Annotated in this window: 48 protein-coding genes and 1 tRNA gene (1 of these 49 cut by a window edge); 16 read left to right on the forward strand and 33 right to left on the reverse strand. The window is 72.3% G+C overall.

The genetic code is table 11. The features are described from left to right. The 8 genes from AB0I67_RS24290 to AB0I67_RS24325 all read right to left on the reverse strand — a co-directional run. A partial coding sequence (locus AB0I67_RS24290; RefSeq protein ID WP_357927537.1) for a hypothetical protein occupies window positions 1–756 on the reverse strand: 756 nt, incomplete at its 3' end. Window positions 757–758: 2 nt separating this feature from the next. Continuing rightward, window positions 759–2,687 carry a hypothetical protein gene (locus AB0I67_RS24295; protein WP_357927538.1) on the reverse strand — a complete coding sequence of 643 codons (1,929 nt, stop codon included), beginning with the start codon at window positions 2,685–2,687 and terminating at the stop codon, window positions 759–761. A gap of 37 nt (window positions 2,688–2,724) precedes the next feature. Further along, window positions 2,725–4,470, reverse strand: coding sequence for a thiamine pyrophosphate-binding protein (locus tag AB0I67_RS24300; protein ID WP_357927540.1), 1,746 nt, complete (start codon window positions 4,468–4,470; stop codon window positions 2,725–2,727). After that, window positions 4,467–5,699 (reverse strand): alpha-hydroxy acid oxidase, encoded by a 1,233-nt coding sequence (locus tag AB0I67_RS24305; protein ID WP_357927542.1) that lies wholly within the window; start codon window positions 5,697–5,699, stop codon window positions 4,467–4,469. Before AB0I67_RS24305 ends, AB0I67_RS24300 begins: the two co-directional genes overlap by 4 nt. Window positions 5,700–5,762: 63 nt before the next feature. Then, window positions 5,763–6,842 carry a VOC family protein gene (locus tag AB0I67_RS24310; protein ID WP_357927544.1) on the reverse strand — a complete coding sequence of 360 codons (1,080 nt, stop codon included), beginning with the start codon at window positions 6,840–6,842 and terminating at the stop codon, window positions 5,763–5,765. Window positions 6,843–6,878: 36 nt separating this feature from the next. Continuing rightward, entirely contained in the window at window positions 6,879–7,493 is a 615-nt protein-coding gene (locus tag AB0I67_RS24315) for a hypothetical protein (protein ID WP_357927546.1), read from the reverse strand. Window positions 7,494–7,514: 21 nt separating this feature from the next. After that, window positions 7,515–9,497: an MFS transporter gene (locus tag AB0I67_RS24320; RefSeq protein ID WP_357927548.1), complete on the reverse strand. Its 1,983-nt coding sequence runs from the start codon at window positions 9,495–9,497 to the stop codon at window positions 7,515–7,517. Further along, on the reverse strand, window positions 9,497–10,519 hold the full coding sequence (locus AB0I67_RS24325; RefSeq protein WP_357927549.1) for a hypothetical protein: 1,023 nt from the start codon (window positions 10,517–10,519) through the stop codon (window positions 9,497–9,499). Before AB0I67_RS24325 ends, AB0I67_RS24320 begins: the two co-directional genes overlap by 1 nt. Window positions 10,520–11,224: 705 nt before the next feature. On the opposite strand from AB0I67_RS24325, the gene AB0I67_RS24330 reads away from it, so the two are divergent. Continuing rightward, complete coding sequence (locus tag AB0I67_RS24330; protein ID WP_357927551.1) at window positions 11,225–12,208, forward strand: helix-turn-helix domain-containing protein; 984 nt, start codon at window positions 11,225–11,227, stop codon at window positions 12,206–12,208. 24 nt (window positions 12,209–12,232) lie between these two features. Here the strand turns inward: AB0I67_RS24330 and AB0I67_RS24335 are convergent, their stop codons facing one another. Beyond that, window positions 12,233–14,380 (reverse strand): tetratricopeptide repeat protein, encoded by a 2,148-nt coding sequence (locus AB0I67_RS24335; RefSeq protein ID WP_357927553.1) that lies wholly within the window; start codon window positions 14,378–14,380, stop codon window positions 12,233–12,235. Window positions 14,381–15,172: 792 nt separating this feature from the next. Here AB0I67_RS24335 and AB0I67_RS24340 point away from each other — a divergent pair. Then, a complete protein-coding gene (locus AB0I67_RS24340) occupies window positions 15,173–16,033 on the forward strand; it encodes a helix-turn-helix domain-containing protein (RefSeq protein WP_357927555.1) in 861 nt (286 codons plus the stop codon). 61 nt (window positions 16,034–16,094) lie between these two features. Here AB0I67_RS24340 and AB0I67_RS24345 read toward each other — a convergent pair whose 3' ends face one another. From AB0I67_RS24345 to AB0I67_RS24365, 5 genes are all read right to left on the reverse strand, one after another. After that, window positions 16,095–18,812: a helix-turn-helix transcriptional regulator gene (locus tag AB0I67_RS24345; RefSeq protein ID WP_357927556.1), complete on the reverse strand. Its 2,718-nt coding sequence runs from the start codon at window positions 18,810–18,812 to the stop codon at window positions 16,095–16,097. Between the two features lie 69 nt (window positions 18,813–18,881). Continuing rightward, the gene (locus AB0I67_RS24350) at window positions 18,882–19,484 is read right to left on the reverse strand and encodes a GAF domain-containing protein (protein WP_357927558.1); all 603 of its coding nucleotides are present in this window, start codon (window positions 19,482–19,484) and stop codon (window positions 18,882–18,884) included. Continuing rightward, window positions 19,474–20,355 (reverse strand): S8 family serine peptidase, encoded by an 882-nt coding sequence (locus tag AB0I67_RS24355; protein ID WP_357927560.1) that lies wholly within the window; start codon window positions 20,353–20,355, stop codon window positions 19,474–19,476. The genes AB0I67_RS24350 and AB0I67_RS24355 overlap by 11 nt, the downstream gene beginning before the upstream one ends. Beyond that, the gene (locus tag AB0I67_RS24360; protein ID WP_357927562.1) at window positions 20,352–23,294 is read right to left on the reverse strand and encodes an AAA family ATPase; all 2,943 of its coding nucleotides are present in this window, start codon (window positions 23,292–23,294) and stop codon (window positions 20,352–20,354) included. The genes AB0I67_RS24355 and AB0I67_RS24360 overlap by 4 nt, the downstream gene beginning before the upstream one ends. Next, window positions 23,291–23,491, reverse strand: coding sequence for an aroma-sacti cluster domain-containing protein (locus AB0I67_RS24365; protein WP_357927564.1), 201 nt, complete (start codon window positions 23,489–23,491; stop codon window positions 23,291–23,293). The genes AB0I67_RS24360 and AB0I67_RS24365 overlap by 4 nt, the downstream gene beginning before the upstream one ends. 175 nt (window positions 23,492–23,666) lie before the next feature. Between AB0I67_RS24365 and AB0I67_RS24370 the strand changes: the two genes are divergently transcribed. The 4 genes from AB0I67_RS24370 (at window position 23,667) to AB0I67_RS24385 (ending at window position 27,071) form a co-directional block, all read left to right on the forward strand. Next, window positions 23,667–23,927 (forward strand): StsA-related sactipeptide RiPP, encoded by a 261-nt coding sequence (locus tag AB0I67_RS24370; protein WP_357927566.1) that lies wholly within the window; start codon window positions 23,667–23,669, stop codon window positions 23,925–23,927. Window positions 23,928–24,001: 74 nt separating this feature from the next. After that, window positions 24,002–25,453, forward strand: a complete 1,452-nt coding sequence (stsB, locus tag AB0I67_RS24375) for a StsB family radical SAM/SPASM domain sactipeptide maturase (RefSeq protein WP_357927567.1) — start codon at window positions 24,002–24,004, stop codon at window positions 25,451–25,453. Window positions 25,454–25,482: 29 nt separating this feature from the next. Next, complete coding sequence (locus AB0I67_RS24380; RefSeq protein ID WP_357927569.1) at window positions 25,483–25,752, forward strand: PqqD family protein; 270 nt, start codon at window positions 25,483–25,485, stop codon at window positions 25,750–25,752. Further along, window positions 25,749–27,071, forward strand: coding sequence for an FAD-dependent oxidoreductase (locus AB0I67_RS24385; RefSeq protein WP_357927571.1), 1,323 nt, complete (start codon window positions 25,749–25,751; stop codon window positions 27,069–27,071). The genes AB0I67_RS24380 and AB0I67_RS24385 overlap by 4 nt, the downstream gene beginning before the upstream one ends. Here AB0I67_RS24385 and AB0I67_RS24390 read toward each other — a convergent pair. The 6 genes from AB0I67_RS24390 to AB0I67_RS24415 form a co-directional block, all read right to left on the reverse strand. Continuing rightward, window positions 27,007–27,750 carry a response regulator transcription factor gene (locus AB0I67_RS24390; protein WP_357927573.1) on the reverse strand — a complete coding sequence of 248 codons (744 nt, stop codon included), beginning with the start codon at window positions 27,748–27,750 and terminating at the stop codon, window positions 27,007–27,009. The two genes, AB0I67_RS24385 and AB0I67_RS24390, sit on opposite strands and share 65 nt — an antisense overlap. Before the next feature lie 77 nt (window positions 27,751–27,827). Continuing rightward, entirely contained in the window at window positions 27,828–29,021 is a 1,194-nt protein-coding gene (locus AB0I67_RS24395) for a cytochrome P450 (protein ID WP_357927575.1), read from the reverse strand. Then, entirely contained in the window at window positions 29,018–30,280 is a 1,263-nt protein-coding gene (locus AB0I67_RS24400) for a TfuA-like protein (protein WP_357927577.1), read from the reverse strand. The genes AB0I67_RS24395 and AB0I67_RS24400 overlap by 4 nt, the downstream gene beginning before the upstream one ends. Then, entirely contained in the window at window positions 30,280–31,428 is a 1,149-nt protein-coding gene (locus AB0I67_RS24405) for a YcaO-like family protein (RefSeq protein ID WP_357927579.1), read from the reverse strand. Before AB0I67_RS24405 ends, AB0I67_RS24400 begins: the two co-directional genes overlap by 1 nt. A gap of 5 nt (window positions 31,429–31,433) precedes the next feature. Further along, window positions 31,434–32,246, reverse strand: a complete 813-nt coding sequence (locus tag AB0I67_RS24410; RefSeq protein ID WP_357927581.1) for an ABC transporter permease — start codon at window positions 32,244–32,246, stop codon at window positions 31,434–31,436. Window positions 32,247–32,264: 18 nt separating this feature from the next. Next, window positions 32,265–33,215: an ABC transporter ATP-binding protein gene (locus tag AB0I67_RS24415; RefSeq protein WP_357927583.1), complete on the reverse strand. Its 951-nt coding sequence runs from the start codon at window positions 33,213–33,215 to the stop codon at window positions 32,265–32,267. Window positions 33,216–33,502: 287 nt separating this feature from the next. On the opposite strand from AB0I67_RS24415, the gene AB0I67_RS24420 reads away from it, so the two are divergent. Both AB0I67_RS24420 and AB0I67_RS24425 read left to right on the forward strand, forming a co-directional pair. Continuing rightward, window positions 33,503–35,317 carry a BTAD domain-containing putative transcriptional regulator gene (locus AB0I67_RS24420; protein WP_357927585.1) on the forward strand — a complete coding sequence of 605 codons (1,815 nt, stop codon included), beginning with the start codon at window positions 33,503–33,505 and terminating at the stop codon, window positions 35,315–35,317. A 148-nt stretch (window positions 35,318–35,465) separates the two neighbouring features. Next, window positions 35,466–35,714 (forward strand): LuxR C-terminal-related transcriptional regulator, encoded by a 249-nt coding sequence (locus AB0I67_RS24425; protein ID WP_357927587.1) that lies wholly within the window; start codon window positions 35,466–35,468, stop codon window positions 35,712–35,714. Window positions 35,715–35,720: 6 nt separating this feature from the next. On the opposite strand, the gene AB0I67_RS24430 is transcribed toward AB0I67_RS24425, so the two are convergent. The 4 genes from AB0I67_RS24430 to ureA form a co-directional block, all read right to left on the reverse strand. Further along, window positions 35,721–37,433 (reverse strand): tetratricopeptide repeat protein, encoded by a 1,713-nt coding sequence (locus AB0I67_RS24430; RefSeq protein WP_357927589.1) that lies wholly within the window; start codon window positions 37,431–37,433, stop codon window positions 35,721–35,723. 197 nt (window positions 37,434–37,630) lie between these two features. Next, window positions 37,631–38,647: an agmatine deiminase family protein gene (locus AB0I67_RS24435; RefSeq protein ID WP_357927590.1), complete on the reverse strand. Its 1,017-nt coding sequence runs from the start codon at window positions 38,645–38,647 to the stop codon at window positions 37,631–37,633. A 14-nt stretch (window positions 38,648–38,661) separates the two neighbouring features. Beyond that, the gene (locus tag AB0I67_RS24440) at window positions 38,662–40,293 is read right to left on the reverse strand and encodes an urease subunit alpha (protein ID WP_357927591.1); all 1,632 of its coding nucleotides are present in this window, start codon (window positions 40,291–40,293) and stop codon (window positions 38,662–38,664) included. After that, on the reverse strand, window positions 40,293–40,964 hold the full coding sequence (gene ureA, locus AB0I67_RS24445) for an urease subunit gamma (protein WP_357927593.1): 672 nt from the start codon (window positions 40,962–40,964) through the stop codon (window positions 40,293–40,295). The genes AB0I67_RS24440 and ureA overlap by 1 nt, the downstream gene beginning before the upstream one ends. Before the next feature lie 61 nt (window positions 40,965–41,025). Here ureA and AB0I67_RS24450 point away from each other — a divergent pair, with 61 nt between their 5' ends. Continuing rightward, window positions 41,026–41,592, forward strand: a complete 567-nt coding sequence (locus tag AB0I67_RS24450) for a TetR/AcrR family transcriptional regulator (protein WP_357927595.1) — start codon at window positions 41,026–41,028, stop codon at window positions 41,590–41,592. Here the strand turns inward: AB0I67_RS24450 and AB0I67_RS24455 are convergent. The 4 genes from AB0I67_RS24455 to AB0I67_RS24470 all read right to left on the reverse strand — a co-directional run bounded on the left by AB0I67_RS24455 (window position 41,585) and on the right by AB0I67_RS24470 (window position 46,019). After that, entirely contained in the window at window positions 41,585–42,160 is a 576-nt protein-coding gene (locus AB0I67_RS24455; protein WP_357927597.1) for a TetR family transcriptional regulator C-terminal domain-containing protein, read from the reverse strand. The genes AB0I67_RS24450 and AB0I67_RS24455 overlap by 8 nt on opposite strands. 21 nt (window positions 42,161–42,181) lie before the next feature. Next, entirely contained in the window at window positions 42,182–42,757 is a 576-nt protein-coding gene (locus AB0I67_RS24460) for a TetR family transcriptional regulator (RefSeq protein ID WP_357927598.1), read from the reverse strand. A gap of 58 nt (window positions 42,758–42,815) precedes the next feature. Further along, entirely contained in the window at window positions 42,816–44,636 is a 1,821-nt protein-coding gene (locus tag AB0I67_RS24465; RefSeq protein WP_357927599.1) for an amidohydrolase, read from the reverse strand. A gap of 204 nt (window positions 44,637–44,840) precedes the next feature. Continuing rightward, on the reverse strand, window positions 44,841–46,019 hold the full coding sequence (locus AB0I67_RS24470; RefSeq protein ID WP_357927601.1) for a winged helix DNA-binding domain-containing protein: 1,179 nt from the start codon (window positions 46,017–46,019) through the stop codon (window positions 44,841–44,843). Between the two features lie 274 nt (window positions 46,020–46,293). Between AB0I67_RS24470 and AB0I67_RS24475 the strand changes: the two genes are divergently transcribed. Beyond that, window positions 46,294–47,532 (forward strand): hypothetical protein, encoded by a 1,239-nt coding sequence (locus AB0I67_RS24475; RefSeq protein ID WP_357927602.1) that lies wholly within the window; start codon window positions 46,294–46,296, stop codon window positions 47,530–47,532. Window positions 47,533–48,204: 672 nt separating this feature from the next. On the opposite strand, the gene AB0I67_RS24480 is transcribed toward AB0I67_RS24475, so the two are convergent. Next, window positions 48,205–49,203: an HNH endonuclease signature motif containing protein gene (locus AB0I67_RS24480; RefSeq protein WP_357927604.1), complete on the reverse strand. Its 999-nt coding sequence runs from the start codon at window positions 49,201–49,203 to the stop codon at window positions 48,205–48,207. A 918-nt stretch (window positions 49,204–50,121) separates the two neighbouring features. Then, window positions 50,122–50,195 (reverse strand) — tRNA-Lys (locus AB0I67_RS24485). 120 nt (window positions 50,196–50,315) lie between these two features. On the opposite strand from AB0I67_RS24485, the gene AB0I67_RS24490 reads away from it, so the two are divergent. Genes AB0I67_RS24490 through AB0I67_RS24510 form a run of 5 tightly spaced genes read left to right on the forward strand, consistent with a single transcriptional unit; the run spans window position 50,316 to window position 54,139 of the window. Next, window positions 50,316–51,161 carry a MoxR family ATPase gene (locus AB0I67_RS24490; protein WP_357927606.1) on the forward strand — a complete coding sequence of 282 codons (846 nt, stop codon included), beginning with the start codon at window positions 50,316–50,318 and terminating at the stop codon, window positions 51,159–51,161. 53 nt (window positions 51,162–51,214) lie between these two features. Continuing rightward, window positions 51,215–52,555: a VWA domain-containing protein gene (locus AB0I67_RS24495; RefSeq protein ID WP_357927608.1), complete on the forward strand. Its 1,341-nt coding sequence runs from the start codon at window positions 51,215–51,217 to the stop codon at window positions 52,553–52,555. Between the two features lie 60 nt (window positions 52,556–52,615). Continuing rightward, window positions 52,616–53,113 carry a DUF2975 domain-containing protein gene (locus tag AB0I67_RS24500; protein ID WP_357927610.1) on the forward strand — a complete coding sequence of 166 codons (498 nt, stop codon included), beginning with the start codon at window positions 52,616–52,618 and terminating at the stop codon, window positions 53,111–53,113. Then, window positions 53,113–53,382 (forward strand): helix-turn-helix transcriptional regulator, encoded by a 270-nt coding sequence (locus tag AB0I67_RS24505; RefSeq protein ID WP_357927612.1) that lies wholly within the window; start codon window positions 53,113–53,115, stop codon window positions 53,380–53,382. The genes AB0I67_RS24500 and AB0I67_RS24505 overlap by 1 nt, the downstream gene beginning before the upstream one ends. Before the next feature lie 19 nt (window positions 53,383–53,401). Then, window positions 53,402–54,139, forward strand: coding sequence for an alpha/beta hydrolase (locus tag AB0I67_RS24510; RefSeq protein ID WP_357927614.1), 738 nt, complete (start codon window positions 53,402–53,404; stop codon window positions 54,137–54,139). Here the strand turns inward: AB0I67_RS24510 and AB0I67_RS24515 are convergent. Beyond that, window positions 54,075–54,836: a nuclease-related domain-containing protein gene (locus AB0I67_RS24515; RefSeq protein WP_357927616.1), complete on the reverse strand. Its 762-nt coding sequence runs from the start codon at window positions 54,834–54,836 to the stop codon at window positions 54,075–54,077. The two genes, AB0I67_RS24510 and AB0I67_RS24515, sit on opposite strands and share 65 nt — an antisense overlap. A gap of 169 nt (window positions 54,837–55,005) precedes the next feature. Between AB0I67_RS24515 and AB0I67_RS24520 the strand changes: the two genes are divergently transcribed. Next, window positions 55,006–55,587 (forward strand): TetR/AcrR family transcriptional regulator, encoded by a 582-nt coding sequence (locus AB0I67_RS24520; protein WP_357927617.1) that lies wholly within the window; start codon window positions 55,006–55,008, stop codon window positions 55,585–55,587. On the opposite strand, the gene AB0I67_RS24525 is transcribed toward AB0I67_RS24520, so the two are convergent. Together AB0I67_RS24525 and AB0I67_RS24530 are read right to left on the reverse strand one after the other, a co-directional pair. Next, window positions 55,584–56,579 (reverse strand): acyl-CoA dehydrogenase family protein, encoded by a 996-nt coding sequence (locus tag AB0I67_RS24525; RefSeq protein WP_357927619.1) that lies wholly within the window; start codon window positions 56,577–56,579, stop codon window positions 55,584–55,586. The genes AB0I67_RS24520 and AB0I67_RS24525 overlap by 4 nt on opposite strands. A 56-nt stretch (window positions 56,580–56,635) precedes the next feature. Further along, window positions 56,636–57,112: the final stretch of an acyl-CoA dehydrogenase family protein gene (locus tag AB0I67_RS24530; protein ID WP_357927620.1), read on the reverse strand. The gene runs 663 nt beyond the window's last position; 477 of the gene's 1,140 nt are visible here — the last part of the coding sequence; the start codon falls outside the window, past its right edge; its stop codon occupies window positions 56,636–56,638.

Consider the following 57,112-nt stretch of genomic DNA (forward strand, 5'->3'; position numbering starts at 1 on the left):
GGCGGGCTTCGCCGCCGGATGGGCGGGGGGCCAACCCGCGGGCGACACCGTGGGCGAAACCGGGGGCGAGAGGGGGGGGGACGGGGCGGGCGCGGCCGCGGGTGCGCCGCCGGGCGCGGGTACGCCCGGCGGCGGCGAGGCGACCGGCGCGACCGCCGGATCGACCGGCGGCTGCGCCGCGACCGCCGGCGCACCCGCGCTGGGCGTCACCGCGACCGCGACGATCGGCTGGTTGGCGTGCCCGGTCGAGGCGGACCCGCACGGCCACAACCCCGGCTGGGCCTGGCAGAACGACGCGGGCGCCTGCACCGGCCAGCCGACCGCGTTCACGCAGGTCCACTTGCCGGACCCGGCGTCCCACTGGCAGGTGACGACCTTGTCGGGGGCGCAACTGCCCGCGGTCTGGATCTGCGACCAGCCGCCGCCCCCGGCCGTGGTCTCGCAGAACTGCGTGGTACTGCCGGCGGGCGTGGACTGCGGCTTGGCGTAGGGCTGGTTCGGCGGCGGCGCCTTGGGCCCGCCGCCGGTGCCGGTCTTGGGCGGCGCGGGCGGCTTGCCGGGGGGCGGGGTGTTCTTGCCCTTGGCCGCGGCGGCCTCGTAGTGCCCTTCGACCAGGGCGTTGTTCTCGTAGGCGCCCTCGATGGAGTCCGCTCCGGTGGCGGCCGCGACGACCGGCACCCCGCCCAGGCAGAGCAGCACGGTGGCGCTCAGGGCGGCGATCTTCTGCCGTCTCGACAGGTTTGCGATCTTCCTCATGCTCAGCCTCTCGTGCCGAGTTGGTAGCCGGAACCGCCGGCCTCAGGAGCCGGCGTGCCACAGTTGGACCAGTAGGTGACGCCGTTGATGGTCGTCGCGCGTCCCCGGTCGATCTCGACCGACCACGTGATCGAGACGGTGAGCGTGCCCTCGGCGGTGGTCGTGCCCTCCGTGGTGACGCCGTCGCCCGTCGCGGTGCCGGTCCAGGAGACGGTGATGCTGCCGCTGCCGCGCCGGGGACCGGCCTCGCAGCCCTTCTCGGTCGAGGGCTCGGAGATGCTGAAGCTCGCGCCGCTGGCCGACAGCGGCCCGGAGGCCACAGAGGAGGAGACGACCTGGCACGAGGCCTTGGGGCAGGACACCTGCAGGGAGCCGTGCCGCGAGGTGCCCATGTCCATGCCGGCGATGCTGGCCACCGGGGCCGGCGGCTTGGGCAGGGGCGCCTTCGGCTGCGACTTCTGTTGCTGCTGCGAGTCTCCGCCGCCCGCCGGCGGGGTCTTCGGTCCGCCCTTCTGCTGCTGGCCGCTCCCCGGGCCCTGGAGGGTCTGGGGAGGGGCGTCGGGGCCGGCGCCGCCGGCGGACTTGTCGTTCTTGTCAGCCTTGCCGGTTTTATCGGTGTTGCCGGTGGTGTCGGCCGGGCGGGTGGGTGGCGGGGCGCTGGGGGACGGCTGCTGCTGGCCGTTGTTCACCACCGGCACCGTGGCGACCGGGGCCGCGGTGGGCACCGTGTGCGGCGCCACCGTCGGCACCGGTGGGGGTTGCTGGACGCCGGTTTCCGCCGCCGGGTCCTGCCCCCCGTCGGCGGCGGTCCGGTCGGGGACGGCGGCGGGGGTGTTGACCAGGGCCGGCTCCACCTGGCCTGCGCCGGGCCCGGCGGCGGCCGTGGACCTGACGGCCGGGGCCTGCACCCCGCGGAAGACGAAGAACCCGATGACCGCCACGACGGCGACCACCAGCACCGCCTTCCCCTTGGTGAGCAGGGTCCGGCCGAGGTCGCGCCAGTGGTCGCCGTCGGTGTGCTCGTCGAGGTCCATGTCCATCTCCAGCTCCCGGTAGCGGCTCTCCGGTGTGCTGTAGTTGGCCAGGAAGTGCTCGCCCAGGGAGGACGGCTCCGCGGACGGGTCCTCGTCCCCGGTGAAGATCGGTCCCGCCGGGGGCGGGATGCGGTCCAGGGCCTCCATGAGGGTGTGCTGCTGGACGGGGTAGCCGTCGGCGCGCCAGCCGGCGTCGTGTCCCGGCAGCGGTTCGGCGACGGCCAGCAGGTCCTCCAGCGGGCCGACGTAGTCCAGGAGCGGCAGGTGCGCCAGCAGTTCCGCCGCGCCTACCTCGCCGCGGGTGGCGGCGCAGCGGCGGCAGTCCTCGATGTGCCGGGTGATCTGGGTACGGGTGCGGCGCATCGGCGCGGCCTGCCAGTCGGCCAGCCGGAGCGCCAGTTGCCGGCACCCGTCCTCGCCCTGGGCCCCGGCTGCTGCCGCGACCCACTGGCCCAGCCGCCGTTCGGCCTCGGCGACCAGCCGTTCCACCTCCAGGACGCCGAGGTCGAAGATCGCGCCGATCTCGGCGTCGGTGAGGCCGTGCCGGGCCGACAGGTCCAGCACCTCGCGCAGGTCGGTCTCCAGCGCGGCCAGCGCGCCGTCCACCAGGTCAGGGGCGCTGTCACCGGCGGCGCGCCGCCAGGAACCGGTGGAGGCCGGGTGGGCGTGGGCCAGGTCGGCCCGGTGCGCCCGGGCCAGCGCGTACAGCCAGCCCCTGGTGGCCGGGCCTGACAGCCGGTGGAGGTGGGTGCGCGCGGACAGCAGCACGCAGGCCAGCGCCCGCAGCGCGTCCTCGCGGCTGAGCTCCGCGCTCAGGTAGTCGAGCAGGCCCGGGCCGTAGCGATCGGCGATCAGGCCGATCTCCCCCCGGTCCCTGGGGGATAAGGCATCCCACATCAGTTGATCTCTCCTCCTTCGGTGTGCCCCCCATGGATCAGGGGGCGTGGCCCGCCGCCGTACCGGCGGCGGGAGCGGGGGGAGCCGAGTGGCCGACGAAGGCGTCCTCCAGCCACCACGGCGTCAGCTCGCGGGAGACCTTGGCGTCGACCAGCAGGGGCCGGGTCGGCTCCCGCAACCAGTCGGTGACCGCCGCGAGGCCGGCCAGGTCGCGGACGGTGGCCGCGGCGCAGCCGTACCCGGCCGCGATGGCGGCCAGGTCGACCTCGGGGAAGGTGACGGCGTCCAGGGGGTGCCCGGTGAAGTGGTGGACCTCGGCCCCGTAGGCGTCGTCGTTGAAGACCACCACCAGCAGGGGCAGGCGGAGCCGTACGGCGGTCTCCAGGTCGGCCATGCCCATCAGCGCGCCGCCGTCGCCGAGCGCGGCCACGGTGAGCCGGTCGGGGCGGGCCAGCGCGGCGCCGATGCCGGTGGCCAGCCCAAGCCCGATGGACTGGAAGGCCTGCGTGAAGCAGAACCCGGCCTCGTCCGGCACGTCGAGGTAGGCGATGGGGTAGCCCATGAACGCGCCGGAGTCGGTGACCAGCGTGCGCTCCTCCGGCAGCAGCCGGTCCAGGCGCGCGGCCAGTGCTCGTGGATCGACGCGGCCCGCCTCCGTCGCCGGATCGGCGATCGGCAGCCGGTTCCACCGGCGGCCGGCGCGCAGCCGCTCGCGCACCGCCGGGGTGCGATACCCCTCCCGCGCGTACGGCAGGCGTCCCCCGAGGGCGTCGAGAACGGCGACCGCCGTGCGGGCGCAGTCGCCGCCGATGACCTCGGCCCCGGCCCCGGTGCGCGGATGGGTCGCCGCCAGCCCCTCGGGCCGGTGGTCGACGTGGATCACCCGCGCCGCCGGGTGGATCAGCCGCCCGTGCCGGGTGGTCCACCCGGTCAGCGAGCAGCCCCACGCCACCACCAGGTCCGCCTCGGCGGCCAGGTCCGCCACCGCCGGCGTGCTGAAGCCGCCCAGCAGCCCCAGGTCGAAGTCGTGCCCGGCGAACAGGCCGTGCGCCGCCGCCGAGGTGGCCGGCAGCGCGCCCACCCGGTCGGCCAGCCGTTCGAGGTACGGCTGGGCGTCCCGTGCCCCGCGCCCGGCGACGATCACCGGGCGTTCGGCCGTCGCCAGCGCCTCGGCCAGGGTGGCGACGTCGCGCTCGGCAGCCGGTTCCGCCGGCGCCGCGAGCGGCATCGGGACCGAGCGCGGCTCGCCGGTCGCCGGGGCGGCGAGCACGTGCAGCGGCAGCCCGACCACCACGGTGCCCCGGCCGGCGCGCGCTTGCCGTACCGCGGAGACCAGGACGTCGGCGGCCGACTCCGGGCGGGAGACCCGCAGGTAGAGCGCGCCCGTCGCGCGGACGATCGCCTCCTGGTCGACGGCGAAGTTGGAGCGCGGGTTGGCCGTCTCGGGCGCGAGCACGAGCAGCGGCGTCCGGCTCTTGGCCGCCTCGGTCAGCCCGGTGAGCGCGTTGGTGAACCCGGGCCCCTGGTGCACCGAGACCGCGACCAGCGCGCCGCTGGTGCGGGCGTAGGCGTCGGCCATGGTGACCGCGCCGCCCTCGTGCCGCGCGGCCACGAACGGCACCCCGGCCGCGATCAGCGCGTTGGTGAGGTGGAAGTTGCCGCTGCCGACCACACCGAAGCACGTCGTGACGCCGAGGGTGGCCAGCAGCCGCCCCGCGACCTCGGCCACCGTCCGGGGCGGGACCGAGGTCGCGGGGGCGGGGTGGTGCCGCGTCATCGTCATGACGCCGCCCCGAGCGTGGCCGCGGAGGGGGCCGGGAGGGTGAGCTCGGGCGGGAAGGTGAGCTCGATCGGCAGCGAGGCGGGCTGCCCGCACCCGGCCGTCTTGGCGGCGTACGGCGGAGCGGGCGAGACCAGGTCCCGGCCGATGTCGGCCAGGGTCGGGCGGCCGGTCTGCCCCATCGCGTCCAGGAGCTCCTCGACCAGCGCCCGCATGACGTACCCCACGCCGTTGGCCGCGCCGCCCAGCACCGGGTAGGCGGCGCCCGCGGCCAGCCCCGCCAGGACCGGCCGGCCGACCATGACCGCGCGGGCCCCCAGCGCCAGCGCGACGAGCACGTCGAGGCCGGAGCGGATGCCGCCGTCGAGGATGACCGGGCACTTCTCGCCCACGGCGGCGACCACCTCGGGCAGCACCTCCAGCGTGGCGCGGCACTGGTCGAGCTGGCGGCCGCCGTGGTTGCTGACGAACACCGCCCCGGCGCCCGCCGCGACCGCCGCCTCGGCGTCCCGGGCGTGCTGGACGCCCTTCACCACCACCGGCAGGTCGGTGATGGTCGTCAGCCAGGTGATGTCCGCCCAGGTGAGCGAGGGGTCCATGCTCTGCGCGCTGTGCTCGGCCGGGGAGGCGATGTCGGGGTCGTGGCCGACGCTGGCGGCCAGGTTGCGCGCGACCACCTGGGGCGGGATGACCTTCCCGCCCCGGCGCAGGTCGCGGTGGCGGCGCCCGAGCCAGGGCGAGTCCACCGTGACCACGATGGCCCTGGCTCCCGCCGCCTGGGCCCGTTCCACCAGGGAGGCGGTGACCTTGCGGTCCTTGAAGACGTAGACCTGCTGCCACACCTGCGCGTCGGGCCGCCAGGCCGTCACCTCCTCGACGGTACGGCTGGCGAACGTGGACAAGGTCAGCGGCACCCCGACCCGCGCCGCCGCGGTGACGGAAGCCAGCTCGCCCTCGTCGCAGCAGAGCTGGTGCAGCGCGGTCGGCGACATGCCGATCGGCACCGCCCACCGGTCGCCCAGCACGATCGTGCCCAGGTCGGCGCCGGACACGTCCACCGCGACCCGCGGCTCCAGGCGCCAGGCGTTGAAGGCGGCGCGGTTCTCCTCCAGCGTGCGTTCCGCGCCGGCGCCGCCGGCGATGAAGTCCCACACCGGCTCTCCACACCAGCGGCGGTCCACGGCGAGCTGCGCGGCCCGCTCGAAGTCGTCGAGCGTCAGAAACATGGTCATCTCCTTCGAGGGTGGAAACCCGGCGGGCCCTCCGGACACGGGCCCGCCGGGCCGGGGTTCTTGCTAGGAGGCGGCGGCCAGCCGGGCCAGGTCCCGCTCGCGCGCCTCGAACAGCGCGACGACGTTGCGCTCGCCGAACCCCGTCGCGCCACGGCGCTCGATGAGCTCGTAGAAGAGCAGCCCCCGCTGGTGCGGGGCGCGGGTGAAGATCTGCAGCAGCGTCCCGCCGTGGTCGACGTCCAGCACGATGCCGGTCGCCTGCAGGTCGGGGAGCTGGGCGGGCAGGCCCGGCGTGCCGGCGAATCGCGCGGCCAGGTCCTCGTAGTAGGTGGCCGGCGGGGCGGGCGGGAACTCCACCCCGCGCCGGGCGAAGCCGGTGACCGCCTCGACCAGGTCGTCCACCCGCCAGGCGATGTGCTGGATCCCGGCCGCGCCGTGCCCCTTCACGAACTCGTCCACCTGTCCGGGCGCGCGCGTGGGGTCGGGCTCGGCCATCACGTACGTCACGCCGAGCGCGTCGCGCAGCACCAGACTGTCCATCGCGGTCGGGCCGGCCTCGATGCGCTGGCTGTCGACGACCTCCATGTCCCACACCCGCCGGTACAGCTCGGCGGTCGCGGCGAGCTCGCCGGGCGGCAGGCACACCGCCAGGTGATCGACCTCACGCAACGGCTCGGCCCTCCCTTCGTCGGAGAGGTCGCGACGACCGTCCTGCACCGGCGACCACGCCCGGCCCGGCACGAGCGGATCTCCCGGATCGACGTCGATCAGGTCGAGCATCGTGTGCCGCAGGGCCCCCAGCCCCTGCACCACCGCGGGCCCGCCCTGCCCAGGCCGGTGGACGCCCAGCCCGGCGGCGCTGGCGCGCTCCAGAACCTGCTCCACGTCGTCGCGGTACAGGGCGATGTCGGCCACGGCGTCACCGTGCCTGGCCAGCCATTCGGAGACCGGCCCGTAGGTGCGGGCGGCCGGGGTGGTGACGATCACCCGCACCGGCCCGGCCTCCAGCAGCGTGCTGTGCTGGTCGGCGCCGGTCGCGGTGGCGACCTCGGTGAAGCCGTAACGGCGGAAGTAGGCGACGGCGGCCGGGCCGTCAGCGGCGTAGATCTCGGTGTAGGCAACGGCGGACGGGTTCTGGTTCATGGTGGGGCCTTGTCGGAGAGCGGGTGGAGCGGGGGTTCAGGAGCCCAGGAGGCGACGGATCTCGGCGATGTTCCGGGTGGCGATCCGGTGCATGCGGTCCAGCCGGTCGGGGACGATCAGTTCGGCCGTCAGCGAGCGCTGCTGCCGTGCGCCGCCTTGCTGCGGTACGGCAGGCGTCCGAACCAACCGGTCCCCGGTCTGCTGGGGCACGGAGGGCAGGGTCGTGTGGTGGTGGATGGAGGAGGACGTGGCGGCCGGGGTGGCCTGCTGCGGGATCGAGACGGGAGCGGCGGCCTGGGTGGACTGTTCGGGGACAGGGAGGGGTACGGCGGGCGGGACCGGCTGCCGGCGCGGGGGGAGGGGCGCGGCGGGGATGGCGGGGATCTCGGCCGTGGGTTCGTCGGCCGGGACCAGCAGCCGATCTCCGGACCGCTCCAGGGACCGGCCCACCGGTTCCGGCCCGGTCCCGAGGCCCAGCTCCATCCCGAGACTGCGCTCCCTGCCGAGCCCTCCTGCGGCCCGGATTTGGCCGGGATCGTGGTCGTCGAAGTCCGGAGCCGGGCGGGCATGGCGGGCGTGCCGTACCCGGGCGGGCCGGTCGAGGGTGGGCCAGGCGGGACCGGGTGGATCCTGTGGCGCGGGGGCGAGCATGGGAACCTCCAGCAGACGTGATCAGCGATGCGGACCGACCGGCCACGCCGGCCTGCCGTACGGATGAGCGCCCCGATCACCGCGATCGGCCTCGGGACCGTGGTGACCGGCACCGTGGGAATCGGCCCCGTGACCGGGGTTGTGGTGGCCGGGGTTGTGGTGGCCGGTGTTGCGGTTGGTGGCGCGGTCGTGGTCGGCGCGTTGTTGTTCGATGTCGGTGGCGATCTGGGCCCAGTCGGCCTCGGCCTCGGCCAGGTAGCCGCGCAGGACCGCGATCTGCTGCCGGGCCGCCTGCAGTTCCCGCAGGGTCTCCTGCAGGTCCACCGGCCCGGCGTCGTACGGGGTGGGCGCCGACAGCAGCGGGGCCACCTGCCGCGGCACCCGCACCCCGGCCCCGCCCGCCCACGACCCGGAGTCGCCCGAGCCCTGCTCACGCCACCCCGGCTCGTCCCAGTCCGATCCGTTCCAGCCCGGCTCGTCCCAGCCCGGGTCACCCTGCCCCCACCCGAGGTCACGGCTCCCCCGCCCAGGCACCGTCTCCCGCGACCGCAACCCGCGAGCCCAGTCCGCCTCGTCGGCCTCCCACACCACCGCGTCCCCCGCCCAGTCGTCCTCCGCCTCAGCGGGCCGAGCCGTACGGGTCCAGCGGATCAAGGTGGCCGTGGCGATCAGGGCGCTCAGCGCGAGCCCACCCTGCAAGGTCGTGCTGTAGCCGGGCAGGGTCGGGCTCTCGGACAGGGCCTGGGGCAGCGGGTTCGCCAGCACCGCGGCCGCCGCCGCCATGCCCAGCGCACCCCCGAGCACGCGTGCCGTACTGATCGCCCCCACGGCCGCGCCGTACTGCTCAGGAGCAGTGGCCGAGTTCCCCACGATGCTGGCGCCGGTGAACACCAGCGTCGAGCCGGTCCCGACGGCGAGCGTGCCCACGATCAGCCACCACCCCGGCGGCCGGTCCGCTGTGACGATCAGTGCCGCGGCCCCGGCGACCATCACCAGGGAGCCGCAGTAGATTCCGAGCATCATGCTGCGCCGGCTGATCGCCCCGGCGACCGGTGCGACGACGATGCCGACCGCGGCCATCGGGGCCAGCCACCAGCCGACGTCCCCACGCCCGACGCCCAGGCTCTGCAGTTGCAGCGGCAGGACCAGCATCGCGCTGTAGGTGATGGCCGTGGTGACCGCGGCGACGGCCGCGCCGAAGCGCAGGCCCGGCCGCCGCCACAGGTCGGCCTCCAGGACCGCGCCGGGGTGCTGCCGCGAGCGGCGCACGACCAGCAGGACGCAGGTGGCGGAGGCGGCCACCGTGGCCAGCAGTACGGGCGAGGTCCAGCCCCACTGCGAGCCGCTGGTGATGGCGTACATCGCCAGGCCCAGCCCGCCGACCAGCAGCAGCATGCCGGGTATGTCAGGCCGGCGGGTCCGGGCGGTCATCTTCGGCAGGGCCGGCACCAGCAGCAGCGCGACCGCCGCCGCGACGGCCGACGGTACGAACAGCGCCCGCCAGCCCAGGTCCAGGAGCCAGCCCGCACCCATGTTCAGGAGCACCCCGCCGACGCCGGACGCCGTGCCCCACGTCACCATCGCCGAGCGCCGCCGTACCTGGCCGACCGCGTCCAGCAGCAGGCTCAGCGCGCCGGGGAACATCGTCGCCCCGCCCAGCCCGGACAGCACCCGCCCGGCGACGAGCGCGGGCCACGACGGCGCGAGCAGCACCAGGACCGCCCCCGCGATCATCGACGCCAGCCCGAACGCCAGCACCAGCCGCCGCCCCAGCAGATCCGCGGCCCGTCCCGCCGTCGCCAGCAGCGCCGCCGGGACCACCAGGTTCAGCGTCGCCAGCCACGACAGGTCCGTGACGGCCAGATGAACCGCGATCGGGTCTCGAGCCAGCAGTGGCAGGGCCAGCGTGCTGCCCGTGGTGTCGGCCATGATCGCGCCCACCGTCAGGCAGGCGGCGACCCTCACCGGCGCGACACCGCGCCGTGCGCGCGCGGGACGGCTCATCAGTCCTCCGCCGGCTGTGGCAGATTCGGAACCGTCGCGGCCACCAGCCGATACATCCCCCCGAACAGCGGATCCACGGTTCGAGACACCTGCGCGCCGCCGGGATCCTCCCGATCTCCGGGATCGTCCCGATCTCTGGAGGTCATCTGACCTACGGGGTCCTCCCGATCCTTGGAAACACCTCGGGCTTCGAGCTCGTCGCGGCCCCACTCGCCGGGCTCCTTGCCGGCCAGCGCGCGCCGGAGGGTGCCGCAGGCCAACTCAGCGGCCTGCTCAAGGTCATGGAGCTCGCCCCAGTTCCGCAGGACCAGGTGGACCGTGCGGGCGGCGAGCGCGAGATGGGCCTCGCACCGCTCCTGTACGGCACGCTCCAGCCCAGCCACCCGCGCCAGCGCGTACCGCAGGGCCGGGACGGTCGAGCACCGCTGCAGCCCCTCCAACTCCCGCAACCGCGCCGGCCACCGCAGGTAGCGCGCACTCAGCTCGTCCTGCACCCCCCGTACCACCGCGCCTGGCCTCAGCGCGTCCGACTCGGACGGCTCCGGCACGTCCCACTTGGACGGCACGTCCGGCGTGGACGGCTCCCGCACTCCCGTCTCGGTCAGCAGGGCGGCCCGCAGATGGATCAGGCTGAGCTCCGCCGACTTGCCGACAGTGAAGTCCGGGCTCGTCCCCAGCACCCCGCGCAGCGACACCTCCAGCAGCGCCGCCCGAGTGGCCAGCGCCTCCAGCGACCACCCCAGCACCACAAGCTCCTGAGCCGGCCCCGACGCAGCGCAGTTGCCCGGCCCCACACCCCGCCACCGCAGCGGCCGGGCAGCCAGCCGCGTGACGTGCCAGCCGACCCGCCGCAGTTGACGTTCGGCGTGGTGGGCCGCCTGCCAGAGCACCTCCTCTGCCGCCTCCAGGCGATCGGCACAGGTCAGCGTCAGCGCCGCACCATCGAACGGCAGCGGCGTGACCTCCACCCACACACTGCGAGGAACCGCGTTCCGCGCCACCCGTGCGATGACCTCGCGCACGTTGCGCCCCAGCGCCTCCTCCGGCGTACGGCCCGCCGTACGACCAGCCCCCCACCCGCCCCGCGACCCATCCGCCGGACGAGCCTGCGACCCAACGGGCGGACGGCCGTGTGAGCCGGCCGCCGAATGGTCCTGCGGGCCAGTCGGCGGACGAGCCGGCGAACGGTCCGACACCTCGGCCTCCGCCCCACCCGACACCCCGGTTTCCGGCCCGCACCCCGGGCCGGTCGGCGCGGGTGCCGTGGCCTGGGCCGGGCCGCTCGGCGTGGGGGTCGGGGTCGGGGGCGGCGGGGTTGCGCTGCCCTGGGGGGGCCGGGTGGGGGAACCGCCCGGGGTTGTGTCGGTCATCGGTAACCGCCCTTTCCGCTCGGATGCGCCCGGAGACCGGTGCGCCGTGGTGGTGCCTCGGCGTGGCCGTTCTGTCGTGGCGATCGCTGACCGGGTGGGGCGTTGCGGACGCCATCGCCACCACGCACCCCATCACTGCTGTCACATCTCATTTGACACTAGAGCCACATATAGGACATCCCAGATCATCGTGTCAACTGAAATGTGACAGAGAAGTGAGTTTTACCGAGCCGGCGATGATCCATTCACCTGCTGGACACGGAAAGCTGCGGCATAATGCAGGAAGTCGGCCGGCCATCTGACAAGTGCTATTTGTCGTGGAATGGCGCGACTCCGCCACACGAGGGAGAGCACGAGGTGTCGAGCTTCGCCGAGCGGCTGGGCGTCCGGCTGACCCAGCTCGGGATGAACAACACCCAGCTGGCCGAGGCCCTCACCGCGGCCGGCCATCCCGTCACCCGCCAGCACGTCTCGGTGTTGCGCACCGGGAAGGCCATGCCGAGCGTCCCGCTGCTGCAGGCTCTCGCCGCCCTTCTGGACGTCCCGGTGGGCTGGCTCCTGGCCGAGCGCACCGGGCCGCTCGGCACCGCATCCCCCGACGCCGCCCGCGCCGCGCTCGCCGTCGCCGACGACCCCCAGGTCATGCGCGTCACCCTCGCCGCCGCCGACGATCCTCAGGTGATGCGGGTGGCCCTGGCGGCTGCGGGGAACCCGGACGTCGCCCGGATCGCCCTGGCCGCCGCCGCCGACGCCCAGGTGGCGCAGGCCGCCCTGGCCATCGCCCGATCCCCCGCCGTCGCTCCCCTCGCCACCCTCCTCGCGGGTCTGCCGCCCTCGGCCCTGGACACCGTCCACCGCGTCATCGCCTGGGCCGACCAGGCCCACAACCTGCCGACCACCGCCTCGACCCACACCACGACAGCCCGCACCACCCCGGCCGCTGCCACTCCCGCCGCTGACGCCGCCGCCGCGACCACCCCGACCCACGACGCCCCGGCCCACGCCGCCCCGGCCACCACCCGCCGTCAGCCCGCGGAGGCCGGCACCCCCACCCGCCCGCTCACCCCCCGCCGCCGTTCCCCCAGGCCCACCCCGGCCCACCTCACCGAGGTGGACCCCCTCACCCACGACGCCGCCCCGGCCCTGATGGGCGACGACCCCTCCCAGCCCCTCCCGCCCCTCACCCCGGCCGAACGCGCCACCGTCGCCGCCGTCCTCCGCAAGGCGCAGAGCCTGGTGGCCGAAGCACTCCACCAGGCCCCACCCGACGACCCCAGCGCCGACGACGAGCTGACGGACGACAGCGATGCACGCCGTACAAGGTCGACCAAGCACGACTGAGTCGGCAGAACCCTCCCGGTCCGCTCAGGCGGCTCCGGGCCGGATCACGCGCACCGCCGGTCCGGCCCGTCCGGGCTCGCCGGCGTCGCCGGTGGCGTAGGCGATCGCCTCCAGCAGCCCCATCCGGCTGCCCCGCGCCCGAGCCGCCTCGTGCGCCGCCGGCCCGATCAGCGCGATCGCCTGGTCGGCCGCCTGCACGTGCCCGTCGGTGAGCATCGGGCTCCCCATGAGCGGCAGGCCGTACTCCCGCCAGTTGACCTCCGCCGCCGCCTGCAGCTCGCCGACCATCTCCGCCGGCCAGCCCACCTCGACCACCATCTGCGACAGCGCGTCCAGGGTCATCACAATGCCGAGCACGTCGGAGAAGTGCCGCTTGATGCGCAACGCCGAGCGGGCGGCTTCGACGGCCTCCTCCACCCGCCCCAGCCGGTGGTAGGCCAAGGCCAGCACGTACAAGGCGTAGGAGCGCAACCACAGCTCGCCTCGTTCCTGGCACATCCGCAGGCATTCCTCCAGGGTGGACAGCGCCTCCTGCGGCTCGCCGCGCATCGTGGTCACCATGCCGATCTCGACCACGGCGGCCAGCAGTTCCACCCGGCGGGGCTCGTCCAGGTCCTGCAGATAGGTGATCGCCCGCCCCAGGTGCCGGGCGGCGGCACCGAAGTCGCCCGTCAACATCGCGCTCGTGCCCAGCATCTTGATGGCCATGATCTTGGCGTCGCGGTCGCCCAGTTCGCGGGCCTCGGCGAGGCAGCGTTCGGCGGCGTTGACGGCGGCGGTGAGGTCGCCCTGGCCGTTGGCGACGTAGGCCTCGGCCCAGAGGGCGCGGCAGCGGGCCGGGGAGGGGTCCGGGCAGGCGGAGAGCATGCGGAGCAGGTAGTGGCGGCCCTCGCTGGGGAAGCCGCAGGCGACCCACATGAACCAGAGCGAGGAGACCAGGTCCAGGCCGACGGTGCGCTGGCCGGGTTCGCTGAGGCTGTAGTCGATGGCGGCGCGGATGTTGCTGGTCTCCTGGCGCATGCGCTCGAACCACAGGACCTGGCCGGTGCCCATCCATTCGAGTTCGCCGCGGCGGGCGAGCTGGAGGTAGTGGGCGAGGTGGCGGCGGCGCATCCGGCCGGTGTCGCGCAGGCGCGACAGCCACAGGGCGCCGTACTCGCGCACGGTGTCGAGCATCCGGTACCGGGTGCCTTCCGGCCCGCGGATGAGGATGGACTTGTGGACGAGCGATTCCAGCAGGTAGGGGATCTCGTCGCTCTCCAGGACGCCGTCGTCCTGGCAGACGCGCATCGCGGCGTAGAGGTCGAAGTCGCCGGCGAAGACCGACAGCCTGGCCCACAGCAGGCGTTCGGCCGGCTGGCAGAGTTCGTGGCTCCAGCCGAGGGTGGCGCGCAGGGTGCGGTGGCGTTCGGGGGCGGTGCGGTCGGCGGCTTCCAGTACGGCCATCGACTGTTCGAGCAGGGTGAGGATCTGGGCGACGGACAGGCCGCGCAGCCGTACCGCGGCCAGTTCGAGCGCCAGCGGGATGCCGTCCAGCCGCCGGCAGAGCTCCTCGACCTCGTGCACGTTGTGCGAGCCGAGCACGAACTGCGGGACGATGGCGCGGGCCCGCTCGACGAACAGGGCGACCGCCTCGCTGGGGCGGCCGGCCAGGGCGCCGGCCGGTCCGGGGGTGGTGGTCAGCGGGGAGATCTCGATCAGGTGCTCGCCGGCGGCGTCCAGGGGCGAGCGGCTGGTGGCGAGGATGCGGATGCCGGGCGCGCTCTCCAGGAGGGTGCGCGCCAGGTGGGCGACCGCGCCCAGCAGGTGTTCGCAGGTGTCCAGGACGAGCAGCAGCCGTTTGCCGTCGGCGAGGAAGTCGGTCAGCACCTGCAGGTCCGAGCGCGCCGACACGTCGGCGAGCCCCAGCGCCAGGCCGACCTGCCGGGGCACCAGGCTCGGATCGCGCAAGTGCCCGAGCTCGGCCAGCCACACTCCGTCGGGGTACAGTTCGGCCGCCTGGCGGGCCACCCGCAGCGCGACGCGGGTCTTGCCCACGCCGCCGCAGCCGGTCACCGTCACCAGCCGGTGGCTGCGCAACGCCTGGCCGACCAGCCGCAACACCCCCTCCCTGCCGACGAAGCTGGTGCTCTCCTCGGGCAGGTTTCCCTCACGACGCCATTGCAGGCTCATCCCACGACTCCCTCGGGCAAACGTCATCAGCGCGCTCGGTGCTCGGCGCCCGCGCGACCGGCTGTGGTCTCCAGGTGTACGGCGGGGCCCGGCGTTTCAAGCGACGCTCGACCGCGGCCCTCGGGCCGGCCGGGAATGGGGCGATTCCCGAGCGGGCAGGCCGCCGATCCTCCGGCCAACGGGTGCCTCCTTGAGGCGGATTCGCGGCAATGATCATCTCGCGCGGGAGGCGAAATCCGTGATACGAATATCGCGTCCTCCCGCGGCCGGAAGAACTCCGCCGCCCTGGCCGGCTTCCCCGAGTGCGCCCGCCGATCTGGATATAGACAATGAATCCTTACAACGCGAAAATGATCGCGACAAGTAGGATTTCTGTGGGTAGTTCTGCCAGGGATACCCCTGAGAATGGCAGCTTACGTACCGAGTGATCGCCTGTTACCGTCCAGGTGCGTGTGTGGCATACACCTCGTGACCAGCCCGCACGCGAGGGGCGGCCGGAGCCGCGCGGGATCCGGCCGCCCTTCTCACACCGTGGCGCCGGGCCGGGCGCCGGCGACTCCTCGGCGAGGGAGCCGGCGGCCGACAGGCAGGTCCTCGGCGCTCACTCGACCCCTTCCCGTTCACCGCCTATTAGGCGTGCCACGGAAAGCGGGGATGAAGGGTTTCGTTGGTATGTTTTGCCTATATCCAAACAATGGACGGAACGAAAGGCGGGGTAATTTCGGTTTCCGCATTTATCGAGAAAGTGTCGCTATTCCGTGAAACGGAGGATAATCTCTACACTTTCGCTTCATGGTCACGGTAACAATCCCATCCTTCGGCGCCTACCTACAGCACCTGCGCCGTGCAACCGTCGCACCAGGATTCACTCCAGACAGCGATTTCCCGCCCCGCCGTCGCCGTAGCCGCGACGAACTCGCCCGCGCCGCCAAGATCAGCGTCAGCTATCTGACCAAGCTCGAACAGGGTTACCCGATCCGTCCGACCCGAGAAGTCGTCGACCACCTCGCCGACGGCCTGGACGTCAGCAGCCAGGTCCGCGAGCACATGCACCACCTGATCACCTACACCTACACCAAGCCCTCGGCCGGCGCGACGAGCGCCACCGCCCGGCCCCCCGCGCTCAGTGACATCACGCCCGAGCAGCGCCGGCACGTCGAGTGGCTGAACCCCAACCTCGCCGCCTGGATCACCGAAGCCTGGTGGGTCCTCTACGGCAACCAGGAGTACCGCCGGATCTACCGGCATCTCGACGAGGTCGGCAACGTGCTGATCTGGTTCTTCGCCGTCCCCGAGTCCCGCACGATCATGGTGGAGTGGGACGTGGAGGCCCGCCTCACCGTCGCCTGGCTCCGCTCCCACATGGTCCACCGGGCCGGCGATCCCGCCTTCCCGGCCCTCCTCGACCGCCTGTCCGCCTTCCCCGAGTTCGTGCGCATGTGGGAGCAGCAGCAGATCCTGATGGGCCGCCACTCCCCCTTCATGCGCATCCGCGACCTCGACACCGGCGCGGAGACCACCCTGCTGGCCAACGTCTTCCGCCATCCCGACCCGACCAACGCCGTCCAGCTCTACGTCGGAGCCCGCCCGCCCGCGCCGGGAACGCTCCGAACCCCCGAACCCGACCACCCTGGGAACGCTCCGAAACTCTGAGCCGCCCCTCGCCTTCGTGCCGGCTCCCGGCACGAAGGCCCAGCGGCCGCCGGTGACGTGACTAGCCGGCGTCGTAGCCGCCCAGCACCCGTTCGAGCGCGTTCCGCCCGGAGACGCCGAGCTTCGCGTACACCCGGCCCAGGTGGTTGTTGACCGTGCGCAGCGACAGGCCGAGCCTCGCCGCCACCGCCCGGCCGGACAGGCCCGAGGCGATCAGCCGGGCCACCTGCAGCTCCCGAGGGGTCAGCGACGCCTCGCTCGTGGTCAGGTCGGTCAGCGGGGTGCGGGCGCCGTCGCACTCGTCCTGGAGCTCGCGGGCCAGCACCAGCGTCCGTTTCGCCGCCGCGCGCCGCCCGGCGGCGACGTGCAGCCGGTGGGCCGTGGCCGCCGCCTCCGCGGCCGGGAGCAGGTGTCCGAGGGCTCGCAGCGTTCCCGCCAGCTCCGTGAGCGCTTCCGCGTCGTCCTCGGCCAGGGCGGCGCACCACGCGGCGAACGCGACGACCGCCTGGTTCCCGGTCTCCCCCGCCAGTTCCCCCAGCCGGCCGCTCACCTGCTTGGCCGCCCCGAACCTGGCCGCGTCCGCCAGCGCCTGCGCCTCCAGGAGCGGCGCTCCCGCGTCCCGTGCGGCCTGGGCGGCTTCGAGCGCCACGGCGACCGCGCCGGGCAGGTCGAGCGCGGCGGCCAGGACCCAGGCGCGGTCGCGCTGGATCCAGCCGGACAGCAGGGTGCCGGGCGGCTCCGGGGCGTCGGCCATCCGGCTCAGCCAGCGGTCGGCCTGGACCGTGTCGCCGGCCATCGCGTGCGCGCCGGCGAGCTCGGCCAGGTAGAGCCGCCGTAATCGGAACGGGTCGTGCCGGTCGAGCAGCACGACCGCCTCCCGGAGGGCCTGTTGGGCCGGCCGTACCCGCCCCTGGGCCTTGGCCACGACGCCGCGGACCGCCGCCCACAGGCCTACGACCGGGGCGGCCTCGGTGGCCGCGGCCTCGCGGTAGCCGTCCTCGGCCGCCTCGGCCGCGGGGGTCAGCGCGCCGCCCAGCAGCAGGGCCAGGCAACGGGTGCCGGCCACCTGGGCCTGGGCCCAGGGGCGGGTGCGCCGGTGGGTGTGGGCGGTGCCGAGCCCGATCCGGCTCGCGTGCTCCACCAGGGGGAGGGCGCCGTTGAGGCCCGCGGCGAAGGCCACCGCCGTGGCGGCCCACAACGTGGCCTGTGCGGGCAGCTCGGGATCCGGCTTGGTCAGCAACCCGCCGCCGAGGGCGAGCGCCCGGTCGACGTGGCCGTCCAGCAGGCTCGTCCAAGCCCGCACCGCCTCCGCCGCCCGCTCACCTCCGGCGTCCCCGTCCGGCCCGCTCGTCCACGCCCGCTCGCCACCGGAGCCAGCAACGGACAAGGGGCCCCAGTAGGTGATCCGTTCGTGCAGCATCGCCCGGCGGCTCGCCTGCGCGAAGCCGCCGCGGCCGGCGCAGGCCTCCGGGCGGGGCAGGGCGGCCGCGGCGGCGGCGTGGCGGCCCTGCGCGGCCAGGATCTCCGCCACGGTGAGGTCCGCCTCGACGCCGCCCCCGGCGGCCCGGGCGGCGAGCGCGAGTTCCTCTGCCTCCCGCAGTTCCAGCCGCTCGGTGGCCCGCCGCGCCGCGGCCAGCAGTTCCTGCGCCGTCACCCCGAGCCCGGCCCGCAACCGCCACCGGGCCAGGTCGAGCGGGTCGTCGGCGCGCCGCCGGGGCGAGACGGCCAGCCGCTCGGCGAGCCGGCCCCAGATCGCCCGGGCCCGCGCGCGCGGCATCCGCGCGCGCACCACTTCCCCATAAGCCGGTACGGCCAGCCGGATCAGACGCCGAGCCCCCGACTGCTCGACCACCACCAGCCCCTGCCGTTCGGCGTTCACCACCGCGGCGACGCCGGTGAGCCGTTCGAGCGCGGGCTGCCCGAGCGGCTCGGCGTAGGCGAGCACCTCCAGCACCTCCTGCACGCCGGGGTCGTCGACCTGCATCTGCGCCTCGATCAGGTCGCCGAGCCGGGCGGTGACCCGAACCCGGCCGCGCAGGTGCCAGGGCCCGTCGTCTCGGCGCAGTCCGCCCTGGTCGAGGCCGGCCTGGACCAGTTCGCGCAGCACCAGCGGGCGGCCGGCGGCCAGGTATCGCAGGGTGCGCCGGGTGACGACGTCGACCGGGCCGCTCAGGCCGCCCTCCAGCAGGAGGTCCGTCTCGCCGTCGCCGAGGGGTCTGAGGTCCAGGCGCAGGGCGAGGTCCTCCTTCCACAGAGCGGTGACCACGTCGGGGGGCGGGGGGCCCTGCCGTACGGTGAGGATCACGAAGGCGCGGGTGTGCAGGGCGAGCTGGTGGACCAGGGCGGCGGAGGCGCTGTCCAGCAGGTGGGCGTCGTCGACGGCCAGGACGGGGCGGCGGCCGGTGGGCGGGTTGAAACGCTCCACGAGCTGGGCGAACAGCGGCCCCGCCGGAGACGGCGGGGCGACCGCGGCATGGACTTCCGGCGAGGGCCGGACGGCAGGGGGAGGCTGGACGGTGAGAGGCAGCAGGGCGCCGAGAGGGAGCGCGCTCGCCGAGCGGCTGCCGGTCGCCCAGGCGGTCGGGTGTCCCTGCGCCCCCAGCCGGGCGAGCGCCTCGCGGGCCAGCCGCGTCCGCCCCAGCCCGGCCGCTCCCACGATCACCACGCCCCCGACGCCGGGCCGCGCCACCGCCTCGGTGATCACGCGCAGCTCGGCCGAGCGCCCGACGAGCGGCCAGGCCCCCATGTCGCTCATGTCGTCCTTTCCGGCTCTGCGCACGCTCGTCACGACATCCGCCATTCTGCTGTGGGATGTCGTTTTGAGCGAGGCGGCGCCAGGACGCGGAGGTCAGGGCTCCAGCAGCGCGCTGGCGATGGCCAGCAACTGCACCGCCGCCGCGTCACGGCGTCCGGGCCGGTGCGGCAGCCGCTGCTCGATCCTGCGCAGCAGCTCATGCGGGTCGAGCGGTTCGGTCTCGCGGCGGCTGCGCCGTACCCGCAGGAGCAGTTCGAGGCCGCAGGCCGCCTGGGTGGCGAACAGCCCGAGCAGTTCCATGTCGTCGAGCTCGCTGCGCGAGGCCGTGCGGTCGAGCACCTCCAGCACGCCGACGCACTCCTCGAACCGGATCAGCGGGGCGGCCATGATGGTGCGCGGCACGTACCCGGTGGACTCGGCCGCGTCGTGCGCGAACTGGCTCACCGCGCTGAGGTCGTCGGCGACCATCGGCTGGCCGCTGACCGCCACCCAGCCGGCGATGCCGGTGCCCATCGGGAACCGGCTGCCGACCAGCTCCTTCTCCCCCTCGCCCGAGACCGCCTCGAAGACCAGGTCGCCGGTGTCCGGGTCGACCAGGAAGATCGAGGAGGCGGCCGCGCCGAACATGTGCCGGGCCACCTCGACGATGGACTGCAGCAGCCGGCGTTCCGTGCCGTCGATGTCGTCAGGGGGCATGGGCCTCTCCGTGGGGTCTCGTGGTGTTGTCGGCTGCCAGGTAGAGCACCGTCTTGAGCTGGAAGGGCGTCAGCCAGGGATGCTTGCTCAGGATGAGCGCGCACAGGCCGGTGATGTGCGGGGCGGCGAAGCTGTTGCCGGTGCTCTGGATCTCGCGCCCGCCCCGCCAGGCGACCGGCACCTTGACGCCCCGCGCGTGGAACTCGGCCGGGGGCGCCGGGTTGTAGTAGTAGGTCATCGGGTCGGCCTCGTCGTGGCTGGCGACCGAGACCACCGAGGAGAACATCCACGGGAAGCTGAGCACCGGCATGTTGTGCGCGGCGGCGATCAGCAGGCACCGGCGGAAGTAGGCGCGGTCGGCCAGGTCGTGCAGCGCCTCGCGAAAGCCCGACCGGGTCGTGGACAGGCTCAGGTTGACCAGGTCGTAGCCCTCGTCGATGGCCCAGGAGAGCCCGGTCAGCAACGCGTCGCCGGTGCCGGCCTTGCCGTCGGTCAGCACCCGGACCGAGGTGATCGAGACGCCGGGGGCGACCGACCTGATCACGCCGGCGCAGGCGGTGCCGTGCCCGGCCGGGTCGACCGGTTCGCACTCGGCCAGGACCAGCCGGCCGTCCTCGCCGCGGACCACCTCGACCGCGCGTTCCAGGCCGCCGATCCTGGGGTGCGCGCCCTCCACGCCGGTGTCCACGACGCAGACGCGCACGCCCGACCCGTCGGAGCCGCCCCAGGCCCACTCCTTGGTCACCTCGGCGAGCGGGCTGACCTCGAAGCTCTCCGGCGCGGCCCGCGTGGTGGCCAGGCCCCAGGCGGGCACGCCGGGAAAGTGAGCGCGCTGGTCCCTGCGCCAGGGCGGCGTGCTCGTCGGTGTCATGGACAAGGTTCCCCTATTCCGTTCACGGACATCCAGCCTCGGACTCGGCGCACCAGCAGGCGCGCGCCCTTGCTCAGGTAGGCGTCGAGCGCACGGCGGGCCGCGGCGGCGGGGTCCCGCGCGGCGGCGTGGTGGATCTGCGCGATCTCGAAGAGGGCGTCGCCGTGCAGGCAGGGGTCGTCGGTGGCGGCGAGCAGCGCGTCCAGGAGCTCGGCCGTCTCCAGCGCCCGCCGGTGATCGCCGTCGAGGGAGGCGATCCTGGCCCGTACGGCTGCCGCCGTCACCTCGCCGCGCAACTGGCGGGGAACCGCCTCCGGTGTGGCCAGCTCGGCTTCGGCCTGCCGTACCTCGCCGAGCCGGAGGCTCTCGCGGGCGGCGTAGACCGCCAGCGTGGAGGCGGGCGGCTCGTGCCCGGCGGCGCGCAGCGCGGCCCCGGCCCTGACGAACAGCTCGCGGGCCCGCTCGTGCCGGCCGCCCAGCGACTCGACCAGGCCGCGCGCCTGGGTGATCGCGATGGTGGAGAGGCTGAGGCGTAGCTCGTCGGCGCACCGGGCGGCGGTGTCGAGCGCCTGGTGGGCGTGGTCGAGGTCGCTGGACAGGGCCAGCAGCCTGGCCCGGGCGACCAGCACGGGCACCAGCAGCGAACGGTCGCTGGCGAAGCGGGCCAGCAGGTCGGCGCAGAGCGCGAGGCCCTCGGCCACCGGGGTGGGCGACCACTGGAGCAGCTCGCAGAGCCCGCCGAGCAGCCGGTCCTCCTCGTAGCGGTCGCCCATGGCCCGGGCCCGCACCAGCCCGGCCCGCAGGGCGTGCTCGGCCGCGCCGAACCGGCCGTCCTCGCTGTGCACGAGCGCGTCGAGCAGGTGGAAGCGGCACCAGCTCAACTCGTCGTCGCCGTCCGCGGCCAGCCGGACGCGCAGCGGCTCCAGCAGCGGGGCCCGGTCGCCGGAGCGCAACGCGAGGATCTCCCGCTGGATCGCGCAGGTCAGCGCGTTGCGCGGGTCGCCGGGCAGGAGTTGCTCGGCGCGGTCGAGCGCGGCGGCGGCCTGGGCGTTCTCGCCCCGGGCGAGGTGCGCGTCGCTGATCCGGACGGCCAGCGAGCGGTGCTCGTCCCGGCCCGCCGGGAGCACCTCCCGGCCGCCTTCCAGGAGCGCGATGGCCGCGGGCAGGTCCTTGCGGTGCAGGGCACGGCCGCCGTCGGCGATGAGCGAGGCGGCGGCCCGGTCGGTCAGCGCGGGCAGCAGCGGGTCGCCGGGCCGTACCTCCCGGGTGAAGCGGCAGGCGGTCAGCAGGTGGTGGCTGACGTCGCCGGGGAAGGCGGCGTCGCTCAGCTCGGCCAGCGTCCTGTGCCAGTCGGCCCGCAGGTCCTTGCTGGTCAGCGCGTAGACGGTCTCGCGGGTGAGGGTCTGGGTGAACTCGTAGCCGCCCGGGCGGGGGCCGCGCCTGATCAGCCGCTCGCGCTGGAGCCGGCGCAGCGGCGTGGCCACGGCCGGCAGGCCCGCGTCGAGCAGCGCGCCCACCTGGTCGGCGGTGAAGGACTGGCCCACGGTGGCCGCGCGTTCCAGCACCTCGCGCTCCGGGCGGTCCAGCCGGTCGAGCCGGGCGCCGAGCAGCGCCTGGACGGTCGGCGGCAGGGAGCCGTCGCCGTCGGCCACGGTCTCCAGCATCAGCTCGGCGAACAGCGGGTTGCCGTCGCAGCCCGAGGTGACGCGCCGGTGCACCTCGTCCTCGGCATGGGCGAGCACTTCGGCGCGGCCCGCGAGCAGCTCGGCGACGAGCCGGGCGGTGTCCTCGGGGTCGAGCGGCCCCACTTCCAGGGCGGCCGTCCCCGCGCCCCAGGCGGGCCGGCTCTCGTACAGTTCGGGCCGGGTGACGCAGACGAGCAGCACCGGCACCTCGCCCAGCCAGGCCGCGCAGTCCTCGATCAGGTCGAGCAGGGTGGGCTCGGCCCATTGCAGGTTGTCCAAAACCACGACCAGCGGCCGGCGCGCGCCGAGCGCCTCGAACAGGGTGCGCACCGCTCCCGCCGTCTCGGCGATCCCGGCGCCCAGCCCGCGCAGGACGCCCGCGCACTCGGCCCCGACCAGCTCGTCGAGGTCGAGCGCGTCCACCATCTCCGCGATCGGCCGGTAGGTCGCGCCGACGCCGTAGGACGGGCACCGCCCGGCCAGCACCGCCACCTCGCCCGGCAGCTCCTGCAGGAACTCGCGGACCAGCCGGGACTTGCCGATGCCCGGCACGCCGTGCACGGTGACCATGCCGCACCGCCGCTCGGCCACGACGCGCTCGTGCAGCAGGGTGAGCTGCCGCAGCTCCGCCGCCCGGCCGACCAGCGGGACCGAGTCGGTCTCGGGCTCGCCGCGCTCCGGATCGACGGTGATCAGCCGCCAGGCCCGCACCGGCCTGCGCTTGCCCTTGAGGGTGAGCGGCGGCACCTCCTCCAGCACCGCGTGCTGGCGCACCAGCCTGGCCACCTCGTCGCCCAGCAGGATCTCGCCGTCCCCGGCCGCCGACTGCACCCGGGCCGCGGTGTTGACGGTGTCGCCGATCACCCGCACGTCGGCGCCCGGGCTCTCCACGACCATCACCTGGCCGAAGGCCACCCCGCAGTGGGCTCCCAGGTTCACCCCGTGCGTGGGCGCCAGCTCCTCGCTCAGCCGGCGCACCGCCGCCAGCGCCCGCTCGGCGGCCAGCACCGCGCGGAAGGCGTCGTCCTCGCGGCTGACCGGGACGCCGAAGACCGCCATGACCGCGTCCCCGATGTACTTCTCCACCACGCCGCCGCACTGGAAGATCTCGGTACGGCAGGCGTCGTAGTAGCGCTCCAATATCTGCAGCAGCAGCTCGGGGTCGAGCCGCTCGGCCAGCTCCGTCGAGCCGACGATGTCGATGAACAGGACCGCGACGTTCCTCCTGACGGGCCGCTGGTCCCGGGCTCTCATAAGAGCTTGAGCTCCTGGCCCTCGACCTCGCCCGCGACGTCGTCGAGCCGCTGCTTGATCGAGTTGAGCAGGGCCACCTCGGCCTCGCTCAGCTCGGCGAAGACCCGCTGCTGCCGCTCGTCCAGGAGATCGACGGGATGGCCGGACGCCCGCAGCCTGTCCAGTGCGTCGAACGCACCCGATCCGCTTCCCGTCATCGCTTCATCCCATCGCGAGGGGTCGTCTTGAGACCAGCCTGGAACGCCCGGGCCGCGCCCGCAATCCCACGTTCGTGGGCGGTCTTAGCCCACGTTTGTGGGGTTGTCCGACCCTCGCGCGGCCAGCCCATACTCAACCTGCAACGCATCTCATCCAGCACAGAGAGGTGAAGGCATGGCCTTCGATCCGCAGGAAGCTCTGCGTCAAGCCGGCATCGTCAGCGGCCCGGTCGCCAGGGAGGTCGAGGAGGCGTTCGCCACCCTGACCCAGGAGGAAGTCAACCTGCTCATCGGCCTGAAGGAGCGGTTCCCCGCCCAGGCGCTGTCGGCCGCCGGCTGGTCCCGGCCTGAGGTCGAGGTCCACAGCCTCGACGCCGCGCAGTCGTGCGCGTGCGGTATCTGGTCCGGCTCCGGCAGCGGCGTGGACCCCCAGTAGTCCCAGCGGCTCGCGGGCGCGGCGCCGGCCAGAACACGGCGCCGCGTCCGCATCCAGGAATCGAAGGGTTACGCATGCCTGGCAAGCTGGCCGGAAACCGTGCGCTGTTCGACGTGCCGGAAGATCTCACCTACTTCTCGCACGAGGGAAACTACCTGGTCATCAATCCGCAGATCGGCGGCCGGTGCGTGCTCACCCCGCAGGAGTTCGGCGTGCTCCAGGCGCTGACCCGGGTGGCCGAGCCGCTGCCGGCGACGGCCGAGACCGAGCGGGCGCTGGCGAAGCTGATCCTCAACTGGATCGTCTACTACGACCGGCCGCGGCCCAGCATCCAGACCACGGAGCCTCCGCTGGTACAGGTGTACTACGCGATCACCGACGGCTGCAATCTCCGCTGCCCGTACTGCTACGCCTCCTCGGAGAAGTGCCTGCCCGGCGAGCTCAACACGCAGCAGTCGCTGGACCTGGTGACGCAGGCCGCCGAGCTCGGCGCCAAGTACATGATTTTCACCGGCGGCGAGCCGATGCTCAGGAAGGACCTGTTCCAGGTCGTCGAGCACGCCAACAGCCTCGGCATGAAGTCCAACATCGTCACCAACGCCACGATGATCAGGAAGCCGGCGCAGGCCAAGCGCTTCGCCGAGCTGTTCACCCAGGTCACCATCAGCGTCGACGGCGGCACCGCCGAGACCCACGACCGCACCCGCGGCGAGGGCTCGTTCGACCGGACGCACAAGGCGCTCAAGCTGCTCAACGCCGAGGGCGTGGTGCCGCAGATCAACCACATCGTCACCTCGGAGAACGTGGACGAGCTCGAGGGCTTCGCGGCGTTCATGGACGGCGTCGAGGTGGCCGACATCCGGCTGATGTACCACAACAACCTCGGCCGGGGCGCGGACGACGAGTACGAGTTCGGCTTCGCCGACCACATGCGCATCCAGAAGCTGGTGTGGACCTCGCCCGCGCTGGGCAAGCTGCGGCCCGACGGCCCCCGGCCGACGCCCGCGTGCACCGTCCGCGCCAACTGCGGCATGGGCGGCAACGAGATCTACATCAACTCGCTCGGCGACGTCTACCCGTGCAAGCTGGTCACCGGCCGGGAGCACTTCGCCGGCAACCTGCGCCGCCAGTCGCTGCGCGAGATCTTCGAGGGCGACCTGCTCGCCGAGATGCGCAACAGCACCGTCTTCGGCGGCGGCTACCACGCCGACTGCGCCAAGTGCTACGTCAAGCCCTTCTGCGGCGGCGGCTGCCGGGCCACCCACCTGTCGGAGAGCCTCGACCTGCGGCGCAACAGCCGGCCCAACTGCCGGATCCTGCGGCACGGCGTCACCACCCACCTGTGGCTGGAGACCGGCATCGGCACCGCCGTCCTGGCGGCCAACAACGACGAGATGACCAAGCCCCGCCTGGTCGCCGGCGACGCCGTCCATCCGGTCTACGAGGACTGGAAGAACTACACCCCGCCCAAGCCCGCGCCCCGGGCCGTCAAGGTCGGCGAGCTGCTGCCCATCACCCCCGTCTAGAACAACCCGTCTAATACAAGAGGTGCAGAGTGTCACTCCGGATCAGCGAGGCCGTCATCTGGCAGGACACCGGCGACGGCATCTCGCTCTACCACAGCGAGACCGGCGACTTCCACAGCCTGAACGAGACCGGCTCCCGGATCTGGGAGCTGGTCGCGAGCGAGGGTGAACGGGAGAAGATCATCACCAGGCTGGCCGAGGAGTTCGCCGGGGACAACGCGCTCGTCACCGTGCGCATCATGCGGGACGTGGACGAGTTCCTGACCGGCATGGTCGCGCAGGGCCTGCTCGAAGCGTGACCAGGGCGGTCGTGCTGGGCGGCGGCTTCGCCGGCGTGCTCGCGGCCACCGTGCTGGCCCGGCACGTGGACGAGGTCGTCGTCGTCGAGCGGGACCGCTACCCCGCCGCGCCGGCTCCCCGGCGGGGGCTGCCCCAGTCCCATCACAGCCATGTCCTGGTCACCGGCGGCGCGCGGGCGCTGGAGACGCTGCTGCCGGGCACGCTCGACGAGCTGTACGCCCACGGCGCGCACCGTCGCGGCCTGCCCGGGGACTCGCTGATCCTCACCGGCGACGGCTGGTTCCACCGCTTCGACTGCGCGGCCTATTTCGTCTCCGGCAGCCGCGGCCTGTTCGACCACGTCGTACGGCGCCGCGCCGCGGCACGGGTCGTCGAGGGCGTCCAGGTGCTGGGCCTGACCGGCGACGCCCGCCGGGTGACCGGCGTCCGGGTGAGCCCCGGGGAGACGATCGCGGCCGACCTCGTCGTGGACGCGACGGGCCGCCGCTCCCAGGCTCCTCGCTGGCTGGAGGCCATCGGCGGGCCGCCCGTCGAGGAGGTCACCGTCAGCACCGGCCTGGCCTACGCCACCCGGATCTGCGCGGCCCCGCCCGGCCTGGCCGACGTCCCGGCGATCATGCTGCATCCGGGCGCCGGGCTCGACCGGGGCGCGACCCTGCTGCCGCTGGAGGGCGGCCGCTGGGTGGTCACCCTGACCGGCACCCACGGCTCGGCCCCGCCGCTGGACGAGGCCGGTTTCCAGGCGTTCGCCCGCTCGTTGCGCGACCCGGTCGTGGCCGAGCTGCTGGCCCTGACCACGCCCCTGGGCCCGATCCGGCCCTTCCGCGACACCGCCAACCGCCGGCGCCTGCTGGAGCGGGCGCCGCTGCCGGCCGGCTTCGTCGCGCTCGGGGACGCGGTCGTGGCGGTCAACCCGCTCTACTCGCACGGCCTGTCGATCGCCGCGCTGAGCGCGTTGCGCCTGGACCACGAGCTGAGGGCGGGGATCGGACCCGGCCTGCAGGCCGCCCTGGCGGCGGAGGCCGAGCCGTCCTGGCGGATGGCCGTCGAGCGCGACCGGTACGTCAACGGCGAGGCCGCCGGTCCGCCGCCGAGCGCCCACGCGCTCAAGGTCAGGGCGAGGCTGGCCCGGGCCCGGCTGGGCAGCGCGGAACTCGGCGCGGAGCTCTTCCACGCGCAGGCGCTCATCCCCGCCCCGCCGCCGGACCGGCTCGCCAGGTTCAAGGCGCTGGCCGGGGACCCCGCTCCGCTGCTCACCGCGGACCAGGCTCGCCGGCAGTACCCGCTGTTGTGCCCCGATGCAGCGAGCCTCCCGTGAGCAGGCCCGACTCGTAGGCGATGCCCACGGCGTGCGCCCGGTTCCGCGCCGACAGCTTGGCGAGGATCCTGGCCAGGTGGGAACGGACCGTTCCGGCGCCGATGCCCAGCTTGTCGGCGATCTGCAGGTTGGACAGGCCGCCCGCGACCAGCGCGAGCACCTCGGCCTCGCGCCGGGTGAGCGGGGAGAGCCGGTGGTCGACGCCGTTGATCAGCGCCGGGATGCGGTCGCGCAACTGGGTGATCATCGTGCTGGAGATGACCGTCAGGCCCGCCGCGACCTGCCGGATCGTCGGGACGATCTCCCTGATCAGGGCCTCGCGGTGGACGAAGCCGGCGGCCCCGGCCTGCAGCGCCCGGGCCAGCAGGTCCTCGTCCAGCGTCTCGGAGACCAGGACCACCCGGGTCCGGCCCCGCGCCCACGCGGTCAGGGCCAGCACGAACTCGATCTCGTCCGCGTGCCCGAGCGCCGCGTTGACCACCGCCACCGCGGGCCGGTGCCGGGTGATCAGCTCGCCCAGCCGGTGCGTGGCCGTGGCCTCCCCGAGCACGACGAGGCCGTGGCCCATGTGCAGCACGCCCCGGAGCCGGGTGCGCGTCTCCCTGTCCTGCTCCCCCACGACGACCCGCAGCACCGGCAGCGGCTCGGCCGTGGAACTCGATTCATCCAGGTGTGCCACGCTGATCCGTCCGGGGTGAGCGAGTCTGAGCGCCAGGACGTTACGCGCCGCCGCCCCCGCCCGCCAGAGCAGGCAGGCTACTCACCCCCCGGCCCGGCGCGGCGCATACTCAGACGCAGCGGCAGTCCGCGCAACGACCGCACCAGCAGGCTCGGCCCCCACTCCACCGCCTCCGGCGCCACCGCCAGGGAGATGTCGCCGAACTGGGCGAGCAACGCGCCGAGCGCGGCCCTGGCCTGCCGCCTGGCCAGGGCCGCGCCGAGGCAGAAGTGCGCGCCGTGGCCCAGCCCGAGGTGCCGGTTGGGTGTGCGGGCGATGTCGAAGACGTCGGGGTCAGGGAAGACGTCGGGATCCCGGTTGGCCGCCAGCAGCAGGGGCACCACCACGTCGCCGCGGGCGATCACCTGGTCGCCGAAGCGGACGTCGGCCAGCGCGTACAGCGGCCTGGAGTGCCCCACCGGGCCGTTGAACCGCAGCACCTCCTCGATCGCGGAGTCGAGCAGCTCGGGCCGGGCGCGCAACCGGCTGAGCTCGGCAGGGTGGCGCAGCAGTTCCAGCATCGCGATGCCGATCAGGCTGACGGTCGTCTCGTCCCCGGCGAACACCATCTGGAAGACGCTGGAGACCAGCTCGGCCCGGCTCAGCTCGCCGCTGGCCGCCAGCCGCGACAGCAGGTCGTCGCGCGGCTCGGCGCGGCGCTCGTCGATCTTCCGGTTGACGTGGCCGAGAAACTCCATCCCGGCCCGGCGCGCGGCCGGCACGTCCTGGCCGAGCATGGCGTCGCTCCAGGCGCGGAGCCGGCCGCGGTCCTCGGCGGGGAAGCCGATCAGCTCCGCCACGATCAGGATGGGCAGCGGCAGCGCCACCGCCTTGATCAGGTCGCACTCGCCGGACAGCGGGGCGACCAGCTCGGCCACGCACCGGTCGATGCGCTCGGCCAGGGCGGCCATGCTGCGCGCGCTGAACGACGGGGCCAGCAGCCGCCGCAGCCTGGTGTGGTCGGGCGGGTCCAGGTTGAAGACGTTGCGCCGGACCATCGGCAGCGTGTCCTGCTCCCAGCGCCGGTGGATCTCGGCCAGATCCGGCGGCAGCCGGTCGAGCTGGCGGCCGAGCTCGGGGGCCTGCAGCGCGCGCTGCACGTCGGCGTACCGGGTGAGGTACCAGAACGCCCGGCCCGAGGCGTCCACCCGCCGTTCCACCGGCGCCCGCCGCCGCATCCGGTGGAAGCGGGCGTGCGGGTCGGCCACGTCCAGGCCGGCCGCGAAGCTCATCGCCGCCGCACGTCCAGCGCGAAGAAGCGGCTGACGGTCCGCCCGAGTTCCTCCAGCCCGCCGAAGCCGCGCCGGGCCATCTCCACCTGGCTGCCGCCCCAGTGCCGCAGGAACAGCCGCCCGCAGTAGGCCGGCGGCGGCACCACCACGCGGCCCAGGGCCTGCTCCGCCGCCTCGTCCGCCTCCGCGACCAGCTCCGACCACCGTTCCCACTCGGCGTGCTCGCGCAGCTCGGCCACGACGGCGGGCCGCCAGTCGGTGCACCGCCACAGCGGCCAGACCCGCACCATCACCAGCCTGAGCTGCTCGGCCGTCGGCAACTGCGCCTGCTCCGTCGCGCTCAGCCGGCCGGTCAGCGCGGCCGGCAGGTCCCCTTCGACGCCCAGCTTGGCCGCCACGTAGGCCTCCAGTCCGTCCGGCCCGGCGACCTCCGCCAGCAGGCCGGTCAGCACCCGTTCGTGCAGCTCGGGATAGCCGCTCCAGTACAGCCGGGCGGCGTCCAGCACGTCCAGGTCGGAGCGCCACCGGCCGGGCGCGTACTCCCGCCGGGTCCGCCACCGCAGCACCTCGGCGGGTCCGGTGCCCAGCGACCGGGCCTCGACCGTGACCGGTCCGGGCCGCTCCTCGCCCACCGCGCGCAGGGCGGCCAGCGCGTCCAGGCGCTTGCGGTCCCAGTCCCCGGCGGCGATGGCCTTCTCCAGCGTGCGCAGCGCGTCCATGGCGTCCGGGCCGAGCGCCTGGGCGAGCTCGGGCCAGGTCCGGTGCGAGAAGGGGCGCTCCTTGGCGGTCCGGACGATGCGCCCGGCGAGCTCCTCGGTCAGCTCGCCGCGGCGGGCCGCCTCCCGGCAGCCGTAGCGGAGGTTGACCAGGGCGATCGTGAGCGCCGGGTAGCCGACCTCCTCGGGGCCGTGCACGATGGCGACCTCGTCGTCGCCGTCCACCTCGCCGGAGGCGTACTGGTCGTAGACGACGCCGATGCCGCGCATGCCGTACGGACCGAGTTCGGCGGCCCGCAGGGCGCCCATGCTCGCCGCGCCGATGACGGTGACGCCCTCGGCCAGCAACCAGAGCAGCTCCTTGTGGCCGACGGACAGCCGTTCGCGGTAGTAGCCGTCGATGATCACCGCGGTGTCGCCGGGGCTCCAGCGTTCGGCCAGCAGGTCGCCGCGCGCCACCGGCGGCCGGGTCAGCGCGCCGGGCAGCACCTCGCGCACCTGGCCGGGCGCGAGGGTGGGGCCGGTGTAGACGACGGTCTGCACTAGAACTCCTCCGGGGCGAGGCGGCATCCTGGCGCCACCACCCTGGCCACGGGCACGCCGACGTCGTCCCTGGTCAGGTCGGTGAACAGCGGCGCGTGGCCGAAGGCGGCCGTGGCGCGCCCGACCACGTCCCGCAGGTCGTCCACCAGGCTGGCGTTGGCCGTGACCCGGGCGATCGGCTCGGCCGCCTCGTCCGAGCCGGCCCGGCGGCGCTCGCCCATCGAGGCGTAGGCGTTGGCATGCAGGTCGTCGCGAGCGCCGGAGATGTAGGCCAGCCGGGCCTGCGCGGCCTCGGTGACGGCCCGGGTGAGCGCGATCTCCGAGCTCAGATGGCAGCCGAAGCCGCGGAAGTGCATCGGGTAGTCCGGGCAGGTGATCTCGGCCAGGAAGCACGGCAGCCCGGTGGCCGAGGGCATCCACCTGACCTCCAGATCGACCCCGGCCCTGGCCAGCAGCTCGCACAACCGGTCCACGACGGGCGAGCCGAGCGAGGCGGGATCGGCTCTGACCCCTCTGGTACGGCTGCGCAGCCCGAGACTGACCGCGTCGCGCTCGATCACCTCGTACAACGCGTGCAGTACCGCTTCCACCAGCGTGTTGCCGCTGGCCAGCCCGTTGGAGGAGACCGCGAAGACGGGCGCGTGCCAGCCCCGGCCGTGGTCCATGGTGACGGTCACCAGCTCCTTGGGCAGGAGGGCGGGCTTGCCGTCGGCCAGCGAGGTGGCCGCGACCCACTCGATCGGCAGCCCGTCGTGCAGCAGGCTCGGCTCGGCCCTGGGCAGCTCGCCCAGGTCGTAGCCCAGCTCGCCGGCGACCTCGCGCGGCGGGGCGGTGAGCGCGGGAGGGAAGGGCTGCTCGGCGTGCCAGAGCTCGATCGCCTCCATCATCGCCGACAGCTTGGCGAGCTCCGCGGTGATGCCCTTGCCCTGGGAGACGGCGAGCGTCCTGGCGGTCGGCCTGATGGCCTGGTAGGTCGGGATGCCGATGGTGTCCAGCCAGGTCAGGTCGGCCACCCGGGTGATGCCGGCCCGACCGGCCGCGCCCCGGGCCATGGCCAGGGTCTGCGCCGGATCCTTGGCCCGGTCGGTTCCGGGCAGCCGGACCTTGACGTCATCGGCCTGCGTAGGCAGCCACACGATGCCGCTCACCCGCCTCAGAGGTTGCGGGCCCGGTTGAGCAGGGCCCGGCCGCCGATGGTGTAGCCGACGATCGCCATCGCGGCCATCACCAGCATCGGCTGCCAGGCCGCGCCCAGCCCGAAGAGGGAGGCGTCGCGCATGCCGTTGATCGCGTAGGTCAGCGGGTTCACCACGGAGATCCACTGGATCACCGCCGGCATGCTCTCGACCGTGTAGAGCGAGGGGGCGGCGAAGACCAGCACCGGCATCGAGACGTTCGACAGCACCATGAAGACCTGGTGGTCGGTGACGGTGATCGCGGCGGCCAGGTAGAGGCCGTTGAAGGCCAGCGAGGTGAAGACCAGCATCACCAGCAGGCCGAGCCAGCCGCCCGCGGAGAACGGGAAGTCGAACAGCAGCGCCGCCACGCCGAGGCCGAGCAGGGTCTGCGCCATCACCAGCGACAGCCCGGCGATCAGCTTGCCGAGCAGGAAGCGGGAGCGGCGCAACGGGTAGGACCAGAGCTGGGTGGCGACGCCGGTGGTCTCCTCCTGGAAGACGGCCATGCCCGCCGTGCCCGCCGCGCTGACCACCGACATGGCCAGCGTCATCGGGAGCAGGAAGATGGTGAAGGGCAGCTCGGCGCCGCGGTAGGTGACGTTCTGGACCAGGTTGCTGAGCGAGGTGTTGACCAGCAGCAAGTAGATGAGCATGGGGGTCAGGCCGACGATCAGGTAGACGCGGTTGCGGGCGAGCAGCGCGTACTCGCGGTAGACGACCGCGAACAGGTCGGACACCCGGCCCCGCTGCACCGGGGGCTTGTTCTGGAAGCTCAGGACCGCGGCCACGTCACTCCTCGCTCTCGGTCATCGGGTCTCGGCCGGCTCTGCCTCGGCACGCTCTGTCACCGCCGGCACGGCGGTCTCCGTCCTGCCGGATTCGGTCATCCGGAGGAAGACCTCCTCGAGGGAGTCGGTCGCGGTGGCGACCCCGCTGATCGCCACGCCGTGCGCCTGGCAGTGGCCGGCCAGGCCGGGCAGGACGTCCTGCACCCGCGCGCCCTCGATCCGGACCTCGGCCTCCTGGGCCTTGACCACCAGCCCGGCCGCCTCCGCCCACGCCACCACCACGCCGCTGCTCGCCGGGTCCTGCACGGTCACCACCAGGTGGGTGGTGCCGAACTCCTCGACCAGTTCGCGCGGCTTGGCGAAGCGCATCACCCGGCCGTGGTCGATCACCATCACCCGCTGGCAGTTACGTTCCAGCTCGTCGATGTGGTGGCTGGTCCACAACACGGTCACGCCGTGCTCGTCGCGCAGCCAGGTCACGAACCGCTCGACGTGCCGCCGGCCGCCGACGTCGAGACCGGCCGAGGGCTCGTCGAGCACGAGCAGCCGCGGGATGGTGAGCAACGCGCGCACGAGCTGGAAGCGTTGCCGCTGGCCGCCGGAGAGCTGGAAGCAGAAGCGCGGCAGCGCCGGGGTGATGCCGAGGTGCTCGACCAGTTCGAGCGCCCACGGCCGGACCTCGCGCCAGCGCAGGCCGCGGAAGTGCGCGGCGATCTTGAGGTTGTCCAGCGCGGAGAGCATCAGGTCGAACGGGCCCACCTGGTGCATCGCGCCGATCGAGGTCTTGGCGGCCAGCGGCTGGCGGACCGGGTCCACGCCGAAGAGCCGGAGCCGGCCCGAGGTCGGTGCGGTGACCCCGCAGATCATCTTGATCAGGGTGGTCTTGCCCGCGCCGTTCGGGCCGAGCAGCCCGATGGTCTCGCCCTGCGCGATCTCGAAGGAGATGCCGTCCACTGCCCGGCGATCCATGCGCCGATAGTGTTTGACCAGATTCTCGGCTGTCACGACGTCGTCCGTCACAACCCCCACCTCTCCCGCCTCGGGCAGCAGTGCTGGTTGAGTATCGCTCTCCGTGACGCGGGGGCGACAACCCCACGAATGTGGGCGTTGGGGATTCGCCGGGCGGGGGCCGGCGTCCATCTGCCAAACGACAGAGGGGCGATTGTGCGTCCACGCCGGTCCAATGATCATCGGCACATGGACGAGTGCGACCGGCCGGCCCGCATGCCCGTCACACCAGAGGTGGTGGACCCCGAGTGAGTTCGGAGACCGAGCCCTACACCCTCACCCTGCCGGCCAGTCCCGGTCTGGCCTGGCAGTTGCCCGAGGAGAGCGACCCCGCCGTCGCGCTGCCGTGCGTGGTCCTCGCCGACCGGGCCGGGCTCACCGAGTTCGCCGTGCTCCAGCGCGGCCTGCGCACGCTCGGGGTGCCGAGCCTGCGCATCGACGCCGAGGCCGTCGACGACCTGCGCATCGCCGCGGACATCGCCGACCGCTCGCTCACCGTCAACGGGCGCCGCATCACCCCCACCGTCACCTGGGTCCGGCACTTCTCGCCCCGGGCGATCCAAAACTCGGCGAGCTCGCCCTTCAGGGCCGACTCCTGGTGCGCGCTGGTCGCGCAGATGTCCCGCCTGGCCACCCACCACCTGCCCGGCGCACCAGAACTCGGGCGGCTGGTGCAGCTCGACGACGCCACCCGGGCCGGGATCCGCACCCCGCGCACCATCGTGACCACGGATCCGGCGGCGGCCAGCGCCCGGCTGCCCGGCGACCGGGTCATCGTCAAGGCGCTCGACGGGCACTTCGTCGAGACCGAGCCCGGCACCCTGGCCGGGGTCTTCCCGGAGGTCATGGACGCCGAGGTGGCCGGCAAGCTCGCCGTCCGCGACGCCCCGATGATCGTCCAGGAGTACGTGGACCATGGCGTCGAGCTGCGCGTCTACTACCTGGACGGCGAGATCAGGGCCTTCCGGGTGGGCAAGGCCTCGCCGGAGGCGATCTGGTGCGACGCCGACTCCGTCTCGGTCTCGCTGGTCGCCGTGCCCGAGGCGGTGGCCGGAGCCGTCCGGCGGCTCGCCGAGCTCTGGGGCCTGCGCTACGGCGCCTTCGACTTCCTGATGACCAAGCAGGGACCGGTGTTCCTCGAAGCCAACTCCGACGGCGACTGGCGCTGGTTCGAGGGCAAGGCGGGGGTGGACGAGGTCTCCATGGCGGCGCTCGCCATGGTCAGGACCCTGCACTCGCAGTCGGCGCCTAAGGCCGGCGCCCCCATCGACCTGGCCGGATTCCTCACCCTGGGGACCGGCAGGTGCGCGCCGGCCAAGAAGGACAAGCCCGCGATGGACGCCAGCGTGCTTGGAACGCTCGAAATCCGGATGGACGGCTCGCTGGTCCGGATCAGCGCGCGCAAGGCCAGGCTGCTGGCCGCCATCCTGCTGCTCAGCCCCAACCAGGTGGTCGCCACCGACCAGCTCATCGACTCGCTCTGGGGCGAGCGGCCGCCGGCCACCGCGCGCAAGAACCTCCAGGTGTACGTCTCCGAGCTGCGCCGGCGCGCGGGCGACCGGATCTCCTACCAGGGCTGGGGCTACCGCCTGGACGCCGCTCCCGACGAGCTCGACCTGCTCCGCTTCCGCGACCTGGCCGGGACGGGACGCGACCTGCGCCGCCGGGGCGACGGCGAGCGGGCGCGGACCGTGCTCGACGACGCGGCCCGGCTGTGGCGCGGCTGGCCGCTCGCCGAGTTCTCCGGCGTGCCGCTGATCGACGACGCGGTGAGCCGGTGCACCGAGCTCTACCTCACCGTCAACGAGGACTGGGCCGAGCTGGAGATCGAACGCGGCCGGCACGTCGAGGTCCTGACCCGCCTCGACGACCTGGTGTCCTACTTCCCGGCCCGGGAGCGGCTGGTCGCGGCCCGGATGACGGCGCTCGTCGGCTGCGGGCGCACGCCCGAGGCGCTGTCGCAGTTCGAGAGCCTGCGCCGGCACCTGGCCTCCGAGCTCGGCATCGACCCCAGCCCGGTGTTGCGCAAGATCTACGACGGCATCCTGCGGGGCCGCCCCTAACACCCCAAGTCCGGACTTGTCAGCAACTGACCACATAACCGGCAGTTTGGCCTCGCCATACCGCTGCTTAAGCGGTTCCTCCTAGCGTGAGCCCCGAGGTCCTTCCAGCCGGGGACCTCTGGCAAGGCGATGTGACCTGGGGCGTGACATGGATTCTGGTTCCGGTGTCCTGAACGATCGTGACCGCGAGCTGATCGTGCTGTTGGCCAGGGGGTACACCACCACCAGAATCGCCCGCGAGCTGCACCTCAGCCGGTACACGGTGGCCGAGTGGATCAGCAAGCTGCTCGACCGCTTCTCCTGCAGCAACCGCAGCCAGCTCGTGGCCTACTCCTACGCCCACCGCCTGCTCTGCGTCGACATGTGGCCGCCCACCGCGGCGGCGAACCTGCCCTGACCACGCTCAACGGGCTCGGCGGCAGCGCTCCAGCTCCGCGCGGATCTCGCGGCGGAGCGTCCGGTCCAGGCCGGGCTGGGCGAGCGCGTCGGTGAAGTCGCGGACCGCCTCCTCCCAGCGGCCGAGCCGGGCCAGTGCCGTACCGCGGTTGAAGCGAGGCTCGGGCGCCGGCGACAGGGCCACCGCCCGGTCCAGGTCGGCCACGGCGGCGCTCACCTCGCCCCGCTCGAACCGTACGGCGGCGCGGTTCGTCCACGCCTCGACCAGCGTGGGGTCGCCCTCGAGGGCCTGGGTGAACAGGTCCTCGGCCGGCTCGCCGCACTCGGAGCGGACCAGGCCGAGCGTGCACAGCAGCGCGGGCTCCTTGGGCGCGAGGGCGAGTCCCGCCAGCGCCTGCCGTTCGGCCTCCTCGCTCGCGCCGCGCTCCAGGAGCAGGTTGGCCAGGGTGATCCGGGCGTCGAGATGGCCGGGCTCGACGGCGAGCACGCGCTCCAGATCCTCCCGGGCCCGCTGCTCGTGCCCGCGTTCGAGGTGCAGGACGGCGCGGTTGTAGTAGGCCTCGGGCAGGTGCGGGCCGAGACGGATGGCCGTGCCGTAGTCCTTGATCGCCGCCTGCGTCCGGCCGGCCGCGCGATGCAGGGCGGCCCGGTCGACGTAGTACTCGCAGTTGCCGGGATCGTGGGCGATCACGAGGTCGAGGTCGGCCAGCGCCCGCTCCGGATCGCGGAACGCCAGGTGCACCTGCGCCCGGTTGTGCCGCAACCGGGCCAGGTGTTGCGGGTGCTCCCCCGGCGCCAGGACCGCCGCCAGCCTGGCCAGGCCGTCGTCGATCAGCCGCAGCGCCTGCTCGGGTGCGCCCTGTCTGGCGTCCAGCAACGCGAGGCCCTGCTCGTAGAAGACGGTGGAGATCACCTTGTGCGGCGAGTCCTCCAGGCCGGCGGCCAGCCGCAGCGCCTCCTCCAGCCAGTGCCGGGCCAGCGTCTGGTCCTGCGCGGCGGCGTCGAGGTGCCGGGCGTGCAGCATGGCGGTGGCGTACGCGGCGGACATGTTGATCTTCGGGTCGTCGGTGGCCGCGCGCGCCTGGTCGTAGAGGTCGAGGGCCTCCGGCGCCCGCTCCAGGGCGGTGAGCGCGGTGGCCAGCCCTGTGGTGCAGGCCCACCACTGCCGCAGGTCGCCGCCGGGAGTGACCAGGGCCCGTCCGTGGACGGCGACGCGGGCCGCGTGGTGGTAGAAGCCGCGGGCCAGGCTGTCGCCGAGCGCGGCGCGGACCGCCTCCGGCGTCGAGGGCGGCGGCGGGGGCTCGGCGGTGCCGTCCTCGCGCAACTCCAGGCGCAGCGGGGTGGCGGCCACCCGGGGAGCCAGGACGGCCAGCAGCTCGGCGGTGGTCTCGTCGGCCTCCGCGACGTGCTCGAACACCACGGTGACCGGCTTGCGCAGCCCTTCCGCCCAGGCGGCCACGAACTCGGCCGCGCCGTAGGCCAGGCAGGCGGTCCGGCGGGCGGGATGGAACCTGATCGGCTCCTCTTCCGCCGGCGGCCGCGCCGTACGGTCGAGCCAGGGCGCGATCGCGGCCAGCTCGACCTCGTGCCGCGCCGCCAGGCGCGGGCGCTCGGCGGCGAGCCGCGCCAGGAAGGCGGCGACCCCGGCGTAGGGCCCGTGCCCGCGATGGCAGTCGAAGCAGTTCACGGCCGGGCCGCACGCCACGACGTCGCGAGCCACGGGGCCGGGAACCGCAGGGGCGGGCGCCCGGAAGCGCCCGCCGTCTCGGCAACTACCAGCACCACTCGATCCAGAGCCGGCGGGCGCTGGACAGCAGACGCTGGGTGCTCTTGCGACGGACGGTCATCTTCTTCATGGCGCCTCCCAAGTGATCAACTTCAGGCTGCCCAGAGCATAGACCGGAAGATCGCCTGCGGCTAGAGCGCCGGTTCCTGCTGGGTGATGCAGTGGATGCCCCCACCCTGGGCGAAGATGTCGCGCGCGTCCACGGACTCCACCGCCCGGCCAGGGAAGAGCCGGGCGAACAGCTCGGCCGCCTCCCGGTCGCGCGGATCGTCGAACGAGCAGGTCAGCACCAGCCCGTTGGCCAGGTAGTGGTTGATGTAGGAGTAGTCCACCGGACCGCCGCCCGGCGCCTCCAGCACGGTCGGCGCGAGCACCTCGACCACCTCCAGCTTCCGGCCCCGCGCGTCGGTCGCCGCGCGCAACACCGCCAGGTTCTCCCGCGTCACCTCGAAGTCGGGGTGGGCGGGGTCGGGCTGCACGTGGCAGAGCACCAGGCCGGGCCGGACGAACGAAGCCAGCAGGTCGACGTGGCCGTTGGTGCCGTAGCCGTGCTGGACGCCCGCCTCGTCGAAGGTGACGTAGTCGGCGGTGAGCCCCCGGGGCAGCCAGATGACCTTGGTCACGCCGAGCAGCGCCTTGAGCTCGGCCTCGGCCTGCTCGCGGGTCCAGCCGGGGTTGCGGCGCGGGTCGAGCTGGACGGTCTCGGTGACCAGGACCGTGCCCTCGCCGTCCACGTGGATGCCGCCGCCCTCGCCCACCATGGCGCTGCGGTGGGCACGGGCCCCGGTCCGAGCCAGGACCGCGGCGGCCACCTGGTCGTCCAGGGCGTGCGGCGCCCAGCCCCAGCCGTTGAAGGTCCAGTCGATCCCGGCCAGGCGCCCGCCGTCGAGCACGAAGGTGGGCCCGTTGTCGCGCAGCCAGCAGTCGTCCAGTGGCTGCTCGACGAGCTCCACCCGCGGGTCGAGCCACTGCTTCGCCGAGGCCAGCTCGCCCGGATCGACCAGCATGGTCAGCGGCTCGTAGCGGACGACGGTGTTGGCGACGTCCGACCACGCGCGGTGGGAGGCCTCGGGGCTGAGCTCGTAGTGTCGCACCGGCCAGGCCATCCACGTGCGCGCGTGCGGGGCCCACTCGGGCGGCATGAACATGGGGGTCGCTCCTGTCACAGGAAGTAGAGACGGTTCAGGGGTACGGCTGGCACCGGGTCGCTGTGCACCGGCTCGCCGTCGAGGCTGACGCGGCCGTGCGCGTCCACCTCGACCTGGCCGAGGCGGGAGTTGCGTACCAGGTCGGCGGGCCCGATGCCGCGCGTGCCGCGCACGGCGACCCGGCGCCGGCGCGTGGTGAGGCGGTCGCCGGAGACCGCGCCGGACACGAAGGCCACGGAGAGGTCGGCCGCGGTCGCGCCGAACGCGCCGAACTGGGGGCCGAGCACCAGCGGCTCGCTCCGGTCGGTGGCGGCGTTGGGGTCGCCGGTCACCCCGTAGGCGGGGAATCCGGCCTTGAGCACGAGCTGCGGCTTGGCCCCGAAGTAGGCCGGCTCCCACAGCACGATGTCGGCCAGCTTGCCCACCTCGATCGAGCCCACCTCGTGGGCCAGGCCGTGGGCGAGGGCCGGGTTGATGGTCAGCTTGGCCAGGTACCGCAGCACGCGCTCGTTGTCGTTCCGCTCGCCGATGGGCTTCATCTTGGCCGCCATCGCCAGCGTGCGGCGGACCGTCTCACCGGCACGGCCCATGCCCTGCGCGTCGGACGAGGTGATGCCGATGAGGCCCAGGTCGTGCAGCACGTCCTCGGCGCCCATGGTCCCGGCCCTGATCCGGTCGCGGGCCAGCGCCTCCTCGCCGGGCAGCTCCGGCTTGAGCCCGTGCACCGAGACGATCATGCGGTAGTGCTCGTCGATGGCGTCCCGGCCGAACGGCAGGGTGGGATTGGTGGAGGAGCCGATCACGTTGGGCACCCCGGCCAGGCGCAGCACGTTCGGCACGTGCCCGCCGCCGCAGCCCTCGATGTGGAAGGCGTGGATCGTCCGGCCCTCCAGGACGGCCAGCGTGTCCTCCACCGACAGGCACTCGTTCAGCCCGTCGGTGTGCAGCGCCACCTGCACGTCGTGCTCCTCGGCCACGCGCAGCGCGGTGTCCAGCGCCCGGGTGTGCGCGCCCATGTCCTCGTGCACCTTGAACCCGCAGGCGCCGCCCTTGACCAGCGCCTCGACCAGCGGGGCCGGGTCCGACGACGAGCCGCGGGCGAGGAAGCCGATGTTCACCGGCCAGGCGTCGAAGGCGTCGAACGCGTGCCGCAGCGCCCACGGCGAGTTCACCCCGACGCCCCAGACCGGGCCGAACTCCTGCCCGATGATCGTGGTCACGCCGGAGGCCAGCGACGCCTCCATGATCCGGGGCGACAGCAGGTGCACGTGCGTGTCGACGGCGCCGGCGGTCGCGATCAGCCCCTCGCCGGAGACGATGGTGGTGCCGGTGCCGACCACCACCTCCACGCCGTCCAGGGTGTCCGGGTTGCCGGCGCGGCCGATGGCGTGCACGCGGCCCTCGCGGATGCCGATGGAGGCCGAGCGGATGCCGAGGACGGCGTCCAGGATGAGGACGTTGCTGATCACCAGGTCGCAGGTCTCGCGTACCGAGGCGGCCTTCAGGTGCAGCCCGTCGCGCGCGGTCTTGCCGAAGCCCGCCAGGAACTCCTCGCCGTGGGCCTGCGAGTCGTGCTCCACCTCGACCGTCAGGCCGGAGTCGCCCAGTCGCACCAGGTCGCCGGTGCGGTAGCCGTACACGCTCATCAGGCGCCCAGGTATCCGCAGGCGCGCGCCCGCTCCATCGCGGCCTCGAACGCCCCGTCGGCGTCCAGGGGGCCGTCCACCAGGCCGGCCGCGCCGATCACCACGCGCGCGCCGCCGATGTCGGTCAACTCCACGGTACGGCTGGCGCCCGGGTCGAAGCGGACGGCCGATCCGGCCGGTACGGCCAGGCGGCGGCCGTAGGCCAGGCCCCGGTCGAAGCTGAGCCGCGGGTTGACCTCGAAGAAGTGAAAGTGCGAGGTGACGCTGATCGGCACGGAGGCGGTGTTGCGCACCTCGACCGACACGACCGGCGCCGGTGGCGGCGGCACCGGGGCGGGGATGACCGCCCCGGGGGCCTCGGCGCCGAGCGACCCGCCGCCGAACGGGTCGGTGATCACGGCGAGCCGGGACCCGTCGTCGAAGACCGCCTCGACCTGGATCTCCGTCACCACGTCCGGCACGCCGGGCAGGACGTCGTCCGGCCCGAGCACCGCCCGGCCGGCCTCGATCGCCTCGGTCAGCCGGTACCCGGCGCGGGCGGCCTCGCAGACCGTGTCGGCGATGAGCGCGGTGGCCTCAGGCACGTTGAGCGCCAGGCCCCGGCTGCGGCGGGACCGGGCCAGTTCCGCGGCGGTGAACAGCAGCAGCCGGTCCCGTTCCGTCGGCGTCAAGCGCAACGCGCACCTCCACGGTCTTAGAGCGTGGCTCTAACTTAGAGTACGATTCTAAAGTATGTCGAAACCGGTACGCCCGGACATGCGGGCCCATGTCCTGAAAGCGGCGCTGCAGGCGATCGAGGAGCTCGGCTTCGACCGGCTCCGCGTCCAGGACATCGCCGACCGCGCCGGGATGAGCACCGGCCATGTGCTCTACTACTTCGGCAGTCGCGACCGCATCCTGATCTCCACGCTCCTGCTCAGCGAGGCCGACCTGGACGAGCGCCGCCGCACCGGCCTGGCGGGCCTGGCCCCGCGCGCGGCGCTGGCCGAGTTCGTCGCGCTCTACCTGCCCCGCGGCGCCGACGACGTGCGCTGGCGGCTGTGGGCGCAGGCCATCGCCCGCCCGCCGGAGGACGACGAGACGCTGCTAAAACTGGACGGCTTCTTCCGCGCCTGGGCCGGCGAGCTGGCCGGCATCCTGCGGGCCTGCGCGCCGGTCGCCGACCCGGACGAGCTGGCCGCCCGCGCCTGCCGGCTGATGGACGGCCTCGCCTCCGAGGTGCTGCTGCGCATCCCGGGCCACGACGCCGCCTGGGCCCGAGCCACTGCCCTGGCCGCGATCGAGGCCGGACTCAGCTGAGCCGTTCCAGCGCCTGCCCCAGCGCCACCTCGGCCGCCTCCGCCGGCTCCAGCCGCCCGATCAGCACGTGCACCGCCAGGCCGTCGAGCAGCGGCAGGAACCAGTCCAGGAACTCCGGAGCGGGCCGGAAGTCCCCCTCCTCCAGTATCGTCACCAGGTCCTGCTTCCAGCCGCCGTCGATCTCCTCGGCGGTCCTGCCCATCTCGGCGGCGCTCATCGAGCGCAACCAGGCCTCCAGCCACAGCTTCCACGTCACGTCGTGCCGGTCGACCGGCAGGTAGACCCGGATGAACGCGGCCAGCCGCTCCTTCGGGCCGCCCGCCGCCGCCAGCTCCCTGGCCCGACGCTCGGCCAGCACCCGCTCGCTCCACCGGAACGTCTCGGTCAGGATCTGGTCGCGCGACTGGAAGTAGTACAGCACCCGGGCCGGGCTCATGCCCGCCCGCTCGGCGATCTGCTGCACCTGCAGCTCGGCCACCGGCAGCTCGGCGATCACCGCCAGCGCCGCCTCCAGCACCTGGCGCCGCGCCTGCCTGCCCCGCTCCTGGGTCCTGCGCCCGTCGGTCATGCTCCCATTGTCCGTGGTCATTCATGCGGTACGGCTCAGCGCCGGCTTGGCCAGCCGGAGCAGATGCTCCCGGAACCCCGCCCGGAACCGCGCCGACCCCGAGTCCGTCCCCGTGGCCGCCTGGATCAGGGTCGGAAACGCGAGCGGCGCCATCGCCAGCGCGATCAGGCTGACACACAGCAGCTCGGGATCGAGGTCCGGATCCACCAGCCCCGCGTCCTGACACCGCCGCAGCAGGTAGACCCTGGCCGTGATGTCCCCCCGCCAGCTCGTCCCCGCGCCCTTCTCGAACTCCTCCCAGCCCAGGAGCCGCACCCACTCGGCCTCGATCGCGCACCGGTCCAGGAATTCCTCCAGCAGGCTCGCCGGCGTCACCGGCCCGCCGCTCCGCCCGGCCCGCTCACCGCCCCGCCGGAACACCTCCCGGGTGACCTCCTGGACCAGACCCTCCTTGTTCTCGAAGTGCGTGTAGATCGTCCGGACGTTCACCCCGGCACTCCTGGCGATGTCGTGCACCCGGGCCCCGGCCACCCCCTTGCCGGCGAACTCCTCCAGAGCCGCCCGGAGAATCCGCGCCCGTCTCTCGTCGGCCGTCAACGGCTGACCTCCCTGCTGGGGGCGGGGCGCGCCGTCGCCGGCCCGCCCCGCCACTGGTTCAGAACTTCGGATCGACCCAGACCTGCTTGCCGCCCACCATGGTCATCAGGACGTCGGTCTCGGAGATGTCGTCGAGCGGCACCTTGGTGATGTTCTGGTCGAGCACGATCAGGTCGGCCAGCTTGCCCTTCTCCAGGGAGCCGGTGATCTTCTCCTGGTGCATCTGGTAGGCGCCGTTGTAGGTGACGGCCCTGATGCCCTCGGCCAGGGTCAGGCCGGGCAGTTTGTTGACCTTGCCGGCGTACTGCGGGAACTCCTTGCCCCAGTCCGCCTCGCGCAGCACGGCCGCCTCCAGGTCGAACCACTCGTCGAACGGGTCGAGGCAGCAGTCGCTGCCCAGCGAGACCTTGCCGCCGCCCTTGGTGATCGCCTTGGTCGGCTCGTACAGGTCGAAGCGCGGGCCCAGGTACGGCTTGACCGCGTCGGTGGAGTCCGGCGCCGGCTTGGCCCACTGCAGGCCCATCGATGCGGTCACGTCCAGCGCGCCGAACCGCCGGAAGTCGGCGGGATCCACCACCTCGGCGTGCGCGATCGTCTCGTGCGCCCGGATCTTGGGGTTGGCCTTGCGGGCGTAGGCGAAGGCGTCGAGCGCCGTGCGCACCGCCCGGTCGCCGATGGCGTGGACGTGCGACTGGAACCCGCGCCGCTCCAGCTCGGCCACCACCGGGTTGAGCAGCTTGGGGCCGATGTAGAGCTCGCCGCGGGCGGACTTGTCCTTGCGCGGCTTGCCGTCCGCGTCGAGGTAGGGGTGCAGCATCGCCGCGGTCTGGGCCGGGTACTGGACGATGCCGTCCAGCATGATCTTCACGCCCGCGACGACCACCCCCGGCTCCGGCACCACCCGCGGCCCCTTCTTCTGGTCAGGACGCCAGGCGAGCACCGCGGAGGAGATCTCCTCCGGCCGCTCCAGCTCCGCCCGGATCTTCTCCACCTCCCGGTAGAACGCCTTCGGCTCACGCAGATCCTGCAGCCTGCTCCAGATCGCGAAGTGCGCCCGCGCGGTCAGCCCGCCCTCGTCCTGCAGCTTCTGGAAGATCTCGATCTCCTCGCGCCCGCTGCCCGGCACGAAGAAGCTCGTGATGCCTTCCTTGCTGTAGTCCTTCATCCGCAGCCCGGCCAGCTCGACCGCCCGCTCCGGGGCGACCGGGGGCGGCGGCGGGATCAGCTTGGTCACCAGGTCCCCGGCCGAGTCCTGGAGCAGCCCGTTCGGCTCGCCGTTCCGGTCGTGGTCGATCCGCCCCTGGGGCGGGTCCGGCGTCTTGCTGGTGATCTTCGCCAGGTCGAGCGCGTTCTGGTTGACCAGGATGTTGTGCGCCGTGATCGCCGCGTGAATCACGATCGGCCGCTTCGTCTTCAGCGCGTCCAGCATGCTCTTGTGCGGCGTCGTGCCCGCCGGCCGGAGGAACTGCATGTAGAGGTTGTCGACCTCGAGGAAGTCCGTCCCGCTGCCCAGCTCCGGATCGTCGAGGCACGCCCGTACCTTCGCCTGGAGCTGCTTCACCGTCAGCGGCTCCGCCTTGAGGTCGCACCGCTTCCGGTCGCTGCGGCTGATGTCGTGGATGTGGCCCTCGTGCAGGCCCGGCATCACCATCCGGCCCTTGAGGTCGATCACCTCCGTGCCCTCGCCGATGTACTTCCCCGCTCCCGCGTTCGTCCCCACATAGACGATCCGCCCGTCCCGTACGGCCAGCGCCTTGGCGACGCTGTCGCGCTTGTCGACGGTGTAGATGAACCCGTTGCGCAGCACGATGTCCGCGCCTAACGAGGTCGCGGCGCCCGCGGCGGCCGGCGTCAAGCCCGCGCCGAGCAGAGCGGCCACACAGGCCAACGCTCCGATCCGACCCACTTGGCTCTCCGTTCCAAGAGTTAAACTTGACTCAAATTCAAGTTTCCCAAGCCGCCCACGTCAACCCCTAATCCCCCACCACTCCTCTACTCCTTCATGGCCCTACAGCACTTCTACGGCTTCATGGCCCTACAGCCTTCTTACGCCCGCCGTCGCCCACTCCCGCTAGTCCGCGGCTCACCACCCGCCGACCTTGCCCACCTCCAGCCCCCGACAGGCAGCAACCCGCCCCACCTCCTCCTCGACCGCCCCCCGATGCCCCCGCCCGATCTCCCCCAGAGCCTCCACACTGACGTCCAACTTCCGCCCCCTGACCTTCGCCCGCCACACTCCCCGCACCTCACCATCCACCAGCACCGCCCCCGGACTACCGGCCTGCCGCCACAGCACCTTCTGCCGCTCCCGATCAGGCACCAGCACCCCCCGATCCCGCGCCTGCAGATACGGATCATGCGGCGGCACCATCCGCACCCCCCGAACCTCCCCAGCCGACCTCAACCGCTCCTCCTCCCCCGCCAGCACCCACAACCTGCCCGCCTGAAACCCCACCTCGACCAGCTCCGCCTCCACCCCCGCCCACAGCCGCTCCGCCTGCTGGACCGCGATCCCACCCCACCCCGCCAGCTCCCCCGGCCCCGCCGGCCCGTAACACCGCAGAAACCACCGAACCAACTCCCCCGGCGCCTTCTTAACCCCCCGAACCCTCCCCACCCACTGATCAGTACGCCGCAGCAACGGCGCCCGCCCCTCCCGCCCGCCATGACACAGAACCCCCCACAACGACACCACCGGCAGCGCGAACCGCACCAACGACTCCCCCAAAAACTGCTTCCCCGCGTACGGCGAGCCCCCTTTCCACCCCTCCCGCACCCCCGCAGGCAACCGCCCAGCAATCAACTCCCCCACAACCCGCCCCACCTCGTCCTTAACCAGCGCACTCCCATCAAGCACCTCCTCAACCGCCCGAACCGTCAACTCCACCAGTTCCCCAGCCCCCAACCCCAACCGATCGAGCGCAGGCACCGCGCCCCGCAAGAACGCCCGCAACTCCTCTTCCCCCTCCGGCAACAGCCCCCGCGTGAACACCGCCGCCTCCCGCACCGGAAACACATGCGGCGCCGCCCGCGCCCCAAACGCCTGCAACAGCCGCTTCCCCTCCTCAAGCTCCTCGCCCACCCGCCGCTCACTCACCCCTTCAACCCGCGCCCCCAACGCCAACGCGGCTGACCCAGGCGGCGTGTTCTGCGGACAACACCGCCCAGCCACCTCCACCAACTCACCAGTCGGCGCCCGCTCACCAAGCTGCTGCGCATGCAGCCGATAGGCCAGGATCTGCTTGCGGTCAACCTTGAACATGCCTCCGTCCTACCCAGACGTAGGAAGGCACTCCGTGATTAGCCTCTTCCTCGTGGCGCCCAGCCTCGCCCTCGCCGAACACCATCCGAAATCGGTACGCAATTTCCCGATGGCGGGACACGGCGTCGAACCCTCAGCCCGTCCAAGACCAGGCGCCTCGCAGGCCGCTCACCAAACCTCTCCTCATGAACCCCACAAGCCCAAGGCAGACTATTCAGGAAATGCCGGCCATATCCCTACGCTGAGTTCCTCACGAGAAGAAGGGATCTCCTGCGTGGCAACCTGGTGGGTAAATCAGCAGCGCACGTTCGATCAGGAACTTGCGGCAGGCATCCTGTGGGCACCGAAAGCCGGCCGAAATGGACGCCGCCAGGCCCACTGGACCACCATGACGGAAGTGCGCCTCGGCGACACAGTGCTGCACTACGCACGCCAGCACGTGGTGGCACTGAGCGTAGTGACCGCCGCAGCAGTCGATGCCCCCCGTCCGAATGACCTGCAAAGCGATTGGGAGGAGGACGGTCGCCTCGTACGCGTGGCCTACCGTCAGGCCTCTCACCCAGTCCACCGAGAAGAGATACCAGAGGCCTGGCGCACAGGGCACTCTTCGCCTGGCGGCCCGTTCAAGAAGGACGGCGGCGTCAACCAGGGCTACCTCTTCCGCGTGAATGAGGACTTCGGTGCCCGTTTCCTGGATAGGTTCGCTGATCGTTTCGAGGACCTTCCGGTGGCTCTCCCCGCTGAAGCGCAAGACAGCGCGACCAACCTGCTGCGCCGACTCCTTGGCCAAGACATCTTCACCATGACGGGCAAATCCAACCGCATCCTCGACGTGCAGCCGCCCTACGCCCGCGTCGCAACAGAGCGATCCCCTGACGGCCAGCAGGTATCGATCGCCGAGGTGCAACTTGCGCTCGACCTGCTTCGCGCACATGGCCAAGTGCCAATTCACCCCAACGAAATCGGCCACCGCAGTTCCTTCATCGGAGCCGTCCTACTGACGTTGCCTGGCGCCGAACTCATCGAAGGAACCCCACCCTGCGTCGCGATCCAGCCCCCCGGCGTCTTCGACGTACCCGAGAACGCCGACTACTCCCTGAACTTCGAGGGCGACCTTAACCGCCCGGTCACAGCCGCTCAACGCCGAGAGCAAGCCGCCCTTCGCCGCGCGCTGCTCGGCTCAGCGACCGAAGCGGAGTGCTCCTTCTGCGGAGAGACCTACCCCGTCCGCTTCCTGATCACCGCGCACATCAAGCTGCGCAGCCTCTGCAACGACGACGAACGGCTCGACCGCCACGTGGCGATGCTGGCATGCCAGTTCGGCTGCGACGTCCTCTATGAAACCGGCTACATCTCAGTTGCCAGCGACGGCAAGATCGTGACCGCGACGTCAGCGGCCGAGGGAGCCCTGGCTAGCCAACTCACCCGCCTTGCCGGACGTGCGTGCGGTTCCTTCACTGAACGCAGCCGGAACTACTTCGAGTGGCATTTCTCCAACCGCTTCCGCGGGTAAGCAGGGCTGAGCCTCCCGGGCTCTAGCAGGCTCCGGTGTGTTTCTTGACGCACTCGCGATCACGCTGGCCTTATGCGGGGAGTGGCCGTATGACAAGTCTGCCCGTCTTCTGACAACGATCACGAGAGGCGAGCATTCGCGTCTCGACCTCACGCCGCAGCTCGGCCTCGTTGAAGTGCCTGGCTACTGGATGATGGGTGGCGAATCGCGCCGGCACGTCGACAGAAGGCAGTGGAGGATCCGTTCCAAGGGTCGCATCCTCCAGTCTGATATCCGTCGCAGAACGGTGGTGGTCGCGGTGCACCACCGTCAGCCGTTTGACTCGCGGTACCGAGGGATGCCGCTTCGCCTCGTCAGCCGGCCACTGACCACGTCGAGGTTCGCGGCTGAGCGCCGTGGCTTTGGCACATCATCCTGGTGATGCTGGCGTTGGCTTTCCTCCCGGTTCTGGCCGTCCGCTAGGTCGAATTCGACACAACGCTGCGTGCCGGTCACATCGCGCTCACTGTGCCGGAGACCCGCCGCCTGCTGGCCGCGGTCCTGCTGAACCCTCACCGCTTGACCGAGGAGATCCTGCGTTAATCGACATGGCGACCACCCCACCAAGCCACCGCCCGCCAATGCTACTACCGGCGCAGATCTCAACCATGATCCCAAAGTGTCACTAGAGCACTAGACGACGATCTTGGCGCCTTTGGCGCGGTTGCATTTCCAGCACAGGGTTTGCAGATTCTCGGGCACGCTGAGCCCACCCCTGGACACGGGGATGATGTGGTCGACCTCGAGCAGCAGGTGTGGCTCAGCGGCCAGGGATACCCCACAGTTCAAGCAAGTGTGGTTGTCGCGCTCCTTGATCTGACTGCGGAGCCTCGTAGTCATCAGCGCACGCTGCCCAGCAGCGGACTTGGTCCAGCGGATCTTGTCAACTAGCGTCGCGGCCAACGCCTCAAGCGTCGGAGTGTTGAGTTCGATGGTCGTCGTCTGGGCGCTGTTGCCACCGGCCGAGATGTACTGGAACTTGTACTGCGGATAAGGCACCTCAATGGGCGACAAATGAGCTCCGATCTGCCCCCAGAACTCTTCGCGGTAATACTTGAGAATGAACGCAGGCGGGTTGATCTTCGTGGTGATTTCCGCCTCTCGCGCCCCGACGTTAGCAATAGCCTCTTCCAGCCGAGAGATGTCGGCTGCGACGCGCTGGATATCGGCGAGCGTGTCTTGATCGGCCTTGATGGCGAAATATTTCATCAAGTATTTGATCGGGTCAGCGCTGGCGTTGCGCACGACTTGCAGCGAGGAATTATGCACGTGCGGGGCGTATTCGGCCAGATTACGGTCGCGCCGGTAGTTCCACGCCGAAGTGTTTTCAAACGAGGCGAGGTGGGCGTGCTGTCCCGTGGCCGAGGACCCGAGTTCGAACGAGCCCTGAGCACGGATTTCCTTGATGTAGTCAACGACATCGTTGTGCTCGGCCACGACGGAGGAGACCTCCGCCTTGAGCGCCTGGAAGTGCTCGGACGCAAAGTAGCGGTTCTTGCGGATGGTCCGAACGACGGGGTTGGCAATGAGGATCGCGGCCAGTACCAGCACCGTCGGCCAGAAACCGCCGCCGGCCAACGGAACAATGATTACAGCCGCGATGAGCAGAAGGACAAGAAGGGGGGCGGGCATAGGCGAGGGCTCTTTCGAAAGTTGGGATCGACGACGGGCCGGAGAGGGCGGACTTTTCGTCCCTTTTGCACATCTCCGTACTGTATACAACCGGTTTATTGCGACTGGCCCACTGCAGCGGGCCCGGTTATCTCCGGGCTCTCCCCATAGAATCGAGTGTCCGGCCTTTCGCGTTACCTGACACGGTTTCCTCCCGGGGCTGTGGAAGCGGGAGCAGCGGAAGTCCATCAAGAAGCAGTGGAGGGTAGGGCGGTCCGTCCGCCACGGGCTGCATCACCCGCAGGCGCAGCGTCCCCGCAGAGTCAGCCTCACCTGCAGACCAGCCGCCGGACAATTGGGCCGGCTGCCGCTCCGGCAAGTGTTGCGACGATCACCACGCTCTTACCGGGGGACCCGACTCGCCGCAGCCGAACAGCAAGAGCGAAACCGCGCGGTCCAGCCTGGCTTGCATGCGACCACGAAGTCGCCATCTTTCGTCATACGCCTGGAGGGCTTGAGCAGGGAGGTTCTGCATCGTCGCCCTCGCTTTCCAGGCCGTCCCGCGATACACCGCCGCCCAACTCGACCGGCGCCTGCGCGCTACGTTCATCTTCTGACGGGCGGTGCCGGATGACCGGCTCCGATCTCGACCCGTCCTGGGCGAGGGACTGCAGTTTTCAGGAACCGCGGCGCCATCAGGCTCGGGACACGCCACGGCCTTCACCACACCCGGCGGCGGTCCAATGGTGCTGGGTCGGTTCGACCTGGACCGTCGGCGTCACCGGCACCAGTAGGACCACGCTGGCCCGGGCACTGTTGTACGAGGTCCGCCCGATGAGCCGATCATCACGGATGCGCAGCAGTGCACGACGAAGATCAGCAATCCGCCCAGACAAAGAAGCCCCAGCTCAGTGATACCGAACTGGGGCTTCTGTCAGGTGCGCCGCCAGGGACTCGAACCCCGGACCCGCTGATTAAGAGTCAGCTGCTCTAACCAACTGAGCTAGCGGCGCGTGCTGCGAGAAGAAATATACCCACATCCGGGACCTTGGTCGAATCGGGTCTCAGCAGCGAGAATCGACCCGGGAGAATAAAGTTCGGTTTCCAGCTACACACGGCACCCAGGAGTGTGGATGTTCGACTCACCCGCCGACGCGAGCGAGCGGCTCGCCGCGACCGGCTATCTGTCCGATGACGCGATCGCCACCACGGCGTACCTGGCCGGAGCGCTGGGGAAGCCGCTGCTGGCGGAGGGGCCGGCCGGGGTCGGGAAGACACAGCTCGCCAAGGCGATAGCGGAGGCGACGGGGGCGCGGCTGATCAGGCTGCAGTGTTACGAGGGGCTGGACGAGGCCAGGGCGCTGTACGAGTGGAACTACAAGAAGCAGCTGCTGCGGATCCAGGCGACGAGTGCGGATGACGACATCTTCTCGGAGGAGTTCCTGCTGGAGCGGCCGCTGCTGAAGGCGATCAGGAGCACGGATCCGGCGGTGCTGCTGATCGACGAGATGGACAAGGCGGATGTGGAGGTCGAGGGGCTGCTGCTGGAGTTGCTGTCGGACTTCCAGGTGACGATTCCGGAGCTGGGGACGATCACTGCGGTACGCAGGCCGTACGTGATCCTGACCTCGAACGCGACGCGAGAGCTGTCGGAGGCGCTGAAGCGGCGATGCCTGTACCTGCACATCGGGTATCCGACGCCGGAGCGGGAGCGGGACATCGTGCTGGCGCAGGTGCCGACGATCCGGGCCGAGCTGGCGGAGAAGCTGGCGCGGACGGTGGCGACGTTGCGGGCGATGGAGCTGAAGAAGGCGCCGTCGGTGGCGGAGACGGTGGACTGGGCGCGGACGCTGGTGGCGCTGGGGCGGGCCGAGCTGGAGGACGCGCTGGACGACGCGACGGTGGCGGGGACGCTGGGCGTGGTGCTCAAGCACGCGTCTGATCAGGATCGGGCGGTCAAGGAACTGGGCCTGAGATGAACCCTCTTCAAGGCACCCCAACCAGCCGGCCGCAGAGTCTGGTGGATCGGCATGTGGGGTTCGTGCATGCGTTGCGGGCGGCCGGGATCCCGGTGTCGCTGGCCGAGGGGCTGGATGCGGCGCGGGCGCTGCAGGTGGTCGAGCTGACCGAGCGCGAGTCGGTACGGCAGGCGTACGCCGCCACGCTGATCAAGAAGCCCGCCTACCGCCCAGGCTTCGACGTGCTGTTCGACCTGTGGTTCCCCAGGGTGACGACCGAGCTCGCCGAGAAGTACGAGACCACGAGGACAGACCCCGCGACGGCCGAGCTCCCCGAGCTGAGAGACGAGCTGGCCAGGCTGATGGCGGAGGGCAGCGACGAGGAGCTGCGCCGCTTCGCCCAGGCGATGGTGGAGCGGTTCGGCCGCCAGGAGGCCGGCCCGGGACGGCAGAACTGGTTCTCCTACAGCGTCCTGCGCGCCCTGTCCCCCGAGACGCTGATGGCACGGCTGCTGAACGAGGTGCTGGCGGGCCAGGAGCGCGGCGGGCTGCCGGAGAAGACGGCCCGTACCCGCATCACCGGCCGTATCCAGCAGTTCGAGCAGGAGGTGGCCGCCGACGTCCGGCGGCGGATCGCGGAGGACTCGGGCACGGAGAAGATCGCCCGCTCGACGGTCCGCCCGCCGCTGGACCAGATCGACTTCCTGCGCGCCACCAAGCAGGACCTGGCGGCGCTGCGCCGCGAGGTGTACCCGCTGGCCCGGCGGCTGGCCACCCGGCTGAGCATCAAGCACCGGCACGGCCGGCGCGGCCGGCTGGACTTCCGGCGGACGGTACGGGCCTCGCTGCAGACCGGCGGCGTCCCGATGGCCACGCACTTCAAGCCGCCCCGGCCGCACAAGCCGGAGCTGGTGGTGCTCTGCGACACCAGCGACTCGGTCGCGTCGTTCGCGCATTTCACCCTGTTGCTCACCTACGCGCTGCGCGAGCAGTTCACCAAGGTGCGGGCGTTCGGCTTCGTGGACACGGTGGACGAGATCACCCGGTTCTTCGCCCCCGGCTCCGATGTCGTCGAGGCGATGACCCGCCTGGCGAACGAGGCCGACATGGTGCGGTTCGGGCGCACCAACTACGGCCACGCCTTCGAGCGCTTCGCCGAACGGTACGGCGAGGCCGTCGGCCCCCGCAGCGCGCTGCTGATCCTCGGCGACGCCAGGTCGAACTACCAGCCTCCGGCGCTCGACCTGGTCAAGCGGCTGACCGGGCAAGCCAGGCACGCCTACTGGCTCAACCCGGAGCCGCGGGCGCAGTGGGACACCGGCGACTCGATCGCGTCGGAGTACGCGGCGGTCTTGCCGATGCGGGAATGCCGCAACGTCGCCCAGCTCGCCGCCTTCATCGAGGAGCTCGCCTGACCCCGCTTGCCGTACCTATCGAATGTCGATAGATTTCTATCGACATTCGAAGGAGGGGTCATGGGAAAGCTGACCGTCAACGCGCTACGCACCGTGCTCGTGGTGTTGCTGGCCGGATCGGTGTTCGTGCAGGCGGTGATGCTGCCGCTGCTGGCGAAGGACATGGAGGGCCTCAACCCGGACTACGCCTACCTGCGGACGCCGTTCCTGGCGATCGTCTTCCTGGGCGTGGTGACCGCCCAGGTCGTGCTGGTCTGCGTCTGGCGGCTGGTGACGATGGTGCGGCGCGGCACGGTCTTCTCGACCGCCGCCTTCCGCTACGTGCACATCGTCATCGGGGCCATCGTGGCGGCGGCGGTGCTGACGTTCGCGATGGCGGTGCTGCTGGCGCCGGGCGAGGCGGTCGCGCCGGGCATCGTGCTGCTGATCTGCGGGGTGAGCCTGGCGATCCTCGGGGTCGCGCTCATCGTGCTGGTGCTGCGCATGCTGCTGGCCCAGGCGGTGGCGCGGGACGTGGAGGCGGCCAAGCTCCAGGCCGAGCTGGAAGAGGTCATCTGATGCCGATCGTGGTCGACATCGACGTGATGCTGGCCAAGCGCAAGCTGTCGGTCGGCGAGCTGGCCGAGCGGGTGGGGATCACCCCGGCCAACCTGGCGGTGCTCAAGAACGGGCGGGCCAAGGCGGTGCGGTTCACCACGCTGGAGGCGCTCTGCGAGGTGCTGGAGTGCCAGCCGGGCGACCTGCTGCGCTGGGAGGCCGAGCCGGGATTCCGTGGTGGATCAGTGGTGGGCACGGATTCGGAGGCGCACCCGCCGGCGCGAGGCTGAGCGCATGGACCTCGTGTGCGTGGACACAGTCATCTCCAGGGACGGCACGGCGATCGCCTTCGACCGGCGCGGGTACGGCGGGCCGCCGCTGGTGCTGGTCGGCGACGGGGCGGCGCACCGGCGGGCGCGGGCGCCGCTGGCCGAGGCGCTGGCCGCTAGGTTCACCGTGTACACCTACGACCGGCGCGGGCGGGGTGACAGCGGCGACATCCTGCCGTGGGCGCCGGAGCGGGAGTTCGACGACCTGCGGGCGGTGCTGGAGGCCGCGGGGGGCCTGCCGTACGTGGTGGGGGGCTCGGTGGCCGCGCTCGTCGTCCTGGCCGCGGCGGCGCGCGGGCTGCCGATCGGCAGGGTGGCGGTGTGGGAGCCGTCGCTGGGCGGCACCGAGGTGGCCGGCTACGACGCGGCGATGGCGCGCGCCTTCTCGGCGGCGGCGATGGTGACGGTGGGGGCGCCGGTGCTGGTGGCCGACAGCGGGCTGGACGCGGGCATGACGGCGGACTGCACCGCGCTGGCCGCCGTGCTGCCCGACGCGGAGCGGCGCACGCTCCACGGGCAACCGCACGACCCCGATCCCGCCGCGCTGGCCGAGACCCTGACCGCCTTCTACCGGGGCGGCGAGCCTGAGCGCGCCGCCTTGTTCGAGGGCGGTGAACCTGGGCGTCGGGGAGCCCCACGCTCCCCGATCGCCGTCAGCCGACGCGTTGCAGCTCGCGGGCGGCCGTACGGGCCAGGACCTCGATCTGCGCCTCGGTGAGCACCTGGTTGACCGTACGGCGCACCAGCCGCGCGATCAGCCAGGGCTTGGCCAGGGTGACCCCTTCGGCCGCGACGAGGCCGCGCCTCGGAAGCTGCCCGCAGTGAACCGCCAGGAGCGTCCCGATCTGCACGGGGATGCCGGTCTCGCGGGTGAGCAGCTCCGCGAAGGCCGCCGCGGTCTCCACGAGCGGTTTGGCCACCGCCGTGCCGTACTTCTCACCGAAGAACAACCGCCCGCCGTACGTGGCGATCTCGGTGTCGGGGCTCCAGGATTCGTTGTCCACGATCCAGACGCCGCCGGGCCCGATGATGAGGTGGTCGATGGAGGCCTGCCCGCGGATGGCCCGCCCGTCCAGGACCCGATGGCCCCGCAGGGAGCGCCGCAGGAGCCGTCCGGTGACGAGCTCGCCGCGCCGGCGGCCCCGCCAGACGGCGGTGGCGCGGTAGGAGCGCCAGGACAGGTACCAGTCGAGCCCCGCCGCGGCGAGGCCCGCGCCGAGCGCGTAGAAGACCGCGCCGGTCAGATCCAGGCGCATGGCCAGCCAGAACGCGCCCGCGAGGGCGATGACGCCCTTCACCGCGCGCAGCCTCTGGCGGCTGCGCGCGTCCTCGTGCCAGTACTTCTCGTAGTACCACTGCGCTGAGTTACCCGTGAACTTCTCGTCCCGCTGAACGTAGATCGAGCCACCGGGCATGCCGAACTCCCCGACTGAGTAGGTAATGCATGGATCTGCCACGCCGGAGATCCCTCGCCGAGGGATGGATACCCTAAGTTGGAGCGCGACGTGCGGGAGGTTATGGAAATAACACCAACCCGATCAGATCACGCGCCGATCTACCGACCAGTCGGTATGCTCAGGAGACGTGAAGGAAGAACCGGTACGTCAGAGACTGCTCGGCGAGGCCACCCGCCTGTTCGCCGAGCAAGGGTTCGAGAGCACCTCGGTCCAGGAGATCGTGGTCGCGGCCGGCGTCACCAAGGGCGCCATGTACCACTACTTCGACTCCAAGGACGACCTGCTCCACGAGGTCTACGCCCGCCTGCTGCGGATGCAGACCGGCCGGCTCACCGAGATCGCCGACGGGCCGGGCCCGGTGGCCGAGCGGCTCTACCGCGCCGCGGCCGACGTGGTCGAGACGACCACCCAGAACCTCGACGACTCCAAGATCTTCTTCCGCTCGATGCACCTGCTCGCGCCGCAGACCCAGAAGACGGTCAGGGCCGAGCGGCGGCGCTACCACGAGCGCTTCCGCGCCCTGGTGGCCGAGGGCCAGCGTGAGGGCGTCTTCCGCGCCGACGTGCCGGCCGAGATCGTGGTCGACTTCTTCTTCGGCTCGGTGCACCACCTGGGCACCTGGTACCACGCGGACGGGCCGCTGACCGGTGCCCAGGTGGGCGCCCACTTCGCCGACCTGCTGCTGACCTCGCTGAAGCCGGCCTCCTAGTCCAGCCCCACCAGGCCGGCCAGGGCCTCGCGGTGGTCGCCGGGCGTGCCCAGCGCGATCTCGTCGGCCTTGGCCCGCTTCAGGTACAGGTGCACCGGGTGCTCCCAGGTCATCCCGATCCCGCCGTGGAGCTGGACCGCCTCCTCCGCCACGTGCACGGCCACCGAGGAGTTCCAGGAGGCCGCCGTCGCCGTCGAGATCGGCGACGGCTCGGCGACCGCGTTGCGCGCCGCCGCCCGGGCACGGACCACGTCCAGCCACAGGTCCGCCAGCCGGTGCTTGATCGCCTGGAAGGACCCGACCGGCCGGGCGAACTGGTAGCGCTGCTTGACGTAGGCCAGCGTCGTCTCCAGGCACCACTCGGCGACGCCGAGCTGCTCGGAGGCGAGCAGGGCCGCGCCGAAGCCGAGGATCTCGCCCAGATCGACCTCGCCCAGCCTGGCCACCCGCTCGCCGCCGGAGACCCGCGCCACCGGCCGGGTCAGGTCCAGCGACGGCACGACCTCGACCGTGGCGCCCTCCACGCGGTAGAGCACGCCCTCCTCGACCCTCAGATGCACCTCCGCGGCCTCCGCGCCGGCCACCAGACCCTCGGTGAGGATCTTGTACGGCGAGGCCGCCAGCGGCACCAGGAGCGCCGCGGTGACCTCTCCGGCGGCCAGGCGCTCCAGCTCCTCCCCCGCGCCGGCGTCGAGCAGCGCCTTGGTGGCCAGGACCGAGCTGGTGAAGAAGGGCACGGGCGCGACCGCCCGGCCGAGCTCCTCCATGACCACGCCCGCCTCGCGCGCCGTGGCGCCGGCTCCGCCGTACTCCTCGGGCACCAGCAGGCCGGCCACGCCGATCTCCTGGGCGAGCGTCTTCCACAGGTCCAGGTCGTACGGCTGCGCCGACTCGACGCGGGCGAGCACGGCCGAGGAGGAGGCCCGGTCGGCCAGCAGCGAACGGACCGCCGAACGCAGGTCGTCCTCGTCGGGGCTGTACAGCAGGGTCATCGGGCCTCCTCCGTCGGCCCGTTGACCGGGTCGCTGTGTCGATTGGTTCGCTGCGCTCATCTGGGCAGGTCCTTCCACGGCACGTCCTTGTCCACGCGGGGCTCGCTCGGCAGCCCCAGCACACGCTCGGCGACGATGTTGCGCAGGATCTCCGAGGTGCCGCCCTCGATCGAGTTGCCCTTGGCCCGCAGGTAGCGGTAGCCGGGACCGCGGCCGAAGAAGTCGACCGCGCCGGAGCGGCGGAAGCTCCAGTCGTCGTAGGACAGGTCGCGCAGCAGCTCGACCTCGATCCCGGACAGTTCCTGGTTGAGCTTGGCGAAGGAGAGCTTCATGCCCGAGCCCTCGGGGCCGGGCTGGCCGGCGGCGAGCTGCTCGCGCAGCCGTACCCCGGACAGGCGGGTCACCTCGGCCTCGACCCAGACCTTGAGCAGCCGCTGGCGCAGCTCCTCGGTGCGCAGTTCCGGGCGGTCGCGCCAGGCTTCGAGCACCGGCTGCATCATGCCGCCGCCCCGCCGTACCGGATTGCCGCCGAT

The sequence above is a fragment of the Nonomuraea sp. NPDC050310 genome, assembly GCF_040655795.1.
Taxonomy (GTDB): domain Bacteria; phylum Actinomycetota; class Actinomycetes; order Streptosporangiales; family Streptosporangiaceae; genus Nonomuraea.

What these genes read in the sequence shown, in the direction of transcription:
- AB0I67_RS24295 (WP_357927538.1), bottom strand. Translation starts at nt 2,687, where the DNA reads ATGTGGGATGCCTTATCCCCCAGGGACCGGGGGGAGATCGGCCTGATC.
- AB0I67_RS24300 (WP_357927540.1), bottom strand. Translation starts at nt 4,470, where the DNA reads ATGACGATGACGCGGCACCACCCCGCCCCCGCGACCTCGGTCCCGCCC.
- AB0I67_RS24305 (WP_357927542.1), bottom strand. Translation starts at nt 5,699, where the DNA reads ATGACCATGTTTCTGACGCTCGACGACTTCGAGCGGGCCGCGCAGCTC.
- AB0I67_RS24310 (WP_357927544.1), bottom strand. Translation starts at nt 6,842, where the DNA reads ATGAACCAGAACCCGTCCGCCGTTGCCTACACCGAGATCTACGCCGCT.
- AB0I67_RS24315 (WP_357927546.1), bottom strand. Translation starts at nt 7,493, where the DNA reads ATGCTCGCCCCCGCGCCACAGGATCCACCCGGTCCCGCCTGGCCCACC.
- AB0I67_RS24320 (WP_357927548.1), bottom strand. Translation starts at nt 9,497, where the DNA reads ATGAGCCGTCCCGCGCGCGCACGGCGCGGTGTCGCGCCGGTGAGGGTC.
- AB0I67_RS24335 (WP_357927553.1), bottom strand. Translation starts at nt 14,380, where the DNA reads ATGAGCCTGCAATGGCGTCGTGAGGGAAACCTGCCCGAGGAGAGCACC.
- AB0I67_RS24340 (WP_357927555.1), top strand. Translation starts at nt 15,173, where the DNA reads ATGGTCACGGTAACAATCCCATCCTTCGGCGCCTACCTACAGCACCTG.
- AB0I67_RS24350 (WP_357927558.1), bottom strand. Translation starts at nt 19,484, where the DNA reads ATGCCCCCTGACGACATCGACGGCACGGAACGCCGGCTGCTGCAGTCC.
- AB0I67_RS24355 (WP_357927560.1), bottom strand. Translation starts at nt 20,355, where the DNA reads ATGACACCGACGAGCACGCCGCCCTGGCGCAGGGACCAGCGCGCTCAC.
- AB0I67_RS24360 (WP_357927562.1), bottom strand. Translation starts at nt 23,294, where the DNA reads ATGAGAGCCCGGGACCAGCGGCCCGTCAGGAGGAACGTCGCGGTCCTG.
- AB0I67_RS24365 (WP_357927564.1), bottom strand. Translation starts at nt 23,491, where the DNA reads ATGACGGGAAGCGGATCGGGTGCGTTCGACGCACTGGACAGGCTGCGG.
- AB0I67_RS24370 (WP_357927566.1), top strand. Translation starts at nt 23,667, where the DNA reads ATGGCCTTCGATCCGCAGGAAGCTCTGCGTCAAGCCGGCATCGTCAGC.
- stsB (WP_357927567.1), top strand. Translation starts at nt 24,002, where the DNA reads ATGCCTGGCAAGCTGGCCGGAAACCGTGCGCTGTTCGACGTGCCGGAA.
- AB0I67_RS24395 (WP_357927575.1), bottom strand. Translation starts at nt 29,021, where the DNA reads ATGAGCTTCGCGGCCGGCCTGGACGTGGCCGACCCGCACGCCCGCTTC.
- AB0I67_RS24415 (WP_357927583.1), bottom strand. Translation starts at nt 33,215, where the DNA reads ATGGATCGCCGGGCAGTGGACGGCATCTCCTTCGAGATCGCGCAGGGC.
- AB0I67_RS24425 (WP_357927587.1), top strand. Translation starts at nt 35,466, where the DNA reads ATGGATTCTGGTTCCGGTGTCCTGAACGATCGTGACCGCGAGCTGATC.
- AB0I67_RS24435 (WP_357927590.1), bottom strand. Translation starts at nt 38,647, where the DNA reads ATGTTCATGCCGCCCGAGTGGGCCCCGCACGCGCGCACGTGGATGGCC.
- AB0I67_RS24440 (WP_357927591.1), bottom strand. Translation starts at nt 40,293, where the DNA reads ATGAGCGTGTACGGCTACCGCACCGGCGACCTGGTGCGACTGGGCGAC.
- AB0I67_RS24450 (WP_357927595.1), top strand. Translation starts at nt 41,026, where the DNA reads ATGTCGAAACCGGTACGCCCGGACATGCGGGCCCATGTCCTGAAAGCG.
- AB0I67_RS24455 (WP_357927597.1), bottom strand. Translation starts at nt 42,160, where the DNA reads ATGACCGACGGGCGCAGGACCCAGGAGCGGGGCAGGCAGGCGCGGCGC.
- AB0I67_RS24470 (WP_357927601.1), bottom strand. Translation starts at nt 46,019, where the DNA reads ATGTTCAAGGTTGACCGCAAGCAGATCCTGGCCTATCGGCTGCATGCG.
- AB0I67_RS24480 (WP_357927604.1), bottom strand. Translation starts at nt 49,203, where the DNA reads ATGCCCGCCCCCCTTCTTGTCCTTCTGCTCATCGCGGCTGTAATCATT.
- AB0I67_RS24490 (WP_357927606.1), top strand. Translation starts at nt 50,316, where the DNA reads ATGTTCGACTCACCCGCCGACGCGAGCGAGCGGCTCGCCGCGACCGGC.
- AB0I67_RS24500 (WP_357927610.1), top strand. Translation starts at nt 52,616, where the DNA reads ATGGGAAAGCTGACCGTCAACGCGCTACGCACCGTGCTCGTGGTGTTG.
- AB0I67_RS24505 (WP_357927612.1), top strand. Translation starts at nt 53,113, where the DNA reads ATGCCGATCGTGGTCGACATCGACGTGATGCTGGCCAAGCGCAAGCTG.
- AB0I67_RS24515 (WP_357927616.1), bottom strand. Translation starts at nt 54,836, where the DNA reads ATGCCCGGTGGCTCGATCTACGTTCAGCGGGACGAGAAGTTCACGGGT.
- AB0I67_RS24525 (WP_357927619.1), bottom strand. Translation starts at nt 56,579, where the DNA reads ATGACCCTGCTGTACAGCCCCGACGAGGACGACCTGCGTTCGGCGGTC.